At 57.8% G+C, this 57671-nt stretch carries 50 protein-coding genes and 1 tRNA gene (2 of these 51 cut by a window edge); 31 read left to right on the forward strand and 20 right to left on the reverse strand.

The genetic code is table 11. The features are described from left to right. Both hisI and folE read right to left on the reverse strand, forming a co-directional pair. A protein-coding gene (gene hisI, locus C7476_RS10935) for a phosphoribosyl-AMP cyclohydrolase (protein ID WP_114429966.1) crosses the window boundary here: on the reverse strand, window positions 1-293 show its 5' portion. 130 nt of this gene lie to the left of the window's left edge; the window shows 293 of its 423 coding nt (coding positions 1-293); the start codon lies at window positions 291-293; its stop codon lies off the left edge, out of view. 16 nt (window positions 294-309) lie between these two features. Then, window positions 310-936 carry a GTP cyclohydrolase I FolE gene (folE, locus tag C7476_RS10940; RefSeq protein WP_112531326.1) on the reverse strand — a complete coding sequence of 209 codons (627 nt, stop codon included), beginning with the start codon at window positions 934-936 and terminating at the stop codon, window positions 310-312. A gap of 272 nt (window positions 937-1208) precedes the next feature. Between folE and C7476_RS10945 the strand changes: the two genes are divergently transcribed. The 4 genes from C7476_RS10945 (at window position 1209) to C7476_RS10960 (ending at window position 5045) form a co-directional block, all read left to right on the forward strand. Further along, entirely contained in the window at window positions 1209-1655 is a 447-nt protein-coding gene (locus C7476_RS10945) for an iron-sulfur cluster assembly scaffold protein (protein ID WP_114429967.1), read from the forward strand. A gap of 4 nt (window positions 1656-1659) precedes the next feature. Continuing rightward, a complete protein-coding gene (gene yidD, locus C7476_RS10950; RefSeq protein WP_114429968.1) occupies window positions 1660-2025 on the forward strand; it encodes a membrane protein insertion efficiency factor YidD in 366 nt (121 codons plus the stop codon). 115 nt (window positions 2026-2140) lie between these two features. Then, window positions 2141-4129, forward strand: a complete 1989-nt coding sequence (gene thrS / locus C7476_RS10955; protein WP_114429969.1) for a threonine--tRNA ligase — start codon at window positions 2141-2143, stop codon at window positions 4127-4129. 97 nt (window positions 4130-4226) lie between these two features. Then, complete coding sequence (locus C7476_RS10960; RefSeq protein ID WP_114429970.1) at window positions 4227-5045, forward strand: lysophospholipid acyltransferase family protein; 819 nt, start codon at window positions 4227-4229, stop codon at window positions 5043-5045. Here the strand turns inward: C7476_RS10960 and C7476_RS10965 are convergent, their stop codons facing one another. Next, window positions 5046-6008 carry a hypothetical protein gene (locus tag C7476_RS10965; RefSeq protein ID WP_114430188.1) on the reverse strand — a complete coding sequence of 321 codons (963 nt, stop codon included), beginning with the start codon at window positions 6006-6008 and terminating at the stop codon, window positions 5046-5048. It abuts the gene before it with no gap. A 344-nt stretch (window positions 6009-6352) separates the two neighbouring features. Between C7476_RS10965 and C7476_RS10970 the strand changes: the two genes are divergently transcribed. Then, window positions 6353-6946 carry a nitroreductase family protein gene (locus C7476_RS10970; protein WP_114429971.1) on the forward strand — a complete coding sequence of 198 codons (594 nt, stop codon included), beginning with the start codon at window positions 6353-6355 and terminating at the stop codon, window positions 6944-6946. 8 nt (window positions 6947-6954) lie between these two features. Continuing rightward, window positions 6955-7569, forward strand: coding sequence for a flavin reductase family protein (locus tag C7476_RS10975; protein ID WP_114429972.1), 615 nt, complete (start codon window positions 6955-6957; stop codon window positions 7567-7569). On the opposite strand, the gene C7476_RS10980 is transcribed toward C7476_RS10975, so the two are convergent. Both C7476_RS10980 and C7476_RS10985 read right to left on the reverse strand, forming a co-directional pair. Then, on the reverse strand, window positions 7558-8424 hold the full coding sequence (locus tag C7476_RS10980; protein WP_114429973.1) for an HpcH/HpaI aldolase/citrate lyase family protein: 867 nt from the start codon (window positions 8422-8424) through the stop codon (window positions 7558-7560). The genes C7476_RS10975 and C7476_RS10980 overlap by 12 nt on opposite strands. After that, the gene (locus tag C7476_RS10985; RefSeq protein ID WP_114429974.1) at window positions 8424-8879 is read right to left on the reverse strand and encodes a MaoC family dehydratase; all 456 of its coding nucleotides are present in this window, start codon (window positions 8877-8879) and stop codon (window positions 8424-8426) included. The genes C7476_RS10980 and C7476_RS10985 overlap by 1 nt, the downstream gene beginning before the upstream one ends. Window positions 8880-9040: 161 nt before the next feature. Here C7476_RS10985 and C7476_RS10990 point away from each other — a divergent pair, with 161 nt between their 5' ends. From C7476_RS10990 to lpdA, 5 genes are all read left to right on the forward strand, one after another. Beyond that, the gene (locus C7476_RS10990; protein WP_114429975.1) at window positions 9041-10183 is read left to right on the forward strand and encodes a DUF2336 domain-containing protein; all 1143 of its coding nucleotides are present in this window, start codon (window positions 9041-9043) and stop codon (window positions 10181-10183) included. Between the two features lie 423 nt (window positions 10184-10606). After that, on the forward strand, window positions 10607-11857 hold the full coding sequence (locus C7476_RS11000) for a 3-methyl-2-oxobutanoate dehydrogenase (2-methylpropanoyl-transferring) subunit alpha (RefSeq protein WP_114429977.1): 1251 nt from the start codon (window positions 10607-10609) through the stop codon (window positions 11855-11857). A 3-nt stretch (window positions 11858-11860) separates the two neighbouring features. Next, window positions 11861-12874, forward strand: coding sequence for an alpha-ketoacid dehydrogenase subunit beta (locus C7476_RS11005; RefSeq protein ID WP_114429978.1), 1014 nt, complete (start codon window positions 11861-11863; stop codon window positions 12872-12874). 4 nt (window positions 12875-12878) lie between these two features. Continuing rightward, the gene (locus tag C7476_RS11010) at window positions 12879-14180 is read left to right on the forward strand and encodes a dihydrolipoamide acetyltransferase family protein (protein WP_114429979.1); all 1302 of its coding nucleotides are present in this window, start codon (window positions 12879-12881) and stop codon (window positions 14178-14180) included. Window positions 14181-14183: 3 nt separating this feature from the next. Then, the gene (gene lpdA / locus C7476_RS11015) at window positions 14184-15581 is read left to right on the forward strand and encodes a dihydrolipoyl dehydrogenase (protein WP_114429980.1); all 1398 of its coding nucleotides are present in this window, start codon (window positions 14184-14186) and stop codon (window positions 15579-15581) included. Between the two features lie 383 nt (window positions 15582-15964). On the opposite strand, the gene C7476_RS11020 is transcribed toward lpdA, so the two are convergent. Both C7476_RS11020 and parE read right to left on the reverse strand, forming a co-directional pair. Further along, entirely contained in the window at window positions 15965-16360 is a 396-nt protein-coding gene (locus C7476_RS11020) for a RidA family protein (protein WP_114429981.1), read from the reverse strand. A 615-nt stretch (window positions 16361-16975) separates the two neighbouring features. Further along, window positions 16976-19051: a DNA topoisomerase IV subunit B gene (gene parE / locus C7476_RS11030; RefSeq protein WP_114429983.1), complete on the reverse strand. Its 2076-nt coding sequence runs from the start codon at window positions 19049-19051 to the stop codon at window positions 16976-16978. A 383-nt stretch (window positions 19052-19434) separates the two neighbouring features. On the opposite strand from parE, the gene C7476_RS11035 reads away from it, so the two are divergent. Both C7476_RS11035 and C7476_RS11040 read left to right on the forward strand, forming a co-directional pair. After that, complete coding sequence (locus C7476_RS11035; RefSeq protein ID WP_114429984.1) at window positions 19435-20349, forward strand: DMT family transporter; 915 nt, start codon at window positions 19435-19437, stop codon at window positions 20347-20349. Window positions 20350-20568: 219 nt separating this feature from the next. After that, window positions 20569-22581: an acetyl-CoA carboxylase biotin carboxylase subunit gene (locus C7476_RS11040; RefSeq protein WP_114429985.1), complete on the forward strand. Its 2013-nt coding sequence runs from the start codon at window positions 20569-20571 to the stop codon at window positions 22579-22581. A 112-nt stretch (window positions 22582-22693) separates the two neighbouring features. Here C7476_RS11040 and lipB read toward each other — a convergent pair whose 3' ends face one another. After that, a complete protein-coding gene (gene lipB / locus C7476_RS11045) occupies window positions 22694-23431 on the reverse strand; it encodes a lipoyl(octanoyl) transferase LipB (protein ID WP_114430189.1) in 738 nt (245 codons plus the stop codon). Window positions 23432-23660: 229 nt separating this feature from the next. On the opposite strand from lipB, the gene C7476_RS11050 reads away from it, so the two are divergent. The 5 genes from C7476_RS11050 to C7476_RS11070 all read left to right on the forward strand — a co-directional run bounded on the left by C7476_RS11050 (window position 23661) and on the right by C7476_RS11070 (window position 29913). Beyond that, window positions 23661-23745: transfer RNA gene (locus C7476_RS11050), tRNA-Leu, on the forward strand. A gap of 199 nt (window positions 23746-23944) precedes the next feature. Continuing rightward, window positions 23945-25771 carry a class I SAM-dependent methyltransferase gene (locus C7476_RS11055; protein WP_181872406.1) on the forward strand — a complete coding sequence of 609 codons (1827 nt, stop codon included), beginning with the start codon at window positions 23945-23947 and terminating at the stop codon, window positions 25769-25771. Between the two features lie 7 nt (window positions 25772-25778). After that, window positions 25779-26663: a glycosyltransferase family protein gene (locus C7476_RS11060; RefSeq protein WP_114429987.1), complete on the forward strand. Its 885-nt coding sequence runs from the start codon at window positions 25779-25781 to the stop codon at window positions 26661-26663. After that, on the forward strand, window positions 26664-27635 hold the full coding sequence (locus C7476_RS11065; RefSeq protein WP_114429988.1) for a methyltransferase domain-containing protein: 972 nt from the start codon (window positions 26664-26666) through the stop codon (window positions 27633-27635). 235 nt (window positions 27636-27870) lie between these two features. Then, window positions 27871-29913 carry an NADH:flavin oxidoreductase gene (locus tag C7476_RS11070; protein ID WP_114429989.1) on the forward strand — a complete coding sequence of 681 codons (2043 nt, stop codon included), beginning with the start codon at window positions 27871-27873 and terminating at the stop codon, window positions 29911-29913. 69 nt (window positions 29914-29982) lie between these two features. On the opposite strand, the gene C7476_RS11075 is transcribed toward C7476_RS11070, so the two are convergent. The 5 genes from C7476_RS11075 to C7476_RS11095 form a co-directional block, all read right to left on the reverse strand. Then, on the reverse strand, window positions 29983-30984 hold the full coding sequence (locus C7476_RS11075; RefSeq protein ID WP_112529393.1) for an ABC transporter substrate-binding protein: 1002 nt from the start codon (window positions 30982-30984) through the stop codon (window positions 29983-29985). Between the two features lie 147 nt (window positions 30985-31131). Continuing rightward, on the reverse strand, window positions 31132-32718 hold the full coding sequence (locus tag C7476_RS11080) for a 5-guanidino-2-oxopentanoate decarboxylase (RefSeq protein WP_114429990.1): 1587 nt from the start codon (window positions 32716-32718) through the stop codon (window positions 31132-31134). Beyond that, window positions 32715-33902, reverse strand: a complete 1188-nt coding sequence (locus C7476_RS11085) for a pyridoxal phosphate-dependent aminotransferase (protein WP_114430190.1) — start codon at window positions 33900-33902, stop codon at window positions 32715-32717. Before C7476_RS11085 ends, C7476_RS11080 begins: the two co-directional genes overlap by 4 nt. Beyond that, window positions 33902-34558 carry a TetR family transcriptional regulator C-terminal domain-containing protein gene (locus C7476_RS11090; protein WP_114429991.1) on the reverse strand — a complete coding sequence of 219 codons (657 nt, stop codon included), beginning with the start codon at window positions 34556-34558 and terminating at the stop codon, window positions 33902-33904. The genes C7476_RS11085 and C7476_RS11090 overlap by 1 nt, the downstream gene beginning before the upstream one ends. Continuing rightward, entirely contained in the window at window positions 34555-35424 is an 870-nt protein-coding gene (locus C7476_RS11095) for a dimethylarginine dimethylaminohydrolase family protein (protein ID WP_114429992.1), read from the reverse strand. Before C7476_RS11095 ends, C7476_RS11090 begins: the two co-directional genes overlap by 4 nt. Before the next feature lie 174 nt (window positions 35425-35598). On the opposite strand from C7476_RS11095, the gene C7476_RS11100 reads away from it, so the two are divergent. The 9 genes from C7476_RS11100 to C7476_RS11140 all read left to right on the forward strand — a co-directional run bounded on the left by C7476_RS11100 (window position 35599) and on the right by C7476_RS11140 (window position 46319). Continuing rightward, window positions 35599-36417 carry an ABC transporter ATP-binding protein gene (locus tag C7476_RS11100; protein ID WP_114429993.1) on the forward strand — a complete coding sequence of 273 codons (819 nt, stop codon included), beginning with the start codon at window positions 35599-35601 and terminating at the stop codon, window positions 36415-36417. Between the two features lie 59 nt (window positions 36418-36476). After that, window positions 36477-37259 (forward strand): transporter substrate-binding domain-containing protein, encoded by a 783-nt coding sequence (locus C7476_RS11105; RefSeq protein WP_114429994.1) that lies wholly within the window; start codon window positions 36477-36479, stop codon window positions 37257-37259. An 82-nt stretch (window positions 37260-37341) separates the two neighbouring features. Next, window positions 37342-38094: an ABC transporter permease gene (locus C7476_RS11110; protein WP_114429995.1), complete on the forward strand. Its 753-nt coding sequence runs from the start codon at window positions 37342-37344 to the stop codon at window positions 38092-38094. Then, entirely contained in the window at window positions 38094-38933 is an 840-nt protein-coding gene (locus tag C7476_RS11115; protein ID WP_114429996.1) for an ABC transporter permease, read from the forward strand. The genes C7476_RS11110 and C7476_RS11115 overlap by 1 nt, the downstream gene beginning before the upstream one ends. 193 nt (window positions 38934-39126) lie before the next feature. Next, complete coding sequence (locus tag C7476_RS11120; protein ID WP_114429997.1) at window positions 39127-41130, forward strand: CocE/NonD family hydrolase; 2004 nt, start codon at window positions 39127-39129, stop codon at window positions 41128-41130. A gap of 135 nt (window positions 41131-41265) precedes the next feature. Then, window positions 41266-42855, forward strand: coding sequence for an ABC transporter substrate-binding protein (locus tag C7476_RS11125; RefSeq protein WP_114429998.1), 1590 nt, complete (start codon window positions 41266-41268; stop codon window positions 42853-42855). Window positions 42856-42866: 11 nt separating this feature from the next. After that, a complete protein-coding gene (locus C7476_RS11130; protein ID WP_114429999.1) occupies window positions 42867-43826 on the forward strand; it encodes an ABC transporter permease in 960 nt (319 codons plus the stop codon). Window positions 43827-43836: 10 nt separating this feature from the next. After that, window positions 43837-44661: an ABC transporter permease gene (locus C7476_RS11135; RefSeq protein ID WP_114430000.1), complete on the forward strand. Its 825-nt coding sequence runs from the start codon at window positions 43837-43839 to the stop codon at window positions 44659-44661. Then, on the forward strand, window positions 44661-46319 hold the full coding sequence (locus tag C7476_RS11140; RefSeq protein ID WP_114430001.1) for an ABC transporter ATP-binding protein: 1659 nt from the start codon (window positions 44661-44663) through the stop codon (window positions 46317-46319). The genes C7476_RS11135 and C7476_RS11140 overlap by 1 nt, the downstream gene beginning before the upstream one ends. Here the strand turns inward: C7476_RS11140 and C7476_RS11145 are convergent. Genes C7476_RS11145 through C7476_RS11170 form a run of 6 tightly spaced genes read right to left on the reverse strand, consistent with a single transcriptional unit; the run spans window position 46316 to window position 53276 of the window. Then, window positions 46316-47266: an alpha/beta hydrolase gene (locus C7476_RS11145; protein WP_114430002.1), complete on the reverse strand. Its 951-nt coding sequence runs from the start codon at window positions 47264-47266 to the stop codon at window positions 46316-46318. The genes C7476_RS11140 and C7476_RS11145 overlap by 4 nt on opposite strands. After that, window positions 47263-48045, reverse strand: a complete 783-nt coding sequence (locus tag C7476_RS11150) for a carnitinyl-CoA dehydratase (RefSeq protein WP_114430003.1) — start codon at window positions 48043-48045, stop codon at window positions 47263-47265. The genes C7476_RS11145 and C7476_RS11150 overlap by 4 nt, the downstream gene beginning before the upstream one ends. Next, window positions 48042-50120 carry an acetate--CoA ligase family protein gene (locus C7476_RS11155; protein WP_114430004.1) on the reverse strand — a complete coding sequence of 693 codons (2079 nt, stop codon included), beginning with the start codon at window positions 50118-50120 and terminating at the stop codon, window positions 48042-48044. Before C7476_RS11155 ends, C7476_RS11150 begins: the two co-directional genes overlap by 4 nt. Before the next feature lie 11 nt (window positions 50121-50131). Further along, the gene (locus C7476_RS11160; RefSeq protein WP_114430005.1) at window positions 50132-51295 is read right to left on the reverse strand and encodes an acyl-CoA dehydrogenase family protein; all 1164 of its coding nucleotides are present in this window, start codon (window positions 51293-51295) and stop codon (window positions 50132-50134) included. A 4-nt stretch (window positions 51296-51299) separates the two neighbouring features. Continuing rightward, entirely contained in the window at window positions 51300-52364 is a 1065-nt protein-coding gene (locus C7476_RS11165) for a carnitine 3-dehydrogenase (RefSeq protein ID WP_114430006.1), read from the reverse strand. 6 nt (window positions 52365-52370) lie between these two features. Next, window positions 52371-53276, reverse strand: coding sequence for a beta-keto acid cleavage family enzyme (locus C7476_RS11170; RefSeq protein WP_114430007.1), 906 nt, complete (start codon window positions 53274-53276; stop codon window positions 52371-52373). Between the two features lie 239 nt (window positions 53277-53515). Between C7476_RS11170 and C7476_RS11175 the strand changes: the two genes are divergently transcribed. Both C7476_RS11175 and C7476_RS11180 read left to right on the forward strand, forming a co-directional pair. Next, complete coding sequence (locus C7476_RS11175) at window positions 53516-54499, forward strand: GlxA family transcriptional regulator (protein ID WP_425373967.1); 984 nt, start codon at window positions 53516-53518, stop codon at window positions 54497-54499. An 84-nt stretch (window positions 54500-54583) separates the two neighbouring features. Further along, complete coding sequence (locus C7476_RS11180) at window positions 54584-55075, forward strand: thioesterase family protein (RefSeq protein WP_114430009.1); 492 nt, start codon at window positions 54584-54586, stop codon at window positions 55073-55075. Here C7476_RS11180 and C7476_RS11185 read toward each other — a convergent pair. Further along, window positions 55062-55970 (reverse strand): LysR substrate-binding domain-containing protein, encoded by a 909-nt coding sequence (locus tag C7476_RS11185; protein WP_114430010.1) that lies wholly within the window; start codon window positions 55968-55970, stop codon window positions 55062-55064. The genes C7476_RS11180 and C7476_RS11185 overlap by 14 nt on opposite strands. 150 nt (window positions 55971-56120) lie before the next feature. Between C7476_RS11185 and C7476_RS11190 the strand changes: the two genes are divergently transcribed. Continuing rightward, window positions 56121-57353 (forward strand): aromatic ring-hydroxylating oxygenase subunit alpha, encoded by a 1233-nt coding sequence (locus C7476_RS11190; protein ID WP_114430011.1) that lies wholly within the window; start codon window positions 56121-56123, stop codon window positions 57351-57353. Between the two features lie 28 nt (window positions 57354-57381). Continuing rightward, window positions 57382-57671, forward strand: partial view of a GcvT family protein gene (locus C7476_RS11195; RefSeq protein WP_114430012.1) — the beginning only. It continues 2158 nt past the right edge of the window; only the first 290 of its 2448 coding nucleotides appear in the window; it begins with the start codon at window positions 57382-57384; its stop codon lies beyond the right edge, outside the window.

Consider the following 57671-nt stretch of genomic DNA (forward strand, 5'->3'; position numbering starts at 1 on the left):
GCATCCTGATCGCAGTCGGTGCGCATTTCGACTACCGTCTGCAAATTTCCGGATGTCTCGCCCTTTTGCCAAAGGGATTTACGTGAGCGCGACCAATAATGTGCGATGCCGGTTTCCAGCGTCAATTTCAGCGCATCGGCATTCATGTGCGCGACCATCAGCAGTTGGCCGTCACGGGCATCTGTAACGACCGTCGTTACCAATCCGGACGCATCGAAGCGCGGTGCAAACACCGCGCCTTCTTCATTGTCATGTTTGTCGCTCAGGGAAGCGGAGAACAAATCGTTCGGCATAATACCATTCTGGAAGCTACCGGCCCCTGACGAGTGTCATGAACCGTACCTGCTCGTTGATTTCAGTCTTGAACGATCCGGTAAAGGTCGTCGTCGTGGTCGTCGAACCGGCTTTACGGATGCCGCGCATAGCCATGCACATGTGTTCTGCCTCGATCATGACCGCAACACCGCGCGGGCGCAGTGACTCCTGGATTGCATTGGCAATCTGCGCCGTCATGCTTTCCTGTGTCTGCAGGCGATGCGCGAACATGTCGACCACGCGGGCGATTTTCGACAAGCCAACGACCTTTTCGCCATCGGGCAGGTAGGCCACATGCGCCTTGCCGATGATCGGCACCATATGATGTTCGCAGTGCGAGAAGAACGGAATATCCTGAATGAGGATCATGTCCTCGTATCCGGCGACTTCCTCGAAGGTACGGCCGAGCACGTCGGCCGGATCCTGCGCATAACCGGAGAACAATTCCTTGTATGTGTTGGCCACTCGTTGCGGCGTATCTAACAGACCCTCGCGGTCCGGATTGTCGCCGGCCCAAAGCAGTAGCGTGCGAACGGCTGCTTCGGCTTCTTCTTGGGTGGGGCGTCGATTATTATCCTGCTTGGCGGCTGCCGATTGCAGGACTTTGATTATAGCATCCATCGCGATCTCCCGTAGCCGCCCTCAAAGGAGCGACGAGTTAAACGGCAATACACGATAGTCGCTCCATCGGAACGGACGGTGTATTGAAGGCAAGCTGGAAAACGTTCCCAGCCCCGACCAACACAATAACGCATCGCGAAAATTTAATACATGCGACTTTGTGCTAGTGCGCTCCAATACTATATAGAGATTGAAATCGGGATTCATAGGGTCAAAGCGATGCACAATGACGCGTTTGCGGTGAACACTGTGTCGAAAAACGGGCATTCATTATGATCAATGACGTCTACAACACGCGTATCCTGGAATTTGCCGGAAACATCCAGCGGCTCGGGCGCCTCGAGCAGCCGGACGCGTCAGCCACCGCTCATTCAAAACTTTGTGGCTCGACTGTTACCGTCGACCTGAAGGTGGAGGATGGCGTCGTTTCAGATTTTGCCCATGATGTTAAGGCTTGTGCGTTGGGGCAGGCGTCGTCGTCGATCATGGCGCGGCATGTCATCGGCGCAACGGCACAGGAGCTGCGCGACGTCAGGGACCGAATGTTCAAGATGCTGAAGGAAAACGGCACGCCGCCGGAAGGCAGGTTCGAAGATCTGAAGTTTCTTGAGCCGGTGCGCGACTACAAAGCGCGCCATAATTCCACGATGCTGACCTTTGACGCCGTGGTGGATTGCCTTGATCAGATCGAGAAGAAAAACGCCGAAGCTGCAGCCTAGACCGATGTGTGACGAACCGGCACAGGATCAAACGCCGAAGATCGTCAGTAAATATTCGCGCAACTGGCAAGGATCCTGGCGGAAAACGCCAGGACGTTTGTTGGGAACAGGGCTGATCAGGCTCTATCAACTTACCCTGTCGGGATTTGTTGGAAATTCCTGCCGCCATATTCCTACCTGCTCGGAATATACTTACGAGTCCGTCGCCCGCTATGGCCTGTGGACCGGAGGCTGGATGGGTCTATTCCGTTTTGTCCGCTGTGGGCCGGGCGGCACACATGGGCTGGATCCGGTCCCGACCGTACTGGATGGACGGTTTGTATGGTATATGCCCTGGCGCTTTTGGAGCCTTCATCGCCCTCAGACTTGAACTTTAAGCACTTTACGCCGGGCAAAACAGCATTTAGAAGTGCGCCCGCCGGAGCGGTTTCCGGCAAGCTGGATACCACCCGCAATCGTTGGCGGGACTGGATAGGAGAAAATCGATGTCACAAACAGTTGCCAAAACTGTATCCATGCAATTCCCCGATGGCTCGAAGCGCGAATATGACGCTGCCATGACCGGCGCGGAACTTGCTGAATCCATTTCCAAATCACTTGCCAAAAAAGCTGTCGCCTACGCGGTGGATGGCACTGTGCGTGACTTGTCCGATCCGTTGCAGGGTTCAGGCGCGATCGAAATCTGGACACGGGAAGATCCGCGCGCGCTGGAATTGATCCGGCATGATTGCGCCCATGTTCTCGCCGAGGCTGTGCAGGAGTTGTTTCCCGGGACACAGGTTACCATCGGCCCGGTGATCGAGAATGGCTTTTACTACGATTTCGCCAAGAACGAACCATTCACGCCGGATGATCTGCCGGTGATCGAGAAGAAGATGCGGGAGATCATTGCCCGTAACAAGCCGTTCACAAAAGAAATCTGGTCTCGCGAAAAAGCGCGCAAGATTTTCGCCGAAAAGGGCGAAGCCTATAAGGTGGAACTCGTCGATGCCATTCCCGAAGGGCAGGATCTGAAGATCTATCGCCAAGGCGATTGGTACGATCTTTGCCGTGGCCCACACATGGCTTCGACCGGCCAGATTGGCAATTCTTTCAAGTTGATGAAGGTTGCGGGTGCCTATTGGCGCGGCGACAGCAACAATCCGATGCTGAGCCGCATCTACGGGACGGCTTTCAACAATGATGCAGATCTGAACTCCTATCTGCACATGCTGGAGGAGGCGGAAAAACGCGATCACCGCCGTCTCGGGCGCGAAATGGATCTGTTCCACTTCCAGGAAGAGGGCCCGGGCGTCGTATTCTGGCATCCGAAAGGCTGGAAGATGTTCCAGAGCCTCGTCAGCTACATGCGGCGCCGGCTGGATAGCCATGGTTACAGCGAAGTCAATGCACCGCAGGTACTCGACAAATCGCTGTGGGAGACGTCCGGTCATTGGGGCTGGTACCGTGACAATATGTTCAAAGTCACGGTCGCCGGTGACGAGACCGACGACGAGCGTGTGTTCGCGCTGAAGCCCATGAACTGCCCCGGCCATGTCATGATCTTCAAGCACGGTCTGAAGTCATATCGCGATCTGCCGGTAAAGCTTGCGGAATTCGGCAACGTGCATCGCTATGAGCCTTCGGGCGCTTTGCATGGCCTGATGCGCGTGCGTGGCTTCACGCAGGACGATGCGCACATTTTCTGCACAGACGAGCAGATGGCGGCGGAATGCCTGCGCATCAACGATCTGATCCTCACGACCTATGCCGATTTCGGATTTGAAGGCATCACGGTGAAACTATCGACGCGTCCCGACAAGCGCGTCGGTTCGGATGAGTTGTGGGACCGTGCCGAAGAAGTCATGGGTCAGGTGCTCAAGACGATCGAGGAACAGTCTGGCGGCAAGATCAAGACATCGATCAATCCGGGCGAGGGTGCTTTCTACGGCCCCAAGTTCGAATATGTGCTGCGTGATGCTATCGGGCGCGACTGGCAATGCGGTACGACGCAGGTGGATTTCAACCTGCCCGAGCGTTTTGGCGCTTTCTACATCGACTCCACATCGGAGAAGAAGCAGCCGGTGATGATCCACCGCGCCATTTGCGGTTCCATGGAACGCTTTCTCGGCATCCTGATCGAAAACTATTCAGGTCACATGCCGCTGTGGTTTGCACCTGTGCAGGTTGTGGTTGCAACGATCACCTCCGAAGCCGATGAATATGGCAAGCAGGTAGCCAAGGAACTGAAGGCCGCCGGTCTGCAGGTCATCACCGACTTCCGCAACGAGAAAATCAACTATAAAGTACGCGAGCATTCCTTGCAGAAGGTGCCGGTCATACTTGTTTGCGGCATGCGCGAAGCCGAGGAGCGTTCAGTCAATATGCGCCGCCTCGGCTCGCAGAATCAGACCTCGCTGAAGCTGGATGATGCAATTCAGCAGCTCAGGACCGAAGCGACACCTCCGGACCTGTTGCGCGCGGCGGCCGAGTAATCTAGGCGAGCATGAAATATGACAGCGTGGTGGCTTCATCACGCTGTCATATAGTGTTGAGAAAATCTAAGCCGTTTCAATATTTTGCGGAGTCCCCGTGCAGTTTCCAGAGCTTTCTTATGCCAACGACACGCAGACCCGCCTGACCCAATGGCTCATTCGGGCCATCGAAGGTTTTTCCGGCCGCAACTATTATGCAGGGCTCTATAATACGTGGCGGAGCGACATCGTCCCTGCGGGTATCGATGTTTTCTGCAGAATGATGGATCTGATCAACATCCGGCTCGACGTTCAGGACCAGTGGCCACCGCAAAATTTGCCCGATACACCATTGGTGATTATCGCCAACCATCCCTTTGGCATTGGCGACGGCATTGCGTCTCTGGCATTGGCCGAGCAGCTCGGCCGGCCGTTCCGTGTTCTCATCAACAATGATCTTATGAAGGTGCCGGAAATTCGGCCCTATGCGCTTCCTGTCTGTTTCGACGAAACGAAGGAAGCCGTGACCATGAATATGGCTACCCGTCATGAGGCCGTGCGGCTTTTGAAGCAGGGCGTGACAATCGTCGTCTTTCCGGCCGGCGGTGTTGCGACGGCACCCAAGGGCTTTGGCCGGGCAGAGGATTTGCCGTGGAAGATTTTTCCGGCAAAGCTCGTGCAACAAGCCAAGGCCTCGGTGATCCCAGTCTATTTCGGCGGACAGAACGGGCGCTTCTTCCACCTTGCGAGCAAAGTTTCGATGACCCTGCGCATTTCGCTGCTGATACGCGAATTTCGCAGATTGTCCGGTAAGGCAATCAATGTGCGGATCGGCCGGGTTATCAGCTGGGACGAATTGAAGCCGCTGGAAGACCGCAAGCTGTTGCTCGAATATCTTTACAACGCGGTTTTTTCACTGGAGCACAGAGCCTATTAATCAATCAAGTGGCTCTTCGCCCTCGGCCGGTTGGTTCGTCGTTGCTGGTGAGCTTGCAGCTTCAGATGCGATTACTTCGACATCCTGATTGCGGCCGGCGACGACCTTGTAGTCGCGCTGGTAGATGCGGTCCTTGTTCTTGGCGATGATGACATACTCGCCCTCCGCCAGGACAATCGAAGCAAAGGCGCCGACGCTTTCCCGCACGATATCGCCGGATGTGGTCAGAACGGACCAGGCAGTATCGGCCAGCGCCTCGCCACCAGCCTCGCGCACGAGCTTCATCGTCAGCAATGCGGCGCGGTGTTCCACGTTGGCTTCGGTGATTTTGCCGGCCTCGACACGGATATCCGAGCGGATCACAGCGTTCGCGGTGCCGTAGTTGGAGACGATCTGGTAGGTGCCGGTATTGAGCCGCACCACGCTATCGGGTTTGACGTCCGGGATGATCAGTGCACGTTCGCCGCTCTGGTCGGCGTGATCTTCATAGATGGAAAATCGCAGCTGGTCCGGCGGTATGCGCCCGCCACCCGAGAGGGTTGCATTGAGTTTCACTCCGCCGGCATCAAGGATCATCGTTTCCGTGCGCTTGGCGCGGGTCATGGTAATGCGCTTTGTCGCGCCTGCGCGACCGAAAGCGACGTGCACCAGATAGCTGCCGGGAGCAAGGTTGAACGAGGTCGTTCCGCCCTTGGCAGTCGCCAGCAATGCGAGCTTGCCGTCGCCGTTTGGCTCCGGTGAGAACACACGCCAAACGAGGCCACGCGGGATTGCCTGGCCCTTGTCGGAAAGCTTGGCTGACAGCACGAGTTCCGGTTCGTTGGCAAACGGGTTGTTCTCGGGTGACTTCGGATTGGCGTACCCTTTAAGATTAGGGATGTTGGGAATATCGAGCGGCGGGACTTCAGGTAGTTCGGGAGCGAGCGCCTGCGCAGATGCGCAGGAGATGCTGGCTAACCCCATGGTCACAAGCAGCAGCGCACATTTAAGAGCCCGAACGAAAATTCGCCACGAAGGGCTGCAAATGGCGTTTTTCTGCGCTCCGATGCTCCCGTACCAAATGTACGCTGCGCGTCCGTGCCCAAAAACCACCATTTTCGCCGCTTCCTGACGAATTTTCGTTTGGGCTCTTGGGGACTTGCCGCCCGTTAAACTAAACTGGAATACACCCATGAAACGGTTTGATCCGAAGCCGATGGCAATTTCAAGGCTTTTTCTTAGCGTGCTACCTTTACTTGACGGATGAAACCACCACATTGTCCGCGCAAACAAGTATACGACTTAAATCAGGACCGCCGTTTTAAAACATGGATACATCTGCTCCCAATTCGATCATAGAATTCCTGTCAACCCGCAGTTCGACGCCGATCTCTGCCATTGGTCTGCCGGCGCCTTCGGACGATGAAATCCAGACGATGATTCGTATCGCCTCGCGGGTACCCGATCATGGTCGGCTCACCCCCTGGCGCTTCATCCTCTACCGGGGAGAAGCGCGCGTTCAAATCGGTAAATATCTTGCCGATCTTGCTGAAGAGCGCGAAGGTCCGCTGACCGAGCAGCGCCGCGAGCAGGAACTCAAGCGCTTTGCCCGTGCACCATTGGTGATAGGCGTGGTTTTCTCGCCGGTCGAGCATCATATTCCGGAATGGGAGCAGTTCCTGTCTTCGGGTGCAGCGGCGATGAAGCTCGTCCTTGCGGCCAATGCGCTTGGCTATGCCACCAACTGGATCAGCAACTGGTACGCTTCCGATGAAAAGGGCCGCGCCCTGCTTGGGCTGGCGCCGCATGAGCGTGTAACCGGCTTCGTCCATATTGGTACCTGCGCCCAGAAGGTACCGGAACGCCCACGACCGGAGATCAAGGATATATTGTCGGAATATTCGGGCCCGTGGGAAGGCTAGGACCCTAGATGTTCTACAAATACGAGGATGGCCACGGCCTGCCGCACGATCCATTGAAGGCTATCGTCGCCCCACGACCGATCGGATGGATTTCAAGCCGCTCGAAGGACGGCAAGGTCAATCTCGCACCATACTCCTTTTTCAACATGATCAGCACCAAGCCCTGTCTCATCATGTTTTGTTCCGAAGGCCACAAGGACAGCGTGTCCTTTATCGAGGAGACGGGCGAGTTCGCCGCCAATCTGGTCAGCGCAAACCTTGCCGTTGCCATGAACGCAACGTCGGTGAATGCCCCTCGGGGCGTGAGCGAGTTCGAGTATGCCGGGCTGACGTCGGTCGACTGCACGATAATCAATGCACCGCGTGTGGCTGAAGCTTTTTCGACGCTGGAATGTGTCGTGACTGAAATCCGCAATCCGAATGATCGCCACGGTAACCCGGTGGCTTCGATCATGGTCATCGGCGAAGTGGTTGGCGTGCATATCAGCGAAGAAATCCTGACCGGCGGCCTCGTGGACATGACGAAGGCCCAGCCAGTTTCACGCCTCGGCTATATGGATTTCGCCTCAGTTTCCGAGACGTTCCAGATGTTTCGCCCAAAGTGGGATGAATCATTGGGTTGAGCGTGCAATAAGCCGCTCTGCCCGTCGCAGATGCGGACGGTCGACCATCTCGCCATCGATACCGATCACACCGGCAGCCGGGTCAGTGGCAAACGCGTCAATTATCCTTCGGGCATGCGCTATGGACTCCGGCGACGGTGTAAACGCGTGATTGATGATCGGTACCTGCGCCGGGTGAATGGCAAGCTTGGCGGTGAACCCGTCGCGTTCAGCCTCAGCGCATTCACGCGCGAGCCCTTCATCATCGCGGTAGTTGATATAGACCGTGTCAATCGAGGCAACATCTGCCGCTGATGCGCCGAGGATCGTCACCGCCCGGGCCAGCCGGAAGACATCTGTATAACGCCCGGACTCGTCGCGGGCTGTGCGCGCGCCGATTGCGGCGGACAGGTCTTCTGCGCCCCAACTCAAGCCAATCAGACGGGTTGATGCGCCAGGATAACTTGCCGCCGAGAGTGTCCCGATCGCGGTTTCGGTGATGATGGCGATTATCTGTGTCGATCCTTCGTCGACGGCTGTGCGCGCTTCATGAACGTTGAGTTTGGCCGAGAGCCGCGTCACATCCTTGCCGCTGTTGGATTTTGGCAGGAGAATGCCATGGGGCAGGGATGGCATGATGGCGGAAAGATCGTCATCGGCCAGTCCACTGGCAAGATCATTGATGCGAACGAACAGGCGCGGCGAGGGCCTGCCTTTGCGCGCAGTGAGAAACTCGGCGGCGATCTCTCGTGCGGCTTGCTTGCGCTCGACGCTCACCGAATCCTCAAGGTCGATCAGCAGCACGTCGGCCCCGCAGGTCAGGCCCTTCTCCAGCTTCTTTTCCGAATCGCCCGGAACGAACAAGAGCGAGCGCATCAGGCGGCGGCCTTCGATTTCATCATGGCTTGCCGTGTGCATTTGGCGACAAGCACACCGAATTGATTGAAAGCCCTATGCTCGAATTCGACGATACCCCGATCCGGTTTTGATTTGGATTTTCGCGCCGCGATCACCTGCGTTTCGACCCGCACGGTATCGCCATGAAACAGCGGGGCGGGGAATGTCACGTCGGTCATGCCAAGATTGGCAATCGTCGTGCCAACAGTTGTGTCATTGACCGAAATTCCGATCATCAAGCCGAGCGTAAACAACGAGTTCACCAACGGCTTGCCCCATTCGGTCTTGCTCGCATATTCGAAATCGATATGCAGCGGCTGCGGATTGAGGGTCATGACCGAAAACAGCATATTGTCGCTCTCGGTGACAGTCTTGCGCAGCGCGTGCTGGAACACATGTCCGATTTCAAAGTCTTCCAGATATAGCCCTGCCATGATGTCGCGCGTCTCCTCTTTTGCAGGAGTCTAGGTCGGCTTTGCCAAGATCGCAACATGCGCGTGCTGCCGCCTTGTTATGGTTAATCGACATGGTGAACCGTTCGTAAACCTTTTGCTACTAAAGTCTAATTTAACAAAGACTGTGGGGCGCAAGATAAATGTCGGTACAGCACTATCTGAAAATGATCGATAATGTTTCGGTTGCGCAGCGTTGCCATGCGGCGGCTGCGTTGGCCCATATTTACCTGCATTCCGACCTTGATTTCGACGAACGTTGCGCCACAGAGGCTGTATTGACGCTGCTCCTGGACGATCCTTCGCCGAAAGTGCGGTTGGCGCTTGCCGACGTGTTTTCCACAAGCGCGCATGCCCCGATTCACATCGTCGCCGGTCTTGCCCGCGATCAGATAGAGATCGCCACCTATATGCTGGCACGATCCGTCCTTCTCAGCGATGCCGATCTGATCGATTGTGTAGCCGGCGGAAGTGGCGACGCACAGAAAGTCATAGCGGCAAGGCCCAGGGTATCGATTGCGGTCAGCGCTGCGATCATTGAGATCGGCGAGACCATTGCCGTGCTGGAACTCCTCGCCAATACTCAGGCGCAGATAGCTGACATCAGCTTCCGCCGCTTAATCGAGCGCCTCGGTCATGTGGCTGAAATTCGTGCGCTCCTTGTCGACAATGAGCGATTGCCTGCCGATTGCCGCCATGCCTTGGCAATCTGCATTGCTGAGGCGCTGTGCCGGATGGACATCGTCGTGGCATTGATGGGCGAACGCCGGGCCAGGCGCGTTACGCAGGAAGCTTGCGTCAAAGCATCGATCAGCCTTGTGGCGGCGACCTCGGTTGAGGAGTATCCGGCATTGATCGAGCACCTGCAGTTGCGCGGTGACCTCACGACTGCATTCGTTATCCGGATCGTTGCGTGCGGAAAGATCGATTTCTTCGGTGCGATCCTTGTTATGCTCTCGGGCTATAGCCTGGCGCGCGTGCGAAGCCTTTTGATCGATGGCCGGGCCACGGCATTGTGTGCATTGTTCAGCGCTGCCGGCCTTCCCGCAAATACGCATCAGCCGTTGCGGGTGGCACTTAACAGTTGGCACGGCGTCGCCAATGGCAAACTGTCCATTGGTGCCCGGGAAATCGTGCGCAGAATGATCGAGCACGTCGCACCGGCTACCAATGGTGCTGTTCCTGCCGCTGCCAATGACGACATGCTGTCGCTGCTCAAGAGGATCTATCTCGAGGCAGTTCGGGAACATGCGCGCGATCATGCAATGGCAATTGCCGCCGCTTAAGAGCCTGACCGAAAATTCGCCAAGGCGGGCTGCAAATGGCGCTGTTCTGCGCTCCGATGCTCACGTACCCAATGTACGCTCCGCTTCGGTGCTCGGAAATCACCATTTTCGCCACGCCCTGACCAATTTTCGGTCAGGCTCTGGCCCTTCCGCCGAACATTTCATTACAAAATCCATTCAGGCTTTGATCGCATAAATGCGCGCGCTGCGGGTGAAGTGGCGAAAAATTGCTTTTTTGCCGGGCCCGATTTCACCCGCCCATATAATATTCGCCGGAACTTTCAACAAGTTCAGGGTGTTATACGGAATATCTCATCAGAAAAGCGCGGTAACCGTCCGGAATTCCATGGAAAAGCCAATGCTGCCCGCGTGATTTTTCATGATAGTGTACGGCACAATACGCGTGATTGGGAGGTCTGTATTATGTCCGATGATGGTTCCCTTGGTGAACTTGGTCCGCTTAGTCTGCACGTGCCCGAACCGGCGGTGCGGCCTGGCGGTGCGCCGGATTTTTCCAACGTGGAGCTTGATGAGGCCGGCGCGATACGGCGCCCAGAAGTCGACGCAAACCCTGAGGATATACGCGACCTGGCTTTCTCCATCATTCGGGTGCTGAGCCGCGACGGTGAAGCCGTCGGCCCTTGGGCGGGTCTGTTGACCGACGATCAGTTGATCGAGGGGCTGCGCCATATGATGACGCTGCGCACCTTTGATGCGCGGATGCAGATCGCCCAGCGCCAAGGCAAGACCTCGTTCTACATGCAGCATCTTGGTGAAGAAGCCGTCAGCTGCGCCTTTCGCAAGGCGCTTGCGCCCGGCGACATGAATTTTCCGACCTACCGGCAGGCAGGCCTTTTGATCGCGGATGACTATCCAATGGTCGAGATGATGTGCCAGATCTACTCCAACGAGCGCGATCCACTTAAAGGCCGCCAGCTGCCGATCATGTATTCATCGAAAGAGCATGGCTTCTTTTCGATTTCGGGAAACCTGGCGACGCAATATATCCAGGCAGTGGGCTGGGCGATGGCATCGGCCATCAAACACGACACCAAGATTGCGGCTGGATGGATTGGCGACGGGTCCACGGCCGAATCCGATTTCCATGCATCGCTGGTGTTCGCTTCGACCTACAAGGCGCCGATCGTGCTGAACATCGTCAACAACCAGTGGGCGATTTCTACTTTTCAGGGCATTGCACGGGGCGGCTCGGGCACATTTGCGGCGCGTGGCCTTGGATTTGGCATTCCGGCTTTGCGTGTCGACGGTAACGACTATCTCGCGGTTTTTGCGGTGGCAAAATGGGCGATCGAGCGTGCCCGGCGCAATCTTGGCCCCACGCTGATCGAGTATGTCACGTACCGTGCCGGCGCGCATTCCACTTCCGATGATCCATCGGCATACCGGCCCAAAACAGAATCCGATGCCTGGCCACTGGGTGACCCTATCATCCGGCTGAAGAACCATCTGATCGGGCGCGGTGTCTGGTCCGATGATCGTCACAAACAGACGGAGGCGGAAATTCTCGACACTGTCGTTGCTGCGCAAAAAGAAGCGGAAAGCTTCGGCACATTGCATGCGGGGGGCAAGCCATCCGCCCGCGACATGTTCGAGGGCGTCTACGAGGAAATGCCGCCGCATCTGCGTCGCCAGCGCCAGCAGGCAGGAGTCTGATAGATGCCGCGTAAAACTATGATTGAAGCCATTCGCGACGCGATGGATATCATGATGGAACGCGACGACAATGTTGTCGTGTTCGGCGAAGATGTGGGCTTTTTCGGTGGTGTTTTCCGCTGTACCCAAGGCCTGCAGGCCAAATATGGCAAGACGCGTTGTTTCGATGCGCCGATCAGCGAAGCGGGTATTGTCGGCGCGGCGATCGGCATGGCCGCGTATGGCCTAAAACCCTGCATCGAGATCCAGTTCGCCGACTATGTCTATCCGGCCTATGACCAGATCGTCTCGGAGGCGGCACGCCTGCGCTATCGGTCCAATGGCGATTTTACCTGCCCGATCGTTGTGCGAATGCCGGTTGGCGGTGGTATTTTTGGTGGTCAAACTCACAGTCAGAGCCCTGAGGCCCTGTTTACGCACGTTTCTGGGCTGAAAGTGGTTGTTCCCTCCAATCCGCATGACGCCAAGGGCTTGCTGATTTCGGCGATCGAAGATCCCGACCCGGTGATTTTCCTCGAACCAAAGCGCCTCTATAACGGGCCATTCGACGGTCATTATGACAGGCCGGTAACGCCTTGGTCGAAGCACGATCTTGGCGAGGTTCCGGACGGTCATTACACGGTACCGCTTGGCAAGGCGATCAAGCGCCGCGAAGGTTCGAAACTGACGATTCTTGCTTATGGCACAATGGTTTACGTGGCCGAAGCCGCTGCAGAGGAACATGGCATAGACGCGGAAATCATCGATCTTCGCACGCTTCTGCCGCTCGATCTCGAAACCATCATCGAATCCGTTTCGAAGACGGGCCGCTGCGTCGTGGTGCACGAAGCAACGTTGACTTCGGGCTTTGGTGCCGAACTTGCGGCATTGGTCCAGGAACATTGCTTTTACAAGCTGGAAGCGCCGGTCGCGCGGGTGACCGGGTGGGATACGCCTTATCCGCACGCGCAGGAATGGGATTATTTCCCCGGACCGCTACGTCTCGGACGCGCGCTTGTCGAAACGCTGGAGGGATAGCGCTATGGGTGAATATATCATCAAGCTGCCGGATGTCGGTGAAGGCGTTGCGGAAGCTGAACTCGTTGAATGGAATGTGAAAATCGGCGATCTGGTGCGCGAGGACACGGTCCTTGCCGCTGTGATGACCGACAAGGCGACGGTCGAGATTCCGTCGCCAGTGGACGGCGAGATCATCTGGCTCGGGGGCGAAATCGGTCAGATCCTTGCGATCGGATCGCCGCTGGTCCGCTTGAAGATTGAAGGCGACGGCCACGCCGTTGAAGTAGCACCCGCCAAACCGGTGAAGACCGAGGTGGCAGCACCAGAGGTGGAGAAAGAGGCCGAAGTATCGAAAGCTCCAGCCGAAAAATCAAAGCCAATAACAGCTCTTAACGCGCAAAAAACTTCGCTTGTAACAAGTCCTTTTAGCGCCAACGCGCCGCGCGATGAAGGCGAGAAGCCGCTTGCGTCTCCAGCTGTTCGGTTGCGCGCAAAGGAGGCCGGAGTGGACCTTCGTCAGGTCAGTGGCACGGGGTCAGCCGGGCGCATCACCCACGAAGATCTCGAAGCCTTCTTCGCGCGGGGCAAGCAAAAGCCCGGTATCACGGCACTTGCTCCCGACAATTCCGTCAAGGAAATCAAGGTAGTAGGCCTGCGCCGCAAGATTGCGGAGAAAATGGCGATTGCCAAATCGCACATTCCGCACATCACCTATGTCGAGGAAATCGATGTCTCGTCGCTGGAGGAATTGCGCGCAACACTCAATGCCAACAAGCGTGCCGAGCAGTCAAAACTGACCATTTTGCCGTTTCTGATGCGGGCGATGGTGCGGGCAATTGCGGATCAGCCGCAGCTCAACGCGCTTTATGACGACGAAGCCAATGTTATCCACCAGCATGGCGGCGTCCACATCGGCATCGCGGCGCAAACGCCGAATGGCTTGGTGGTTCCGGTGGTCAAGCACGCCGAGGCGCGCACGCTGTGGGATTGCGCTGCGGAGGTCAATTTGCTGGCAGATGCGGCCAAAACCGGTACGGCAACGCGCGAGCAGCTGAGCGGATCGACGATCACGATCACGTCGCTCGGCAGCATGGGCGGGGTAGTGACGACGCCGGTCATCAATTACCCGGAGGTGGCGATCATTGGCGTCAACAAGATCATGACCCGGCCGATGTGGGATGGAACGAACTTTATCCCCCGCAAGATGATGAACCTGTCCTCGAGTTTCGACCATCGCGTTATCGACGGCTGGGATGCTGCTGTTTTCATTCAGCGAATCAAGACGCTGCTTGAAACGCCGGCGCTGATTTTTGTGGAAGGTTGAGCGATGAAGGACATCTCCTGCAAACTGCTGGTCATCGGCGCGGGTCCCGGTGGCTATATCTGCGCCATTCGGGCCGGCCAGCTGAACGTCGATACGGTTATCGTCGAAGCGGCAAAGGTTGGCGGCACTTGCCTGATGGTGGGGTGCATCCCTTCCAAAGCACTGATCCACGCCTCGCAAGAGTTTGAAAAGGTTGCACATTTCGCCGCCAATCGTACGCCTCTCGGTATTTCCGTAAGTGAACCTGCGATCGACTTTTCGAAGACCATTGCGTGGAAAGACGGTATTGTCAGCCGACTGAACAATGGCGTCGCCGGTCTGCTCAAGAAGGCCAATGTCAAGATCGTCACCGGCAAGGCCAGGTTCCGCGACGGCAAGACCGTCGAGGTCGAAACGCTGACTGGCCAGCAGATCATCAGGGCAGAAAACGTAGTGATTGCAACGGGTTCCGCGCCTGTCGAGATTCCGTCGCTGCCGTTTGGCGGCGATGTCATTTCCTCGACAGAGGCGCTGGCTCTACAGAAAATCCCTGAGAAGCTGGTCGTGGTCGGCGGCGGCTATATCGGCCTTGAACTCGGGACCGCCTTTGCCAAACTGGGCTCCAAGGTGACGGTTGTCGAGGCATTGCCCAAGATCCTGCCTCAGTACGATGCGGAGCTAACCCGACCAATCGTCAAGCATATCAACGAGTTAGGTATGACTATACTGACCGGCGCCAAAGCCAAGGGCATGAGCACCAAGGGTGATGCGCTGCTGATCGAAACCGCTGACGGCAAGGACGAGAGAATCCCGGCTGACAAGGTGCTGGTGACCGTCGGCCGCAAGCCGGTGACGACCGGCTGGGGTCTTGAGGAAATCGACCTCGATATGGACGGAAAGTTCGTCAGAATCGATGATAAGTGCCGCACCTCGATGCGCGGCGTTTATGCCATAGGCGACGTGACCGGCGAACCCATGCTCGCACACCGGGCCATGGCGCAGGGCGAAATGGTGGCGGAAATCATTGCCGGCGAAAACCGCAGCTGGGACAAACGCGCCATCGCCGCGGTGTGTTTTACCGATCCGGAGATTGTTTCTGTTGGCTTTTCTCCTGAGGAGGCGAAGCAAGCCGGACACGAAATCAAGATCGGCTTGTTTCCCTTCGCCGCCAATGGCCGCGCCATGACACAGGAAGGCGAGGAGGGATTCGTCCGTGTCGTCGCGGCCGCCGGCAACCATCTTATCCTCGGAATCCAGGCGGTCGGGCAAGGTGTATCCGAGCTCTCGGCGTCGTTTGCCCTTGCCGTGGAGATGGGCGCGCGACTGGAAGATATCGCCGGAACGATCCACGCCCATCCGACGCAGAGCGAAGGTTTTCAGGAAGCCGCCCTCAAGGCGCTGGGACACGCGCTGCATATCTGAGCGCAACTCGGTGCAATCAGATTGAAGCTGGCGGTTGAAAATCCTGCACCAGTTTCGAGGATTCTTGCATAGGAATCGCGAGTTCTTGCGTAGGAATCTCTCCGACTTGCATCAAAATAGTTTTGAAATAGCGGTTCATGGGGCTGAAATGCGGAAAAACCGCCAGGAGAAGCGCGTCTCGCCGGAGAATTAATTGAACGAGCGTTCGATTAATTTTTTTGTGACGTAGCGAGGAGCTTTGGGCTTAAAAAATAGCCGGACTTGCGTCCGGCTTAATGGGGGAACCAGGCGCGCGCCAAAAGCAGGGAGGAGGAGCCGCGCCTAGTCTTTATGATGTACTCCTGTTCGGAGCATACTTCAAGGACTAATACTTTTGATGTATATCACTCTAATACCGCCACTGCATCGACTTCCAGAAGGTAATCGGGGTTGGTCAGCGCGGCGACGCCGACCAACGTGTCAGTTGGCTTGTGATCTTTGAACAAGGCGACGCGTCCTTCTTCGATCATGGCGAGGTGCTCGCGCCGGTAATTGGCGACGAAGATTGTGAGCTTCGTGACCTGTCGAGGCTCGGCGCCGGCGGCGGCAAGCGCCCGCCCGATATTTGCAAACACCTGACGGGCCTGCGCCACCATATCACCGCGACCAACAAGGTTGCCCTGGCTGTCTTCTGCCACCTGTCCGGCGATAAAAACCAATCGGCTGCCTGTCGCAACGATCACATGGCTGTAGGTCTGCGGGGGCGAGATACCGTCAGGATTGATACATTTCAACGTCATTGGATTTGCCCTCCCTTTCACGGCGACGAGGATCCAAATTCAATTGAGCAATGGAATCGGGCGGGTTGGCCCTGCCTAAGTCGCAAGTTGGAACAGCCTTCGGATACCATAAAGCATGCACCCAAGGCAGTGGCCCAAGAAACAGATTGTCAAGATAACGTAGCCACACATGACCAGCATCAGCGTACGGGCGGTGGGCTCCAATCCCGCTACGGGCACAAGGTCATAAAACAAACTTATAAGCCAACCGAATTTCACGCTCCATTGACAGCCGACGTCAGAACAACTTGATTGAATGCTAGGTATCGTGACTGCGAACCATGCGAGAGAGAGTAAACCGAAGTTTCTCCATGAGTAGTCTCCGGCGATGAGGCTTTTTTGGACTTGAACGACCATTCGTATGATCGCGATTAGTCCCGCAACAAGTATCACAAGTGTCAAAAACCAAATAGTCATGGGAACCCTCTTGGTTATATCGAGGGGCTTGTTGTAGCGCGGGATCGGTTGCTGTCCCGTTCATTTGATTGCTAAACGTTTATCAATAGGACTTCTGTACCAACGCTGTCACGCAGAAGGTGTGAAGGAAGATCTTCATCAAGGCCTATCGCCGAAGCGTTAAATATCCAGTTCCTCAACAAAGGCGGCGCGATCCTGGATGAAGCGGAAGCGCGCGTCGGGGCGGGTGCCCATCAGATCGTCCACGGCGAGCTTGGTTTCGTTGGCCCATTCCTCATCGATCTGGACACGTAGCAGGGTGCGCTTCTTGCGATCCATCGTCGTTTCCTTGAGCTGGTCAGCACGCATTTCGCCAAGGCCCTTGAACCGGCCGATCTCAACCTTTCCCTTGCCGGTAAACAGCGTCTTCAGGAGCTCGTCCTTATGGGCATCGTTGCGGGCATAGGCGACCTTGCCGCCCTGCGCCAGACGGTAAAGCGGAGGAACCCCGAGGAAGAGGTGGCCGTTGCGGATAAGCTCCGGCATCTCCTGATAGAAGAAGGTGATGAGCAGCGATGCGATATGCGCACCGTCGACGTCGGCGTCGGTCATGATGATGATGCGGTCGTAGCGCAGATCCTCGTCGCGGTATTTCGAGCGGGTGCCGCAACCGAGCGCCAGGATGAGATCTCCGATCTGCTGGTTGGCCGTCATCTTTTCGCGTCCGGCACTGACCACATTCAAAATCTTGCCGCGTAGCGGCAGCACGGCCTGTGTGGCGCGATCGCGCGCCTGCTTGGCCGAGCCGCCAGCGCTGTCACCCTCGACGATGAAAAGCTCGGCGCCCAGCGCCCCGGTCTGGCTGCAATCGGCAAGCTTGCCCGGCAGGCGCAGCTTCTTGACGGCGGATTTGCGGTTGACCTCTTTTTCCTGGCGGCGTTTGACGCGCTCTTCAGCCCGGTCCACCACCCAGTCGAGCAGCTTCGATGCTTCCTGCGGCGAGGCGGCAAGCCAATGATCGAATGGATCGCGAATGACATTTTCGACAATGCGCTGCGCTTCGACAGTCGCCAGCTTGTCCTTGGTCTGGCCAACGAATTCCGGCTCGCGGATGAACACCGAGAGCATGGCGGCAGCGGAGATCATGACGTCATCGGTGGTGATGATCGAGGCGCGCTTGTTGCCCGTGAGTTCAGCATAGGCCTTGAGGCCGCGGGTGAGGGCGATACGCAGCCCTGCTTCATGGGTGCCGCCTTCGCCGGTCGGAATGGTATTGCAATAGGAATTGACGAAACCATCCCCGCCATACCAGGCGACAGCCCATTCCATGGCGCCATGGCCGCTGGTTTTTTCCGTCTTGCCGGCAAACATTTCGCGCGTGATCTGAAAATCCTTGCCGAGCGAGGCGCCAAGATAATCCTTGAGGCCGCCCGGGAAATGGAAGACCGCCTTGTCCGGCGTCGGATCCTTCGGATCGAGCAGTGACGGCGCGCAATTCCACCTGATTTCCACGCCACCGAAGAGATAGGCTTTCGAGCGCGCCATCTTGTAAAGCCGCGCTGGATCGAATTTGGCGCCTTGACCGAAAATCTCGGCATCGGGATGGAAGGTCACACGCGTCCCACGGCGGTTCTGCACTTCGCCGACTTCTTCGAGCGGCCCAAGCGCCTTGCCGCGCGAAAAGCGCTGGCGATAAAGACGGCGGTTACGCGCCACCTCGACTTCGACGTGGTCCGAGAGTGCGTTGACGACGGAAACGCCGACGCCATGCAGGCCGCCGGAGGTTTCATAGACCTTGGAGTCGAACTTGCCGCCGGCGTGAAGCATCGTCATGATGACTTCGAGCGCGGATTTGTCCTTGAATTTCGGATGCGGATCGACCGGCATGCCGCGACCATTATCCGTGACCGACAGATAGCCGTTTTCGTCGAGATCGATATCGATGAAATTGGCGTGACCGGCAACGGCCTCGTCCATGGAATTATCGATGACTTCCGCGAACAGATGATGCAGCGCGCGCTCGTCGGTGCCGCCAATATACATGCCCGGACGGCGGCGGACCGGCTCCAGCCCTTCCAGCACCTCGATATCGGCGGCATTGTAATTGCCGCTGGCTTCGGGCGCCGTGCGCGCGGATTTGACAGGCGCGGCGGGGGCAGGCTTGGCAACTTGATCCGAACGTGCGGGTTCGCTCGCCGCCTGCCGTTCGCGGGCGGTTTTCACGATCGCTGAAAAGAGGTCGTTACTGTCATCCATGGTCTTATTCGGCCAACTTCATAGAGATTCGAATCACCCTTGATGTTTACACGCTTCATGGCGAAACGCGATGGGAGTTCGCTGTCTGTTCCGGTATTCACCCACAGAACTATACGCCAGAGCGCTTACATTCAAGTGTGGCTGAAAAACTGACCCAAAGCATCGTGGAGAGTAAAGCGTGGCAAAACCATCATGTGCGTGGTTCGACAAGCTCACCATGAGGGAGGTAGAGTGCTGCAATGTTGATCACCAACGTTTGAGCCATCCCAGCATTTCAAGCTCCCTGCAATCAACCCACCTCCCTCATGGTGAGCTTGTCGAACCACGGCAGGGGCGATATTCCAGCAAGCCATGCCGCAGCTGCGTCCAGGGGAATGATGAACATGGAAAATACAACCGCACAACAGGTGCAGGGTGTTTCGATGATGGCGGCGGCCATGTTCTTCCTGCCCGTGATGGACGCCATTGCCAAATGGCTTTCGACGGTGGACAGCGTGTCACCGGCGACAGTAACGCTCTTCCGTTTTGGATTTCAGGCCATGCTTGCCGCCATGATCATCATTGCCATGACCGGGGTGAAATCCTTAAGGCCCGTCAAGCTTTGGGGCAATCTGTTTCGCGGCGTTCTCATGGGTGTCGGCGGGCTTTGCTTCTATGCGGCGATCAAATACATGCCGTTGGCGGACGCAATAGCAGTGTTCTTCGTTGAACCATTGATGCTGACGACCCTTTCGGCAATCCTGCTCAAGGAACATGTCGGCTGGCGCAGGTGGACGGCCGTGGCCATCGGGTTCATCGGCACGCTGATCGTTATTCAGCCCAGTTGGGAACTTTTTGGCTGGGTTTCGCTTTTGCCACTCGGCACGGCAGCATCCTTTGCCTTCTACCTTATCCTGAATAGACGTTATGGCACTGCCGACACAACGCTTGTCATGCAGTTATATGCGGGGGTAGGCGGTACGCTGACGACTCTCGTCGCGCTGTTCTTCGGCGCGGTCTTTGAGGTTAGCGATATGACATTCGGACTTCCCGCCAATGCCCTGTCGTGGTCATTGCTCTTGGCGATGGGTGTCATTGCGACAACCGGACACCAGCTGATTACCAACGCCTCTCGGCTTGCTCCTGCCTCGCTGCTGGCGCCGTTTCAATATCTCGAAATCGTCATGGCAGTGCTCATCGGGCTGTTTGTCTTCAGCGAATTCCCTACCGCATCGAAGTGGCTGGGGATCGCCATCATCGTCGCTTCCGGCGCCTATCTGATCTGGCGCGAAGGGAAAAAGCGCGAAGAGAGCGCCTGAACGAAAATTCGCCATGGAGGACTGCAAATGGCGTTTTTCTGCGCTCCGATGCTCACGTACCAAAACGTACGCTGCGCTTCGGTGCTCGAAAACCACCATTTTCGCCACCCCCTGGCGGATTTTGGTTCGGGCTCTAGCGAGCCTGCGCATAACTGACAAGAAGCAGTTGAGTGGAACGAAGTTTGGCAATAGAAACAAAGACCTGTTGGGAGGTTTGCTTTGTTCAAAAAGATACTGATTGCCAACCGTGGCGAGATTGCCTGCCGCGTCATTAAAACTGCGCGCAAGATGGGTATTGCCACGGTTGCGGTTTATTCCGATGCGGATCGCGATGCGGTGCATGTGGAGATGGCCGACGAGGCCGTGCATATCGGGCCGGCTGCTGCTGCCGAAAGCTATCTCGTGGCGAACAAGATCATCGCCGCGTGCAAGGAGACCGGCGCGGAAGCCGTTCACCCCGGCTATGGGTTTCTCTCCGAGCGCGCCTCTTTTTGCGAGGCACTGGAAAAGCAGGGCATCATCTTCATCGGGCCGAAGCCAAAGGCGATCATCGCCATGGGCGACAAGATCGAATCGAAAAAATTCGCCAACGCGGCCAAGGTGAGCACGGTTCCGGGCTTTCTCGACGTCATCACCGACCCAGCCCATGCGGAGCGGATTGCCGGCGAGATCGGCTATCCGGTGATGATCAAGGCCTCGGCAGGTGGCGGCGGCAAGGGCATGCGCATTGCCTGGGACAAATCGGAAGTGCAGGGCGGTTTCGAGCGTGCGACCTCCGAGGCGCGCAATTCCTTCGGCGATGAGCGGGTTTTCATCGAGAAGTTCATCGTCGATCCGCGCCATATCGAAATTCAGGTGCTGGCCGATGCTTTCGGCAACTCCATCTATCTTGGCGAGCGCGAATGTTCGGTGCAGCGCCGCAACCAGAAGGTGGTGGAGGAAGCGCCGTCACCCTTTCTGGATGAGGCGACGCGCAAGGCCATGGGCGAGCAGGCGGTGGCCCTGGCCAAGGCGGTGGACTACCAGAGTGCCGGAACGGTGGAGTTCATCGTCGACAAGGACCGCAATTTCTATTTCCTCGAGATGAACACGCGGTTGCAGGTGGAACACCCGGTGACCGAACTGATCACCGGGATCGATCTGGTCGAGCAGATGATCCGCATCGCGGCCGGTGAAAAGCTGGCTATCAAACAGGCGGATGTGAAACTCAACGGCTGGGCTGTCGAAAGCCGGCTCTATGCGGAAGATCCGTATCGCAATTTCCTGCCGTCTATCGGGCGGCTGACGCGCTATCGCCCGCCGGCGGAAGGGCCGGTTGGCAAGGCGATCATCCGCAACGATACGGGCGTGACCGAAGGCTCGGAAATCTCGATGTTCTACGACCCGATGGTCGCCAAGCTCTGCACCTGGGCGCCCACGAGGCTCGAGGCCATCGATGCGATGGCGGACGCGCTGGATACGTTCGTTGTCGATGGCATCGCGCACAATATCCCGTTTCTCGCCGCGCTGATGCAGCACCCGCGCTGGCGCGAGGGGCGGCTTTCGACCGCCTTCATCGCCGAGGAATTTCCGGAAGGGTTCAAGCCGATTTCGCCGTCACCGGACGATCTCGATATATTGGCGGCGATCGCCTTGGCTGTCGAACTGGTGCGCAAAGAGCGGCTGGACCGGCTGTCGGATCGGTTGCGGCCGCACACGGGCAAGATGCGCACGGAATGGGAGGTGCGCATCAAGGACGATTACGTGCCGATCACAATTGCAAACTGTGCGGCCAAACCGCCGGTGAAGATCGAACTTTCAATTCGTGGCGGCGATGTCGTTACCATTCGCAGCGAGTGGCAGCCGGGCGATGCCGTATGGAGCGGCTATATCGACAAGCGCGCGGTGAAGGCGCAATTGCGCCCGGTGCTCAATGGCATGCGCATCGACTGGCGGGGCATGTCGATCATCGCGCACGCCATGCAGAAGCACGTGGCGGCCTTGGAAAAGTTGATGCCGGTGAAGATACCACCGGATACGTCGAAACTGCTGCTATGCCCCATGCCCGGGCTGATCGTATCGATCAATGTGACCAAGGGTCAGGAGGTCAAGGCCGGCGAAACGCTGGCCATCGTCGAGGCGATGAAGATGGAGAACGTGCTGCGTGCCGACCGCGATCTGACAGTCTCGGCGATCAACGCCAAGCAGGGCGATAGTCTGGCTGTTGATGCGGTGATCATGGAGTTCATCTAGAGACCTTTGCCAATCCACCCCGACGGCCATCTGATGCGACTTTCTACGCTTCCGGTGCTCACGGACCAATAAGTCCGCTGCGCTCCGGTTCTCGAAAATCACACCAGCTGACTCATCGGGCTGAATTCTCAAAAGGTCTCTGCGCCGAGCCAAACACATCCTCGAACGCATCGTACAAAGCCCGGTCGAGGTCGTGCATATCCACCGGCAGGCCGAGATCGACAAGGCTGGTGACACCGTGGCCTCGGACGCCGCACGGCACGATGCCGTCGAAATGCGCGAGCTCCGGTTCGACATTGATCGAGATGCCGTGAAAGCTCACCCATTTGCGCAGGCGGATGCCGATGGCAGCGATCTTGTCCTCGGCCGGCGAGCCATCGGGCAGGGCAGGCCGCTCCGGCCGCATTACCCAGACGCCGACGCGATCCTCGCGCCGCTCGCCCCTGACGTTGAACGCGGCGAGGGTAGCGATGATCCATTGCTCCAGCGCGGTGACGAAGGCGCGGATATCCTCGCGGCGCCGCTTCAGATCGAGCATGACATAGGCAACGCGCTGGCCCGGACCATGATAGGTATATTCGCCGCCGCGGCCCGTCGCGTAGACGGGAAACCTGTCGGAAACGAGGAGATCGCCCGCCTTGGCGCTGGTGCCGGCCGTATAGAGCGGCGGATGCTCGACGAGCCAGACGAGCTCGCGCGCCGTGCCGTCCCTGATCGCCGCAACGCGGCTCTCCATGAAGGCGAGCGCCGCATCATAATCGGTGAGACCGTCGGCGATGAGCCATTCGACGGGGGGCGACAAGTCCCGGGCGAGGAATGCGGGGGCGAGATCGTCGCGGTTGGTCTTCATGGTGCGAATTTCATATCCGGTTGTGGTTGCCTGCGCTGAACTTTTGACGATGTTCAGAATGGGTGCGCCGGATATGGACCTTTTCTCAGGCGATTTCCAGTCGAATGCAGCTTGGGCGTGTTTCGCCCGCATTGACGAAAAACAATTGCGATAGTCGACGATAGGGCTTGTTTAGCTGAAACCTATTTGCTACTAGCGCCAAGCCGACATGTTCGGCTTCTACCACAGTGCGGTCGTGGCGGAATTGGTAGACGCGCAGCGTTGAGGTCGCTGTGTCGCAAGACGTGGAAGTTCGAGTCTTCTCGACCGCACCATTTTTCTAAATCGTTTTCTTAGACTAATTGCTAATTGCGGCGAAGTCCGTTTTAGGGCCAAAGCTTTCCACGAAAGTGTAGAGCGATTGTCGTTCTTGCAACTTCATTGTTTCAACAATATCGCGGGTATTGCCGCTTTTGCCTTATAAATTCATATTTGAGGTCATTTTATATGAGATTGAACATTTCATGCGTTTGCATGATGAGAAACGAATCACCAATACTTGAGGCTTTTCTCGATCAAGCGGCCGAGTTTTTTGATGCACTGTATCTTGTGGATCATTCGTCGAGCGACAATTCAGTAGAAATCGCGACGCACCGGAAGATGGATGGTCTGCAACTATTCAACCTGATATCAGCGGGCTATCCTCAATCGGAGATCGCGACTTTTTTTGCTCGCCGCGTATTTGAAAACCCCGGCGCCGACTATTTGTTCTTTTTGGATTGTGACGAGTTTTTGCCCTTCACAAATCGCAGCGAGCTGGAGGACTTCCTAGTCGCCAATTCAAGCTACGATGTTATTGAGCTCCCTTGGCTGAACATCTGTCCAGAAAGTCTCAACGGCGGAAATATCTTTGGCCAGCCCTTCACGCAAGCCGCTCATCCATCGCCAATCCTAAAAGTGGTTCTTTCGAGGCGAGCCTTCGATAAATCAGAGCAATTGAAGGTATACCAAGGATATCATGGAGTAGAGGCCAAGGGGTGCGATCTGGCGACAACGCGTCCTGCAAAAACCTATCTTCTGCATATTCCAATACGGAGCCGAGTACAGATCGCATTCAAACTTGTTTCTGGTCACAACCGGATAGGATCTCAAGCGAGCCTCATAAAGAAGAAAGAAGGGACCCACTGGCAGGATTTGGCAAACGAGTTTCGGTTTTGCAATAAACCGGACGAATTTCTTATAGGTATGGCCTTAAACTACCCTAACATTAGAGATAATACTAAGGGAATTCCGCTAAAATTTTTGTTTCCTTACATAAAATCTGAGTATTGCGAAGACGCACACTTTATCGAGAAATCCACTGTTGCTCTTCTTTCTAGCAAAAACTCTGTACTGGAATCGGAGTCTTCTTTTACTCTCCTCGATTGCCAAGGAGAAATCATATTATCAAATAACAGTGTTGAGAAATTTACTCAAATGAATATTGTATCGTCTTCTCAGATCATTCCTCCTTATGACGAACAGGATGTCTTTTCCACCCTCTTTGAACCGCTCTTCAATCTGCCGACGAAAATGCCACCTACAGCTTGGTCGGGGCATATTCCCTTCTTATTTGTACTATTCAAGTTGCTCCGCCCTCGTTGCTATGTCGAGCTAGGTGTACACAATGGAGCCAGCTTTATCACTGCCTGCACCGCCGCCAAACAGTATCAACTAGAAACCCAGCTTTTTGGAATCGATTGCTGGTTTGGAGATGAACATGCAGGTTTCTATGACGGTGACGCGACATATAACGACTTGCTGAACTACACAGAACGCACATTCAGAAATGCTCGCTTGATACGAAGTTATTTCCATGAGGCTCGCCCCTCATTTACTGCTGGCTCTGTTGATCTATTGCACATAGATGGTCTGCACACATATGATGCTGTCAAGGAGGATTATACCACTTGGGTAACCGCCATGGCGCCGAGCGGTGTGGTGCTTTTCCACGACACGAATGTGCATGATCGTGGATTCGGTGTTCACCGCCTATGGAATGAGCTTTCGGCCGACTACTTTACGCTGGAGTTTTTTCATTCCTATGGCTTGGGGGTTTTGTTCCTGAATGCTGAAGATCCTCGCATATCATTGCTCGCTGAACTTAAAAAACAGGTGCACCAGTGGCCATTTTATAGAAATTTGGTTGCCTTGATTGCAGAGAGCTTGCCGGAACGAGTTGGGTGGATAGAAAACTCGAGGCGTGTGGCAGAGCTACAAGGACAACTCGACGCATCCAAAATGCAAGCCGCAGGGCTATTGAATTCGACAAGCTGGAAAATAACTCGCCCGCTGCGATCAGTTGTTTCGCGCCTGCGGTGATTAGGACATGCGTATCGCGGTTGTTGGACCGAAAGTATATTTCGAGAATCACTATCCTGAAGGATGGGAAACGAACCCGGACATTTTATGTATCGATGTAGATGAAGAACACTATGGCTGGTTGAATATAGTTCATAATTTTCGGCCGGATGTGACACTGTTTTACCGGCCAGAGTTATATCCGGCCGAATACGTGTCAAGAATTCCAGGATTTCGAATAGCATTTCTTTCTGAACCCGTCCCCAATTTTTGGGGTGGGCAGTTAGTTGAGACTGATGAAACCCGATTGCGGTTGTTGGTCTATAGCCGGTTGGCGTGGGATTGCTTTCACTGGAAAGTCTTCTACGACCCAAGCAAGAAAGATACGGTTCATAAAATTGGCTTTCCGATCGACGAGTTTCATGAGCTTCCCATTAACATCAGATGGTTTCACCCGATAGCCAGCGGGCGTAAACGGTGGGATGTAACTTTCGTCGGTAAGTCAACGCACCACAGAAATCGGAGGCTTGATTTCTTGAGGTCTTCTCCGTTCCGATTCCTGTGGATTGCACACGGCGTTTCGGGACGAGAACTTGCGACCGTTTTTAAACAATCGAAGGTAGTGCTCAACATCCACGCGGACGGGGAGGGAGCGATGGAACCACGTATTTATCTCGCTGCCGCATGCGGCGCAATCGTGCTTACGGAACGGCTTTCAGCCCCCCCACGATTGTTTCAGGAGCGCATATTCGAACTCAACGAATGGTCAAACGATAGCATATCACCGTATATGAGGGATGCTTCGAACTTGCGTTTCGATCAAACTTCGCATCGCTCCCTGAGCGTGTTGCGCTTTATCGAAAGCCGTTTCAAACGGTCCAAGACGATGATATCTCCGCTGGAGGTTATATGAATGCACGATACTGCCCGAAAAGCTGGCGCCGCTTTTTTTGAAGCTTATCTGGAAAACTTTGAAGGATGCAGAATTCTCGATATTGGTTCGATGGACGTGAACGGTAGTCTGAGATCAAATGCGCCATCTGAAGTTGAATATATTGGTGTTGACATCGAACCGGGCCCCGGCGTCGACGTCGTCTACAAGATTGAAGACGGCATCCCCGTAGCCGACAATACCGTGGATATTTGTGTTTCAACATCCTGTTTTGAACATGATCCGGTTTTTTGGCAAACGTTCCTTCGGATCATGGATACGCTCAAGCCTGGCGGCTTCTTCTATCTAAATGCCCCTTCTAATGGTCCTTATCATACATATCCTTATGACAATTGGCGGTTTTATCCCGATGCAGGGTTAGCATTGGCAGCATGGGCCCGTGCGAATGGTCGGTCTGTTGAGCTGGTAGAAAGCGGAATATTGAAACGCGATGGAGATGTTTGGAATGATTTCGTGGCTGTTTTCAAAAAGACAGATTCTGGCCCTGAGCCGAGACAGCATTACCTTCTAAACGCGTTTCCGGACGCCTTCAATGTCAGGATCGGGAGTGAAATGCGTTCGCTTAGTGGCTCGACCGAGGATATTTCCCTCCTTGAAGAAAGTCGCTCAAACGCGGACTCATACGCCCGCCTTTTGCGGCAAAGCAGTACCGAGATAAACATTCTCTCGGAAAAAGTGATTGAATTGAAATTGAGGATCCAACTTGCGCACCGTGAAATCGCAGTTTTGAGGGACGAAGGAGAGCAGGGAAGACAAAGGACAGATCACGCGACGAAACGAATGGAACTCGCTGAGCGGAGAACAGATGATTTTGAACGTCTTGCGACTTCACTCGAATTGAAATTGGAAGGGGTTACGAACTCAACGAGTTGGAAGTGGACGGCACCTCTACGGGCAGCAGCTCAGATTGTTCGTAGCGTGACACAAAGCTGACGTGAATTTTTGGATTGCAATGATGAAATCTCGTTGCGACCATGAGCAAAGTGAAGAATCCATTGGATCATCAGGTGGATGACTGGAAAGGCTCGAGTGCTTTGGAGGATTCGAACGACGGCTCCGTATCAGAACACGTCGCGGGGGAGAAACTGAAGACGCCGCGACAAGGTTAGGATCGTTCCAGACAGAGGGAATCTGGACAAAGGAATCTGGACAAAGGGAATCTGGTCCATTGGCATCACATGACGATCCGCTGCTGCAACCCTATCAGCTCAAACATTTGCGGCTCAAAAACCGCATCATGTCGACCAGCCACGAGCCTGCCTACTCCGAAGACGGCATGCCGAAGGAGCGCTACCGGCTCTATCACACCGAGAAGGCCAAGGGCGGTATCGCGCTGACGATGACGGCGGGGTCTGCGGTCGTCTCGCGCGAATCGCCGCCTGCCTTCGGCAATCTCCATGCTTACAAGGACGAGATCGTGCCTTGGCTGCGCCAGCTCAGCGACGATTGCCATGAACACGGCGCTGCGGTGATGATCCAGCTGACGCATCTCGGCCGCCGCACCAGCTGGAACAAGGCAGACTGGCTGCCCGTCGTTTCCGCTTCGCCCATACGCGAGCCCGCGCACCGCGCCTTCCCGAAGGAAGCGGAGGAATGGGATATCGAACGTATCATCGGCGATTATGCCTCTGCGGCGCAGCGTATGCAGGCGGCGGGGCTCGATGGTATCGAGTTCGAGGCCTATGGGCATATGATGGACGGTTTCTGGTCGCCCGCCACCAATCATCGCGACGATGATTATGGCGGGTCGCTGGACAACCGGCTGCGCTTCACCTGGGCCGTGATCGATGCGGTGCGCAGCTTGGTCGGCCCGGATTTCATCGTCGGCATTCGCATGGTGGCCGACGAGGATTGGGAGCAGGGCCTTTCGAAGGAAGAGGGCGTCGAGATCGCCCGGCGCATCGCGGCTTCCGGCAAGTTCGACTTCTTGAATATCATTCGCGGCCATATCGACACGGACGCGGCATTGAACGAGGTCATCCCGATCCAGGGCATGCGATCGGCGCCGCATCTCGATTTTGCCGGAGAAATTCGCCAGCTAACGAAATTTCCGACATTTCACGCGGCGCGCATCGCCGATGTGGCGACGGCGCGCCACGCGGTGGCCGAGGGCAAGCTCGACATGGTCGGGATGACGCGCGCGCATCTCGCCGATCCGCATATCGTGCGCAAGATCATGGCGGGTGACGAACATCGCATCCGCCCCTGTGTCGGTGCCACCTATTGTCTCGACCGGATCTACGAGGGCGGCGAGGCATTGTGCGTGCACAATGCGGCGACCGGGCGCGAGCAGACCATGCCGCATGTGATTGCGAAGGCGCAGACCTCGCGCAATGTCGTGGTGGTCGGTGCCGGGCCAGCGGGGCTCGAGGCTGCGCGCGTTGCCGCCGAGGGCGGTCATAGGGTGCAGGTGCTGGAGGCTTCGGATCAGGCGGGCGGTCAGGTGCGGCTTGCATCGCAAAATCCGCGGCGCAAGGAAATGATCGGCATTGTCGATTGGCGCCTGGATGAGCTCGAGAGGCTCGGCGTTTCGCTGCGCTATAATGTATGGGCCGAGGCTGGCGACGTGCTCGGGCTCGAGCCGGATGTGGTGGTAATTGCGACAGGCGGCCTGCCGCAGAATCCGCCATTGGCGGCGGGCGACGATCTGGTGGTCTCGAGCTGGGATATTCTGGCGGGAGCCGTCAAGCCGGGCGAGAATGTGCTGCTCTACGATGACAATGGCGGGCATCAGGGCATGAGCGCGGCGGAAATGATCGCGCGTGCCGGGTCAAAGCTCGAACTTGTCAGTCCCGAGCGGTTTTTCGCGCCGGAGATGGGCGGCATGAATCATGTGCCCTATATGCGCGCCTTTCAGGAAAAGGGCGTGCGCGTGACGATCAATACGCGGCTTGTCAGCGTTACGCGCAACGGCAACCAGCTTGTCGCGACGCTCGGCTCGGATTTTGCGCCGGACTATCGAGAGGAGCGCGTGGTCGATCAGGTGGTGGTCGAGCACGGCACATTGCCGATCGACGATCTCTACCGCGAGTTGAAGCCATTGTCGCGCAATGGCGGCGCCGTGGATTACGACCGGCTGGTCAATGGCGGCGCGATCTTTCCGCTGCGGGGAGAGGGGACGTTCGATCTGCTGCGGATCGGCGATGCAGTCCACGCCCGCAACATTCATGCGGCGATCTATGACGGGCTGAGATACGCGACGAGGTTTTAGCGCGTTCTAGCTCCCTCAAAATAAAAAGGGCAGCGAAGATCGCTGCCCTTTGACGTTAAGGTTGGCTGCTTACTTGATTGCGGCCTTGATCTTTTCGGCAGCATCTTCGCTGACCCATTTGGTCCAGACAGGCTCATTGTTCTTCAGGAAGTATTTCGCGCCGTCTTCGCCTGTCGCCTGATTGTCGGTCATCCAGGCCAGAAGCGTGTTGACGGTCTTGTTGTCCCACGAACGCGCCTTGAGATAGTCCATCGCAGGACCGGACGTTTCGCTGAATTTCTTGGTGACGACCGTATCGACTTCGGCGATTTCCCAATCGTTCTTCTTCGGGTCCGGGCAATCGGCAACCGTATTGCAGCGCTTCCATTCGGCAGAATCGAATTTCGCGCCGTGGTCGAGCTTCACCATCGGATATTTGCCAAGCAGCGCAGTCGGTTCCCAATAATAGCCGATCCAGCCTTCCTTGCGCTCGTAGGCTTTTGCCAGTGCGCCATCGAGGCCGGCGGCGGAACCTGTATCGACGAGCGTGAAGCCCTTCTTCTCGGCATCATAGGCCTTGAAGAACTGTGTGGTTGCGACAGTGCCGCCCCAGCCGGCAGGTCCATTGAACACGGCGCCCTTGGAGGGATCCTCAGGTGCGGGGAAGAGTTCGGGATGCTTCAGCGCGTCATCGATGGTCTTGATGTCGGGATGGGCGTCGGCGAGATATTTCGGGATCCACCAGCCCTGCACACCGCCGTCGGAGAGCGACTTGGAGGCATAGACGAGCTTGCCGTCGGCAACTGCCTTATCCATGATATCGCGCATGAAATCGACCCAGCCTTCAGGGGCGATATCGGGCTGGCCCTTTTCCGTCATGGAGGTCAGGGTCGGAATCGTGTCGCCCTGAATGATTTCGGCCTGGCAGCCATAGCCGGATTCCAGAATGATCTTGTCGAGATTGGCGAGAACTTCCGCCGACTGCCAGTTCATGCTGGCGATGGTGACGTTGCCGCACTCGGCAGCCGATGCGCCGCCTGCGGCGCCGAGCAGCGCGAACGCCATGACGCCGCTCATCAATAATGCTTTCATGAGATATCCCCTTTTGTTGATTTTGTTGGTGTGGAAAGGTTGTTCAACGATAGTCTTACGCCAGACAGGCAAGAAGCCCGGATGCGGCAAAGCCTTGGTTTTTTGCGACGCCGTCGTTAATTTCTGGAGGCGCTCCCGGACGCTGCTCTAACTGAACAGTTTCTCATCGATTTCAATGAGATATGGCGTTCCGCTCGCCTTGGCTTCGAGCAAGGCAGCGGGCAGGTCCTTGATGGTGTCCAAACGCTTCGAAGGGACGCCGTATGCCTCGGCGATTTTCAGATAATCGGGTGCTGATGGACGCACGCCAACGGGGTCGATATCGACCTCGATCATGGCGCGTTCGATTTCCTGATAGCCCTGATTGTTCCAGACGATGAAGATGACAGGCGCACGCTCGTCGACTGCCGTGCCGAGTTCGCCAAGGACGAACTGGAAGCCGCCGTCGCCGACGATGCAGATCGTCGATGTTTCCGGCTTTCCCAGCGACGCGCCGATGGCCGCCGGAGGGCCAAAGCCGAGTGCACCGAACCCGGTGGCGGCATTGAAATAACCACCGACGTGGTCGTGATCGTAGTACAGATTGCCCGCATAGATGGTCTGCGTGGAATCGCCGACGATGAGCGAGCCCGGCAGCGTGTCGCGCAAAGTATCGAGGAAACGGACCATGCCCTGGTAGCGCGGGCCGATATGAGCCCAGGCGGCTTCGCGCGTCTGCCGTGCGCGCTCTACGCCGGAATGGGAATTGCGGCGCTCGGGCAGGGCCGCGGCGAGCGCCTCAACGGTTTCCTTTGCCGAGGCCTCGATCGGCATGAACGCCGGATGGCGGTCGAGCTGTCCCGCGTCGATATCGATGCGCACGAGCCGTTTCAGCTCAGGAAAACCGCCATCGCCATACATGTCGTAATCGGTCGGCCCCATCTCCGTGCCTATCGCGATAACGAGGTCGCTGTTTGCAAGCAGATCGCGGCAGGGCTTCAGACTGGGGCCGGCTGGTATGAGCAGGGGGTGAGCATGCAGAATACCGCGTGCATTGGTCGTCGCAATGACAGGCGCATCGAGCTTTTCCGCCAGATCTTGCAGGGCGCTGGCAGCTGCCTTGGCGCCGCCGCCGATCAGGATCACCGGCCGTTCGGCGCCGAGGCATAGACGCGTCAGTTCCGCCACGATCTCAGTGGAAGCGTGCGGGATCGGCGCATCGTAGGACAGGCGTTCCGCACCCTCTAGCGGCAGTGCCATCACATCCAGCGGAATCTCGATATGGACGGGACCGGGACGGCGCGAGGCAAACAGGGCAAAGGCTCTGGCGAGCACGATGGGCAGCTCGTCCGGCTTTTCGATGCGATGCGAGAACATCGCGACAGTCTGCAGCATGGCGCGCTGATTGGGCAGTTCGTGCAGGAAACCCATGCCCTTGCCAAGCGAATCGCGCTGGTTGACGCCGGAGATGACAAGCATGGGGATCGAGTCGGCTCGGGCCTGACCCATGGCGGTTATCGTATTGGTGATGCCCGGGCCGGTGATGACGAAAGCAACGCCAGGCTTGCCGGTGGCTCTCGCGTAACCATCGGCCATGAAGCCCGCGCCCTGTTCATGCCGAGGCGTTATATGGCGGATCTTCGAGCCCGCGAGGCCGCGGTAAAGTTCTATCGTGTGGACGCCGGGAATGCCGAAAACCGTCTCGACATCATAGGATTCGAGCAGGTGGACGAGGGCTTCACCGACAGTGGTCATGCGGATTTCCGTTGTTGCAGCCGCGATGCGAGGCGGACGATACCGGCACAGGCGTCGTCGATCTTGTCGTCCGCAATGCTGAGGCTCATGCGGAGATAGCCGGCAAGGTTGTCGCCGAAGGACTCGCCCGGCATGACTGCGACGAGCTCCTCTTCGAGAAGGCGCATGGCGAACTCCTGGCCGGACAGCCCGGTGGCGCGAATATCGGCAAGAATGAACATGCCGGCTTGCGGGATTTTGGCAACGATGCCCGCCTTGCCATCCAGACGCTCCGAGATGCGCTGGGCGCGGCGCAGAAAGCTCTCGCGCATCGTGGCCGCTGCGGTGGATGGGCGGCTCAAGGCATAGGCGGTCATGTCGGCAATGAAGGGCTGTCCGCCGAAGAGCATGGATTCGGACAGCGGCAGCAGGCGCTCCGTAAATTCCTTCGGGGCAATGCACCAGCCGCTGCGGAAACCCGGAGCGGCATGGGATTTCGAGATGGAGGCGACAGCGATCGTGCGATCGGCAAGTTCCGCCCGGTCCAGCGGCGACGCGAACGTGCCGTTGTAGATCATCAGTTCATAAACTTCATCGGACACGATCCAGAGATTGTGCCTGATGCAGACTTCGCCGATTTCGGCTATCTCCGCGGCGCTGAGGACAGCGCCGGTGGGATTGTGAGGACTGTTGAGCAGCAAGACCCTGGATCTGGGCGTGATGACCCTTTCAAGGTCCGCCGCCTGCATGCGGAAACCTTTTTCAGGCCGCAGCGGAACGGAAACCCGCGTCGCTCCCGTTGCCCGGACAACGCCGTCATAGGTCGCGTAGAGCGGATCGCCGGTGATGATCTCGTCGCCTTCCTCGGCAAGTCCCATCATCACCATCGACAGGGCAGTTTGCGTGCCGGAGAAACACATGATGTTTTCCGGACCAATCTGACGTCCCGTGCGTGCGGTGTATTTCGCCGAAAGCGCGGCGAGCAGTGCCGGTTCGCCGCGGCCGCTGGAATAGCCGGTCCGGCCAGCACGCATCGCCCGTTCGGCGACGTCTATCATGTCGGTTGGCGTTGGAATATCAGGCTCGCCGATCGTCAATTCGATGATCTCGTGTCCCGCCTGCTTCATTTGGCGAGCCCGGAAATGGACAGCCCATTTGTCAGATCCAAGCCCGGCCAGACGATCGGTGACAGACGCATAGCGCATCATATCGCGCCTCCTTTTTCAGGATTGAGAGAAATTGCAAGAACGGCTTCGATAGCGGCTATACCAGTCTCGGCCAACTCTCCTTCAGCAAAAATATCACCCGCAAGACAACCTTCAAGCCACAGCCCGTCGATAATCGCGTTGACGGCGATGGCGTGGCGGCGGGTATGAATTGGCTCGGCCGGCTTGCCGGCGGCCAGCAACGCTTCGCGGATGAGTGCTTCCAGCTCGTCGCGGAAACCAAGATAGCCGTCGCGGTGCGCCAAAGCCATGGCTGGATCAGCATGAACCATGCCGATAAACCCCGCCCACAGGGAAAGATTGTTGGGGTCCATGATTGGTTGGCCTAGATTGGCCTTCACGAATGCATTGAGACGGTCCCGCGGATCGTCGGCTGCGCTCTTAAGCGCATCGCTTGCCTGAACAGTCATGCGGTTCATGACGGCTCGATAGGCTGCACCGATAAGATCGTCCTTGGCCGGAAAATAATAGCGGATGAGACCAGCGGTCACATCGGCGCGCAGAGCGATCTCGCGCACAGTCGCGCCGGCAAGGCCGCGCTCCGCCACACATTCGAGCGTCGCCGCGATCAGGTCCTCGCGGCGCTTGTCTTCGCCCTCGCGGCGGAAGCTCTTGCGTGTGGCGGTCTGTTTCATTGGCGCCAGACGGGCCGGGTCAGGCAGGTGGGGCCGCCTTCGCAGGCGATGCACAGGGCATCGGCCTCGAATGTGGTGACCGTGCAGCCCGCCGCTTCCATGGCAGCCTTGGTCTTGTCAAAACCCGCGACGGCGATCACCTCGTAGGGTGCAGTCGGCAGGACGTTCAGATTGAGCCCGTTGCTCGCGGCGAACTCTTCTTCAGGAGCCACGACAAGGCGGATGCCGCGCTCCTTCAAGAGCTGGTAGAAGGCAGCAGGCAGAAGCGGCAGATGCACCAGCGCCAAATCCTCGGCCAATGGGGAAATGATCGACATCAGATGCAGGCAGGCCTCTTCGCCATGCCAAAGGGGCAGATCGAAGCCAAGAACAGTGATGCCGAGGGGCTTCAGGATCGCTGAGAGCTGTTCGATACCTGACTGGTTGGTGCGAACACCGCGTCCGACCGCCAAGGTCTTGCTGTCGACCCAGACGCAATCGCCGCCTTCAACGGTGCCCGGCGCTTCGATGCGGCCGAGAACAGGGACATCCATCTCGCGGTAGGTTTCGTGATGCAGATCGGGCTCATCGAGGCGCAGGCTCTTGCCCATGCGCAGGAGGACGGCGCCTTTATCTGTGACGAGCGACGGGTCGTGGGTGAATATCGAATCCGAGAGCGCGTCGTTGCCGTCGCGTATCCAGGTAATGTCGGCACCGGACCGGGCTACAAGGTCGGCGAAGACCTTGTGCTGTTCGGATGCCCGGCGCGGATCGAACTGCGGGCCATAGTGCCAGACGTCACGCTCGGCGCCGGCCATGACCCTGTCCGGCATGCGCATTATGACGCGTTTCAAGGGAAGGGCCATGGACTGCGAACCGAATGTCATCTTTTGGGGGTGCTCTCGAAAAATTGCTCGTCCGTGTATTTATACGCTTGCATAATTAGAGCGCAAGTGGTGTGATGGGCTAAATTCGGGCAATCAAGACCCATGCTGACAAAAGAGGCGGATCGAATAACTGATGATTGAGCATGCACGACAGCTATGCGCGGGAATCCCGGAATGACGGCGAATGTAGCCGTTGCGGCGGATCCTTTCCAACCGGGCGCGGCTGAACAGGCTGAAGCTATCCACATCGAGAACCTGCACAAGCGGTTCGGCGCGCTTGAAGTGCTCAAAGGCGTCTCCATGTCCGCCAAGGACGGCGATGTCGTCGCCATGATCGGCGGCAGCGGCTCGGGCAAGTCCACGTTCCTGCGCTGCATAAATTTCCTTGAAAATCCCACCAGCGGCGTCATTCGCATCAATGGCGAAGACGTCAAAATGGTCAGTGACGGCCATGGCGGCCAGGTTCCGGCCAATCGCCGCCAGATCGAGCGCATTCGCAGCCGGCTCGGCATGGTGTTCCAGAATTTCAACCTGTGGCAGCACATGACGCTGATCCAGAATGTCATCGAAGTGCCGGTGCACGTGCTCGGCATGAAGCGCGACGAGGCGATGGCCATTGGCGAGCAGCTTCTCGAGCGCGTCGGCCTTTCCGCCAAGCGCGATGTCTACCCGGCCTATATGTCCGGCGGTCAGCAACAGCGGGGCGCTATCGCGCGGGCGCTTGCCATCCAGCCGCGTGTGATGCTGTTCGACGAGCCGACATCGGCGCTCGATCCGGAACTAGTCGGCGAGGTCCTGAAGGTTATAGCCGACCTCGCGCAAGAGGGCCGGACCATGCTGCTGGTCACCCACGAGATGAAGTTCGCCCGCGAAGTGGCGAGCCATGTGATGTACCTGCACAATGGAATCGTCGAAGAGGAAGGGCCTCCGGAACAACTATTCGGATCGCCAAAATCTGAACGTTTGAAGCAGTTTATCCGAACTGTTTCATAAGTGACTAAAAGCAATACAGGGAGCAACCCTGGGGAACAGTTGAACCAATGGAGATGAGAATGAAGTCTTTTCTGAAAACAACGGCAGCAGTCGTTGTGCTTGTGGTTGCCGGCCTTGGCGCAGCCAATGCCGAGCAGGTCAAGGTTGGCATTGCCGCCGAACCCTATCCGCCTTTCGCGGCGCCCGATGCATCCGGCAAATGGCAGGGCTGGGAAATCGATATCGCCATGGCAATGTGTGAAGCGGCCAAGCTTGACTGCGTCATCACCCCGGTTTCGTGGGACGGTATCATTCCGGCGCTGACGACGAAGAAGATCGACATCATTGCAGCTTCGATGTCGATCACCGCGGAACGCGAGAAGACGATCGATTTTTCGGACAAGTACTACAATACCCCGACGTTGATTCTCGGCTCCAAGGACGAGAAGATGGACGCGACACCCGAAGGCCTGAAGGGCAAGATCCTTGGCGTACAGGTTTCGACCGTGCACCAGGCCTACGCGAAGAAGCATTTCGCTGACACTGCAGCCGAGATCAAGGAATATCAGACGCAGGATGAGGCCAACCAGGATCTGGCTGCCGGACGTATCGACGCGACCCAGGCGGATGGACTGGCGCTGGAAACCTTTGCCGCTACGCCTGAAGGCAAGGCTTGCTGCGAAATCAAGGGCAAGGTCGCCGATGATCTGGAGATCCTTGGACCGGGCGTTGGCGTTGGCGTGCGCAAGGGCGACACCGCGATGAAGGAAAAGTTCAACGCGGCGATCAAAGAAATCCGTGCCAACGGCAAGTATGACGAAATCTCGAAGAAGTACTTCACCATCGACATGTATGGCGGCTGATCGAGTTTGGGCCGGCGTTGGGTTTCCAACTCCGGCCTTTTCGTTGTTTGAAACCCGCATTTGACGCTGAATCGAGGACGGCTTGGCCGACGCATCGATTATCCCCGCCGGAATTGTCGGCGCTCTAGATCTCCTATCTCCTTTTGCGCCTGGGTGGGGCGCCAATCTCTTGCGCGGGCTGGTGCGGTCGCTGCAGATCGCTTTCGGCGCGTTCGGCATGGGCCTGATTATCGGAACATTCGGCGCATACGCGAAACTCTATGGCGGTCCAATCGCACGCGATCTGGCGGCAATCTATACGACAATGGTGCGGGCAATTCCCGAGCTGGTGATGATTATCCTGCTCTATTATGCGGGGACGGACCTGATCAACCGTATCCTTGAGGGAATGGGATATCAGCGTGTGGATATCAGCGGTCTCGTCGCGGGTATCGTGGTGCTCGGTTTTGTCCAAGGCGCCTATGCGACGGAAGTGTTGCGCGGCGCCATCAAAGCCATCCCGCAAGGCGAGATCGAGGCGGCGAGGGCCTACGGCATGTCGCCCGTGCTGATGATGCGCCGCATCACGCTGCCGGCCATGCTGCCGCATGCGTTGCCCGGACTTGCCAATCTCTGGCTCATTTCGACGAAGGACACGGCGCTGCTTGCAGTCGTTGGCTTCAGCGAATTGACACTGGAAACGCGTCAGGCTGCCGGGACGACGAAAGCCTATATGACGTTCTACCTCGCAGCCGGTGCGCTCTATCTGCTGATTACGCTGTTCTCCAGCGTTATCCTGGAGTGGGTTGAGAAACGGGCGCGGCGCGGCATGCCTTCCGTCAAGGAGGCGCGCTGATGAGCGAAACGCAAATTGAAGTTCCGGTTGAGACCTTTCCGATCCACAAGGAGAAGGATCCCAGCGCGCAGACGAGCAAGCTACCGCCGCACCGTATCGTGCTCATTCTCATCGGGCTGGCTCTTGTGGCTTCGGCGGCGTTGTTCATGCGCTGGGACTGGCTACCGCAATATGGCGGTCTCATCTTGCAGGGCTTGTGGCGGACGATCTGGATACTGGTCGTGACGGTCGTCCTCGGTTTCCTGCTGGCGGTGCCGCTTGGTCTGGCGCAGGCATCCGGCCCGGCGTTCCTGGCCATTCCGGCGCGTGCGTTCTGTACGGTCATTCGCGGTACGCCGCTGCTCGTGCAGCTTTGGCTGCTCTATTACGGCCTGGGGTCGCTTTTCCCGCAATATCCGTGGATCCGGGGTTCGGAGCTTTGGCCCTACCTGCGGCAGGCGTGGCCCTATGCTGTCCTTGCCCTGACGCTGTCCTACGCCGGTTATGAGGGCGAGGTGATGCGGGGGGCCTTTGCAGGTGTTCCCAAGGGACAGCTGGAGTCCGCGCGCGCTTTCGGCATGCCGCGCTTTACCATCTTCCGGCGTATCTGGCTGCCGCAAGCCATTCACAGGGCGCTACCGACACTGGCCGGCGAAGCCGTGCTGCAGCTGAAATCCACACCCTTGGTCGCGACGATCACAGTTGTCGATCTATACTCTGTAGCGTCGCGCGTCAGACAGGATACGTTTCTTACCTACGAACCACTGCTGCTGCTGGCGGCGGGCTATCTCGTGATCACGGGTATCATCGTCATGCTGTTCCGGCGGGTGGAGAGATTGATACCGTCGAAGCTTGGTTGAGCGTTTTCTGCTCGTGGCGCAAATGACGGGACTTATGTCGCAAGTGTTGGAGGCGTGTCGCTGAGCAGATGCGCATAGTGTGGGCAAAAGGAACACCTCGCAAAAGACGAGAAAATGGGACGCGTATCACCGGCGGTGCAAAAGCCGGTGAGCACTTTCCGTTTCTGACTCTTTGACGAGGCGAAGGGTGATAATGCGGACAGTCGAGACTTTTCAGCATAATATCCACGAGCACGCCGATATGGGCATCATCCTGCCTGACGGCTGCCGGCTTTCGGCGAGAGTCTGGATGCCAGACGGTGCCGAGCAGACTCCGGTTCCTGCAATTCTCGAATTTCTCCCTTATCGCAAACGCGACGGCACCACGGCGCGGGACAATCTCACTCATCCCTATTTCGCTGGCCATGGATATGCCTGCCTGCGCGTAGACATGCGCGGCAATGGCGATTCCGAAGGGCTGATGGAGGACGAGTATTCCGAGCAGGAACTCGCCGACGCCTGCGACGTGATCAAATGGATTGCAGCGCAGCCCTGGTCGACCGGCAAGGTCGGCATGATGGGCATATCCTGGGGTGGCTTCAACTCGCTGCAGGTGGCGGCGCTGCAACCGGAAGCACTGAAGGCGATCATCACGCTCTGCTCGACCGATGACCGTTATGCCGATGATATCCACTACAAGGGCGGCCTGCTGCTGAACGAAAATCTCGGCTGGGGCGCAACGATGCTCGCCTATTCGTCCCGCGCGCCAGACCCGGCACTCGTTGGAGAGAAATGGCGCGATATGTGGCTCGATCGGCTCGACAACGAGCCTTTCCTGCCAGCCGTCTGGCTAAACCACCAGACGCGTGACGCCTATTGGCAGCGCGGTTCGGTCTGCGAGGACTTTTCGGCGATCAAGGCGGCGACACTCGCCGTCGGTGGCTGGGGCGATGCCTACAAGAATGCCGTACCGCGGCTGATGGCGGGCATCACCGCGCCGGTAAAGGGCATTATCGGGCCCTGGGTGCATAAATATCCGCATTTCGCCGTGCCGGAACCGCGCATTGGCTTCCTGCAGGAGGCGCTGCGCTGGTGGGACCGCTGGCTCAAGGATATCGATACCGGCGTCGAGAACGATCCGGCCTATCGCGGTTATCTGATGGATTCGGTACGGCCCAAAAGCTGGTATACGCAACGTCCGGGTCGCTGGATCGCGGAGCAGGAATGGCCATCGAAGACGATTGCGTCCGAAGTGCTGCACCTGCAAGCTGACAAGTCGCTCGCGTCAGAGGCATCTGACGGCTTTTCCCATCTCGTGGCGTCGCCGCAGGATTGCGGCATGATGGGCGGCGAATATTGCGCTATCTGGCTCGGACCGGAAATGCCCGGCGACCAGCGCCGCGACGATGCGCTGTCGGTTTGCTATGACACGGTTCTGGACAAGCCGATCGATATTGTCGGCGCGCCGGAGATCAGATTGACGCTGTCGAGCGACAAGCCGGTTGCCATGGTCGCTGTGCGGCTTTGCGATGTGCACCCGGATGGCGCATCGACGCGCATCACCTATGGCGTGTTCAATCTCTGCCATCGCAACGGGCACGACAAGCCGGAGCCGCTTGTGCCAGGAGAAGCGATCGACATCAGCTTCAAGCTTGACGATATTGCCTATCGCGTACCGGCCGGGCACACATTGCGGGTGGCCGTCTCGTCGTCCTATTGGCCGATGGTGTGGCCCTCGCCGGAAAATGTCAGCCTGACGATAGAGGGCGGGCAAATCAGCGTCCCCTCGCGGGAACCGGCGACAGGCGACGAATGGACCTTTCCGGAGCCGGAAGCCGCATCGCCGTGGCAGCTTGAAACCTTGCGCACCGGCGGCAACAGCCGGTCGATCGAACATGATCAGGTCACAGGCAAGATCAGTCTGGTGATCGAAGACGATTTCGGCGAAGCGCGGGACAAGGATCACGGACTGATTCATGGCGGCGTTGCGCGAGAGCGCTGGGAAATCGACGCCGACGATCCGCTTTCCGCCTATGGCGAGACCCATTGGACCGAAGTTTCGGGGCGCGACAACTGGCGAATCCGCACCGAGACATTCACGACGATGCGGTCGGACAAGCACAATTTCTATCTGACCGGGCGCATCGAAGCGTACGAGAACGACAATGCGGTGTTCGAGCGCGATTTTACCGAGACGATTGCACGCAATTATATCTGAATGCAGGTGCTGCATCTGCAGCGCCATCTTAAATACCAAACTTAAAGGGTTGAAATTTACGGATATCAGGTCGCATAATTCACAAAAACCAGAATTGGGACGCCGGGCGTCGCAAGCAGAAGAAGGGGAATAGATATGTCAAACGAACTCGATTATCTCAGCCGCAGGGTTGCACTTGGCAAGCTTTCGCGCCGCGACTTTCTCGGCCGCGCCGCGGCTCTTGGTGTCACCACGGTTTTCGCCAACTCCCTGCTTTCGAGCGCAGCGCTTGCCGAAGGCCCGGTCAAGGGTGGAACGTTGAAAGCCGGCATGCAGGGCGGCGCTTCCACTGACAGTCTTGATCCTGCGACGTGGCAGAGCCAGGTTCCGTACAAGTTCGGCCGCCAATGGGGCGAACAGCTTGTGGAGATCCAGCCCGACGGCAAGCTCAATCCGAAACTTGCAACGGAATGGGGCTCATCGGACGATGCCAAGGTCTGGACCTTCAAGATCCGCAAGGGCGTGCAGTTCCATGACGGCAAGGAGATGACGCCAGACGACGTCGTCGCCACGATGGAGCGTCACTCGGACGCCAATTCGAAATCCGGCGCGCTCGGTGTTATGGGCGGCATCGATAACGTGAAGAAAGATGGCGATACCGTTGTTTTCACACTAAAAGAAGCCAATGCAGATCTGCCGTTCCTGATGGATGACTACCACCTGATGATCCAGCCGGGCGGCGGCAAGGACAAGCCGGCCGCCGGTATCGGTACGGGACCATACAAGGTCGTGACGGATGAGCCGGGCGTACGTCATATCGGGACGAAATTCCCCAACTACTGGGACGGCGACAAGCGCGGCCACGCCGAGCAGATCGAGATCATCGTCATCAACGACGCGACGGCCCGCACCGCGGCTCTGCAGTCCGGCCAGGTCCACATGATCAACCGCGTCGAGCCGAAGATCGTCGATCTCGTCAAGCGCGTCCCGGGCGTTACAATCCAGAACGTTGCGGGCAAGGGGCACTATGTTTTCATTGCCCACTGCAACACCGCGCCGTTCGACAACATGGATCTGCGGCTGGCACTGAAATACGCGATGAACCGCGAAGAGATGGTGAAGACCATCCTGCGCGGCTACGGTTCCGTGGGCAACGACACGCCGATCAACAAGGCGTATCCGCTGTTTTCGGACGATATGGAACAGCGCAAATACGATCCGGACAAGGCGGCATTCCACTACAAGAAATCCGGTCATGATGGTTCGGTGCTCCTGCGTACGTCCGATGTAGCGTTTCCAGGCGCAATCGACGCGGCGCAGCTCTACCAGCAGAGCGCTGCCAAGGCCGGCATCACCATCGAAGTCAAACGTGAACCCGGCGATGGTTATTGGACGCAGGTCTGGAACAAGCAGCCGTTCTCGACATCCTATTGGGGCGGGCGGCCAACGCAGGACCAGATGTTCTCGACGGCCTATTACTCCAAGGCCGACTGGAACGACACACGCTTCTTCAACGAAAAGTTCGACAAACTGCTGTTGCAGGCGCGTGGCGAACTGGACGAAGCCAAGCGCAAGGCAATGTACCGCGACATGAATGTCATTGTGAGCGACGAAGGCGGTGTCATCGTGCCGATGTTCAATGACTTCATCGACGCGACGAGCAAGAAGGTTGGCGGCTGGGTGCCGGACGGCAATCAGGAGATGAGCGGCGGTTACGCATTGTCGCGCTGCTGGCTGATCGCGTAGGACCGCGGCGGATGAGTACGCCTGTCCTTAAACTGGTCGCCCAGCGCATTGCGATGGGCGTACTCCTTCTCCTTGCCGTTTCCGTGTTGATTTTCGTCGGCACGCAGATACTGCCTGGAGATGTCGCACAATCCATTCTCGGGCAATCCGCCACGCCGCAAGCGCTTGAAAACCTGCGGCGTGACATGGGCCTCAATGATCCGGCCTATATCCGCTATTTCCGCTGGCTTGGAGGTATCCTGACCGGCGATCTCGGCACGGCTCTCTCCAGCGGGCAGGACATCGCCACGTCACTGAAGGACCGGCTGTGGAACACGCTGTTTCTCGCTTCGGCGGCGGCGGTGGTTTCAGTTCCGCTGGCAATCGCCCTCGGGCTGCTCGCCGTGCGCTACCGCAACGGGCCCGTCGACAAGATCATATCCGGGCTTGGTCTCGCCTCGACATCATTGCCGGAATTCTTCACCGGTTATCTGCTGATCTACTTCGTTGCCGTGCAGCTGCAATGGTTTCCAAGCGTATCGACAGTTTACGAGGGGATGCCATTTGGTGAACGCCTGAGCGCCATTGCCCTGCCGGTTACGGTGCTGACGCTTGTTGTTCTCGCCCACATGATGCGCATGACCCGAGCCGCAATCCTCAACGTGATGCAGTCCGCCTATATCGAGACAGCTGAACTGAAAGGGCTAACGCCATTCCAGATCATTACCCGCCACGCCTTTCCCAATGCCATCGCGCCGATCGTCAACGTCGTCATGCTCAATCTCGCGTTTCTGATTGTCGGCGTGGTCGTCGTCGAGGTGATTTTTGTCTATCCCGGCATGGGACAATATCTGGTCGATCACGTTGCCAAACGCGATGTTCCGGTCGTTCAGGCATGCGGGCTGGTTTTCGCGGCTGTCTATATCAGCCTCAATATTGTTGCTGATATCGTGGCGATTGTTTCCAATCCCCGCCTCAGACATCCGAAGTGAGGCCCGGCAGATGCTGAATATAAAGACCATACCGATCAGCGCATGGATCGGCCTCATCATCACAGCGTTGTTTCTCTTCGCGGCGATCTTCGCACCATGGGTTGCGCCATATTCGGTTGGCGAAACAGTCGGCGATGTGTGGGAGCCCAGTTCCGCAAAGTACTGGCTCGGCACAGATAATCTGGGGCGTGATCTGCTGTCGCGCATGATCTACGGCGCGCGCATTACCATCTTCATCGCCGCAATGGCGACGGCCTTGTCGTTTATCCTGGGTTCAGTGCTGGGGTTTGCGGCAGCGGTCATCGGCGGCTGGTTCGACCAGCTCATGTCGCGCTTCGTCGATCTTATCATGGCGATTCCGACGCTCATCTTCGCACTTGTGGTGCTTTCGGTGCTGCCTGCCAACGTCTTGACGCTCATCCTGGTGATGGGCCTGCTCGATGCCACGCGGGTGTACCGGCTGGCGCGCGCTGTCGCTGTCGATATCAACGTGATGGATTTCGTCGAGGCGGCAAAACTGCGCGGCGAGGGACGCATATGGGTCATCTTCCGGGAAATCCTGCCGAATGCACTGACGCCGCTGATCGCCGAACTCGGGTTGCGGTTTATCTTCGCGGTGCTGTTTCTCTCTGCGCTGTCGTTCCTCGGTCTTGGCGTGCAACCGCCGGATGCGGATTGGGGCGGCATGGTCAAGGAAAACAAGGAAGGCATCGTCTTTGGCATTCCGGCGGCGCTCATTCCGGCTGCGGCAATCGCCGTCCTTGCCATTTCGGTTAATCTGGTTGCCGACTGGATCCTCAATCGCACCACCAGCTTGAAGGGAGGGCGCGGCTAATGGCCAAACGTCCCGTAGACAGAAGTGGAACCCTGCTCGATATCCGCAATCTGCGTATCGAGGCGACGAGCTATCCTCCCGGAGAACCGCCGCGCAATGTCGTCATTGTCGACGATGTTTCCGTGAAGGTCGAGCGCGGCAAGGTGCTGGGGCTCATCGGCGAGTCCGGTGCAGGCAAGTCGACCATCGGCCTTTCCAGCATGTGTTATGGGCGGGGCGGCGTACGGATTACCGGCGGCGAAGTCCTGCTCAATGGCCGTGACATATTGAAGGGCGGGCCAAGACTGCTGCGGCAGGTGCGCGGACGGGAAGTCTGCTATGTCGCGCAATCTGCTGCCGCAGCCTTCAATCCCGCGCGCAAGCTGATGGATCAGGTGGTCGAGGCGGCGCTCTTGCACGGGATATGCTCGAAGGCCGTAGCCGAGAAGCGTGCGATCGGCTTGTTCAAGAAGCTTGGCCTGCCCAATCCGGAAACATTCGGTCAGCGCTTTCCGCACCAGGTGTCAGGTGGACAGTTGCAGCGGGCGATGACAGCGATGGCGCTGTGCTCGGAACCAGATCTGATCGTGTTTGACGAACCGACGACTGCGCTTGACGTGACAACGCAGATCGATGTGCTTGCTTCGATCAAGGATGCGATCCGCGACACGAATGTTGCGGCCCTTTACATCACCCATGATCTCGCCGTCGTGGCGCAGGTGGCGGATGACATCATCGTCTTGCGGCACGGCAAGAAAGTCGAATACGGCGATACGCACCAGATCATCAAGGAGCCACGTCAGCAATACACCAACCAGCTGGTCTCGGTGCACCATATCCCGCACGAGCAAAAGAACCCGACTGATAAGCCAATCTTGGTCGTGAACAACGTTACGGCAGCCTATGGCGGCGGACTGGTGAAGGTATTGAAGAACGTCTCGGTGGATATCCATCTTGGCCAGACGCTGGCCGTCGTTGGCGAGTCGGGCTCCGGAAAATCCACGTTGGCCCGCGCGATCACCGGGCTGTTGCCGCCGATGGAAGGCAGCATAACATTCGACGGGCGGACGTTGTCTCCCCGGCTGGCGAACCGTACCCGCAATGATCTGCGCGAGCTGCAGATGATCTATCAGATGGCGGATACCGCCATGAACCCGCGCCAGACCATCGGCACGATCATCGGCCGTCCGCTCGAGTTTTATTTCAAGATGAGGGGCAAGGAACGCGACAGGCATGTCACGGAGCTCCTCGAAAAGATCGAGATGGGCAAAGGCTTTGCCGATCGCTATCCGGCAGAGCTTTCCGGTGGCCAGAAGCAGCGCGTGTGCATAGCGCGGGCGCTGGCGGCAAAGCCGAAGCTCATTATCTGCGACGAGGTCACCAGCGCTCTCGACCCGCTGGTTGCCGACGGCATATTGAAGCTGCTGCTCGACTTGCAGAAGGATGAAAATGTTGCGTATCTCTTCATCACGCACGATCTCGCGACGGTGAAATCAATCGCAGATTCCATCGCGGTAATGTATCGGGGCGAAGTGGTGCGCTACGGGCCGAAGTCGGAAGTTCTGGCACCGCCATTCGACGACTATACCGATCTGTTGCTGTCGTCAGTTCCGGAGATGGAACTCGGTTGGCTTGAGGATGCGATGAAGCACCGGCGTATGGCCAGCGCCGGAAACTAGAGCTGGCCGGGCCAGCGGCCCTGGCCAAGCAGATGTACCGCCGTCACAACGCGCCGGAAGCTGGAGCGGGCGCGCTCGACGCTGTGACGCGCACGCAGGTAGGCGTGCACCAGACCGGGCTCGTTGTTCCAGATGGCCTTGCCGCCCGCTGCCAGGATTTTGTCGCGGTAGTGGCGGCCATCGTCCGACAGTGGATCGCACTCAGCTGAAATTACGATAGTGGCCGGCAGATCGGCGAAATCCGTGTCGTTCAATGGTGCAAAACGCGGGTCGGTCGACCAGTTGAACCCGCCGCCGCGGACTTTGAAATAGTATAGCGTGTCCCGGGTCGTCAGCATGGGCGCTTCCGCGTGGGTCAGGTAAGAGCCTTGATCGGTGGCCCCGCCGAGCCCGGGATAAATGAGCACCTGACCAATCGGCGCGCGGTCGTGACGGCGCACATGATGCGCGACTGCCGCCGCCAGATTGCCGCCGGCACTATCGCCGCACAGGACTATCGGCAAATCTGAAGTAGCAGCCACGTGCTCGAAAGCGGCAAGGCAATCCCTGAACGCGGATGGATGCAGGTGTTCGGGAGCGAGCCGGTAGTCGACCGAGATCACGCGGAAGCCTGTGCCGTCGCACAATTCGGCGCAGACATCGTCGTGGCTCTCAAGACCACCAACGACAAATCCGCCCCCGTGAAAATAGAGGCAGATGGCTTCCGGATCGCTGTCGCGTTTTTCGTAGACGCGAATTGGGATCTTGTGATTGCCGCTGTCGATGAACTGGTCGGTCGCCGACACGATTTCGGGATAGCCGGCAAAGAACCCGCGGCACATGGTGTCGTAAACCTCCCGTTGCTGGGCAATCGAAAGTTCGATGGCATCGGGTGGGTAGAAACTGTTGGTGCGTTCGATGAACGCCCAGGTCTCCTCGTCGATCAATACGGAATAGTCGGTGGTCATTTCCCCTTCCAGACGGGCTCACGCTTTTCGGCGAAAGCCTTGAAGCCTTCCTGGCCGTCTTCGGATGCGTAGAGTGTGTCGACTGTACGGAATTTGCGCTTGGTAATCCAGTTCATGGCTTCCTGGAAACCCATGCTCTCGGCTTCCCGCGCCACTTCCTTGATGGCAGCGAAGACCAGCGGTGGCCCGCTTTCGAGCATACGCGCAATCTCCCAGACGCGCTCCATTAGTTTGTCTTTCGGCAGGACCTCATTGACCAGGCCCCAGCGGTGCGCCTCGGTAACGTCCATCCAGCGGCCTGTTAGCAGAAGATCCATGGCGACGTGATAGGGGATACGCTTCGGCAGCTTGACTGTTGCAGCATCGGCGAGGGTGCCTGCGCGGATTTCCGGCAAGGCAAAGCTGGAATGGTCGGACGCATAAATCAGATCGCAGGAGAGGGCGAGTTCGAACCCGCCGCCGACTGCCATGCCGTTCACTGCGGCAATGACAGGCTTGTTGAGGTCGATCAGTTCCTGCAAACCGCCGAACCCGCCGACGCCATAATCACCATCGACCGCATCGCCGCCGGCTGCGGCCTTCAGGTCCCAACCGGCGCAGAAGAACTTGTCGCCTTCGGTCTGCACGATGGCGACGCGCAGTTCGGGATCGTCACGGAACTTCTTGAATGTTTCGCCCATCAGGCGGCTTGTCGTCAGGTCAATGGCATTGGCTTTTGGCCGGTCCAGCGTGACTTCGAGAATGCCGCCTTCGCGGCGCGTCCTGATTACATCGCTCATTTCAGCTCTCCCTTTGTCACCAGCAGCGCATCGGCGATCCATGCGCCTTCGCCCTGCCTGCAGACCAGCAGCGGATTGATATCAAGTTCGGCAATTCGGCCAGAATTGTTCACGGCGAATGCCGCAATGCCCATGATTGCGTCGATTGCCGCCTCAAGGTCGGCCTTGGGCTTGCCGCGATAGCCATCGAGCAACGGGAACATGCGCAGCGAGTGCAACGCATTCTCGATGTCCTCGCGGCTCGAGGGCAAGAGCAGGGTTGCCGTATCCTGCAGCAATTCCACCAGAACGCCGCCCGTGCCAAGCGTCATTACCGGACCGAATTGCGGGTCATCGACGATACCGACGATAAGCTCGGCAACCGCTCCCGTCACCATCCGCTCGACATAAAGGCCGCTTCCGAGACCAACGAGATCATCGGCGGCGGACCTGACCGCATCGGCATCCTTCAGATTGAGCCGGACGGCGTTCTGTTCGGATTTGTGGGCGATGCCGAGTGCCTTGAGGGCGACCGGATATCCGAGTGCGTCGGCAATGGCGACAGCCTCGCCAGTCGTGGTGCAACGCTGTCCGTCCGGCACGGGGAGCCCCGCGTTCTTGAGAAGCGTCTTGGCTTCGGCTTCATCCGGGGTACGCGTGCGGCCTTCGGCTTGCTCATCGAGAACCGCCACGGCTTCCGCAAGCGGCATCTTCCATGCCTTGCCTATGAACGCAGCAGCTTCTGCGGCATCGAAGGCTTCCGTTATGCCGCAGAGCGGTGCGATGCCTTTGGCCATCAGGCCGGACATGTATTCCTCCGGAATGTTCTCTGACAGGGAAGCGACAATGGCGCCTTTGGCCCGGTTGGTTCGCAGGGCGTTTTCAAAGCCTCGAACGGTCGACCACCAGTCGACATCGGAACAGCGATCCTTGCGCGGGAAATCGAGGACAAGGCAGCTTAGCGAAAAGCCGCCCGATACCATGGCGGTGAATGTCTCCGTAAGCGCCGGCTCATTGTTCCAGATGAACGTGTGGTAGTCGAGCGGGTTGGCGACGGCGACGAACGCCCCGAGCGTGGATTTGACCCGCGCCCGGTGCTCGGACGTCAGTTCTGGAAAGTTGACTGCGCGCCCCTCGGCACTATCGGCCATGACCGATGCCTCGCCGCCTGAACAGCTCATGGAACTCAGCGTGTTGCCATCGAGCGGGCCGTGCACATGCAAAAGCTTCAATGTTTCAAGGAAGGATGCAATTGAGTTGACGCGGGCTATGCCAAGCCGTTTGAGGAAAGCGTCCGATGCCGCGTCCGACCCCGCCAGCGACGCCGTGTGCGAGACGGTCGCGGCCCGTGCCTGCGCCGAGCGGCCGACTTTCATCGCGACTATAGGCTTGCCGAGTTCGCGGGCACGTTTGGCAAGGAGTTCGAATTTTGGCGCCGACTGGAACGCCTCGATATGGAGGCCAAGCGCGGTAACGCGTTCATCTTCGAGAAGTGCTATCGCCATGTCGGGCAGGCCAGTTTGCGCCTGGTTGCCTGCCGTCATCACGTGAGCGATGGGAAGGCCGCGCGTCTGCATCGTCATGTTGATGGCGATGTTGGACGATTGGGTGATAATGGCGACGCCGCGCTCATCCGGGCCGAGCCGCCGCCCGCCATGCTGGTCGGGCCAGAGCAGGGCGCCATCGCAGTAGTTGATCAGCCCGTAGCAGTTGGGCCCGATGATCGGCATATCGCCTGCCGCTTCGACGAGCTCTTCCTGCAACCTTGCGCCATCGGCATCGTCGGCGCCTGCTTCGAGAAAGCCCGAGGCATAGCAAACGGCAACGCCCGCGCCGGCTTCACGCAGGTCACGCACGATATCGAGCGTCAAAAAGCGATTGACGCCGACAAAGGCCGCATCGGGACTGCCCGGCAGATCGGCGACGGACCGGTATACCTTCAGCCCGCATATCTCGTCATGTTTGGGATGCACCGGCCAAATCTCGCCGGAAAAGCCCATTTTCTGTGATTGCTTTATGACCTCGGCGGCTTGCAGACCGCCGAAGACAGCAATGGTTTTCGGTCGTAACAGACGATCGAGCTTGTGCGGTGCCATCAGATGCTCCGTCACGCGCCATGCGGGCGGAGCAGGGCTCGCGAAATGATGTGCCGCTGGATTTCGGATGTGCCTTCCCAGATGCGTTCGACACGCGCGTCGCGCCAGATGCGCTCAAGCGGCAGGTCGTCCATCAGGCCCATGCCGCCGTGAATCTGGATCGCTTCGTCAGCGACGAAGGCCAGCATTTCGGTGGCCTTGAGCTTTGCCATCGCCATGTCCTGATCTGTGACTGTGCCCTGGTCGAATTTCCAGCCAGCCTCGAAGGTGAGCAGGTCCGCAGCTTTCAGCTCCGTCGCCATATCGGCGAGCTTGAACGATACCCCCTGGAACTTGCCTATCTGCTGGCCGAATTGCTGGCGTTGCGCTGCATATTCGATGGCGTGGCCAAGCGCGCGCTCGGCGCGGCCGAGACAAGTCGCTGCGACCTGAAGGCGGGTCGCGCCGAGCCAGGTATTGGCGACCTCGAAGCCCTTGTGGACTTCGCCGAGGATCGCATCCTGCGGCAGGCGGCAATCGTCGAACTCGATAATTGCATTGGTATAGCCGCGATGCGAAACGTTGCGATAGCCTTCGCGGATGGTCATGCCGGGATGACCCTTGTCGACGAAGAAGGCTGTGATCTTCTTTTTCTTGCCGCGCGGCGTGTCTTCTTCGCCGGATGCAACGAAGAGAATGACAAAATCCGCTTCGACGGCATGGCTGATGAAATGTTTGGTGCCGTTGACGACCCAGTCGCCGCCTTTTTCCACGGCGGTCGCCTTCATGCCGCGCAGGTCCGACCCGGCGCCGGGTTCTGTCATGGCAAGGCAATCCGACTTTTCACCGCGGATGCACGGGAACAGGTACTTTTCCTTCTGCCCGTCGGTGCCGGCGAGCAGGATGTTGGAAGGGCGTCCGACGCAGGTCCAGTGCAGCGCGTAGTTGGCGCGGCCGAGCTCTTTTTCGTAAAGCAGCCACGTCACGGTATCGAGACCGGCACCACCGACCTCTTCCGGCATGTTGGCGGCATAAAGCCCGGCTTCGATTGCCTTCTGCTTCAGTTCGTCGGCAAGTTCCTTGCGCAGGACGCCGGTGCGCTCGACCTCCGCCTCGTGTGGATAGAGTTCGTTTTCGACAAAGGCGCGCGTCGTATCGACGATCAGCCTTTGCTCCTCCGAAAGACCGAAATCCATAGCGTTAGCCTTTCTTTTTCTTGGGCTTGCTGGTTTTGGCTTTTGCAGCTGCCTTGGAAACTGCCGGCTTTTGCGCCAGCTTCGACAGACGCTTGGTGTAGTCGTTGTGAAGTGCGCCTGCGCCCCAGCCCTTGCCCTTGTTCTGCTTGGAAAGGGCTTCCATGATGGCCACGAGATTATCGTCGCGGATGCGCTCAAGCTCGCGGATCGACAGCCCATGGGCCTGTTCGTCGGACTGATTGGCGATCTTGTCGACCAGTTCCTCGTCAAGTTCCGGCACGTCCATCAGTTTGGTCCACGGCCATGACAGGCATGGACCGAATTGCGCGATGAAGTGGCGCATGCCGGCTTCACCGCCAGCAACACGGTAGACCTGGAACATGCCCATCTGTGCCCAGCGGATGCCGAATGAATAGCGGATGATGTCGTCGAGCTCTTCGACCGTCGTGATGTCGTCCTTGATCAGCCACAGGGATTCGCGCCAGACGGCTTCGAGCAGGCGATCGCCGACGAAGGCTTCGATTTCTTTGCGGATGACCACCGGCTTCATGCCGATCGAGGTGTAGAGTTCACGTGACTTTTCGACGGCTTCAGGCGAAGTCTGCTTGCCGCCGACGATCTCTACCAGCGGGAGGAGATAGACGGGATTGTAGGGATGACCCACGACCAGCCGTTCCGGGTGCTTCATCGCCGTCTGCATGTCCGACGGCAGGATGCCCGACGTGGAAGAACCGACGATGGCATCGACAGCCGCGTGTTTGTCGATCTCCGCAAGCACCTTGTGCTTCAAGTCGAGCCGTTCCGGCACGCTTTCCTGAATGAAGTCAGCGCCGGCGACGGCCTGTTCGATCGACTTGGCGAAAGTCAGCTTGCCTTCCTTCGGCAAACCGCCCCGCACCATGGTCTTATAGGCGCGGCGTGAATTCTTCATCACCTCGCTGACTTTGCGCTCGGCCTCCGGGTCCGGATCGAAGATCGAAACATCAATGCCATTGAGAAGGAGGCGGGCTACCCAGCCCGCACCGATAACACCGCCGCCGATTGCCGCGGCCTTGCGAATACCTGCCATGATTTCTTACCAGCCCTTCGTCAATTTCATGCGCTCGCGGACTTCGTTCGGTCCGAGAATGCGAGCGCCCATGCCTTCGGCAACTTTTACGGCGCGTTCGACCAACGGGCCATTGGTGGCCAGAACGCCCTTGTCGAGCCAGATATTGTCTTCAAGGCCGACGCGGATATTGCCGCCAGCCAGCATCGCCATCGCAGCATAGGGCATCTGGTTGCGACCGATGGAGAAGGCTGAGAAGGTCCAGTTTGACGGCAGGTTGTTCGTCAGCGCCAGCAGCGTATTGATATCATCCGGCGCACCCCAGGGAATGCCCATGCAGAGCTGCACCATGACCGGATCTTCAAGCAATTTCTGATCGTAAAGCCACTTGGCCAGAAGCAGGTGGCCCGTATCGAAGATTTCTACCTCCGGCCGCACGCCAAGCGCCTTGATCTGGGCCGCCATGGCTTTGAGCATGGCAGGCGTATTGGTCATGACATAATCGCCTTCGCCGAAATTCATCGTGCCGCAATCGAGCGTGCAGATTTCCGGGCGCAGCTTTGCCACGTGTTCCAGGCGTTCCGTTGCGCCGGCCATGTCGGTGCCGTCGAGTGAAGGCGGCATTGGCTGTTCCACGCTGCCGAGCGTGAGATCGCCGCCCATGCCGGCGGTGAGATTCAGGACCATATCGACGCCTGACGCCTTGATGTGCTCGACGACCTCCGCATAGAGAGCGATATCGCGCGAACCCTTGCCGGTCTTGGGGTCACGCACGTGAATATGTGCGATGGCCGCGCCCGCATTGGCCGCAGCAATGCATTCATCGGCGATCTGGCGCGGTGTGACTGGAACCTTGTCGGAACGGCCTGTGGTATCGCCCGCACCGGTCACGGCGCAGGTGATGAATACTTCGCGATTGGGGGTGAGTCCCATCTTAGAGCCTTTCTTGCTTAACTAGAACAATCCTGCCGGGTAAATTCCGGCCAAATCCTGCGGGCTTCGGCGTCGTCCGATGGAAAGGCATCGGCCTTGCCGAATCCCTTGACCTTGTCCATGAATTTCCTCCGGCAGAATTTTCCTATTCAAACAAGAAAAGCTCTGCGCTCCCATATTTCTGTTGACCTGATCATGCCCCGATTGCCAAGCGATGCTTTGCAATATACGAATAGCAATTGATGAATAGCGAAACTTCGCCACTCTTTTTGCCAAGTTCCAAACCGCTGCAGGTGACCGTTGTGGTTTTCAGCGGCGCTTCGCTCATGTGCGTGGCTTCAACAATCGACCCGATGCGTGCGGCGAATCGCGTGTCAGGTGCAAACCTGTTCAACTGGCGAATTGTATCACTGGACGGCGAACCGACAATGACAACATGTGGTCTGCCGATTGCCGTATCTGGCTCATTCGATACATCAGAAAAGGGCGATATATTATTGGTTGTCGGGGGTTTCGGTACATCCGACATTGCGCGGACGACCTTCACGGCCAATCTGCGCCGCGCTGTGCACAACTACCAGATGATTGGCGGCATCGAGGCTGGTTCCTGGCTGCTCGGGCGCGCGGGCCTGCTCTCAGGACGCAAGGCGACAACGCACTGGGAGGATATGGAGGAGTTTACGGCCGAGTTTCCCGATGCGGATATTCGGCCAGACCGCTACGTCATCGATGGGCCGGTTTTCACGAGCGGCGGCGCCTCGCCGACCTTCGATCTCATGCTGCATCTGATCCGCTCGCGCTACGGCATGTCTGTCGCGCTCGATGTGGCGAGTGTGTTCATCTATGACGGGACACATGCCTCGAACGACGCGCAGCCGCTGGTTTCGCTGGGACGGCTCGACGATGTGCATCCGAAGCTCGCGGGCGCCATTCGCCTGATGGAGCGCCATATCGAACAGCCGTTGACCATCGGCGCCATTGCCAAGCGCTCTGGCCTGAGTGCCCGAAGCCTCGAGAAGATCTTTGCCAAGGCTGTCGGCGAGGGGCCGGGCAGGTACTACCTGCGGCTACGACTGAAAGTTGCGCGGCGGCTGATTACCGATACGAAATCGCCGCTGGCGGATATCGCCGCGCGCACCGGTTTTTCATCGGCATCGGCATTCACCAGAACCTTCCGTAATTTTGAAGGCAAGCCGCCAAGCGCTTTCCGGGCTGTTCATTGAGCGTCGCTTTTGACAAAGCAGCATTACGGACTTCATGTTTCAACCCGCGATCGAATAGTTGCGCCATCCAGTCAGGAGCCCAGAATGTCAGCCGAAAATTTGCAAGGTGAACTGTACCGGTCCGCGCCGCTTGCCATGGAGAAGGAGTGGATCGACTACAATGGCCACCTGAACATGGCGTACTACAACGTGGTTTTCGACCGGGGCGGCGATGAGTTTCTTGCCGAATTGGGCTTCGGCCCGAAATATGCCGCCGAACGCAAGCTGACGATCTACACCGCCGAAGTGCATATCTGCTACGTGCAGGAAATTCATCTCGACCATATCGTGACGGTCACAAGCCAGCTGATCGATTTCGATGCCAAGCGTCTGCACACTTATAATGAGATCGTGCACCAGGATGGCTGGGTGGCGGCGACCGCGGAGGTGATGTCGCTGCATGTGGATATGAACGGCCCCAAGGTCGTGCCGTTTCCCGATGATATTTTGCCGACGCTAGAGCGCTACAAGGAGGCTCATTCCCAGCTGCAGCTGCCTGCACGTGTGGGCCGCTCGATCGGGATCAAGCGGAAGTAGCCCCACCAAACTGCTCGACCAGCCAGCGCTCGAATTGGCGGATGCGGGTTTCGCCGACGCGCTCCTTGCGGCAGATCATATACCAGGCGCCGGGCTGCGGAACTTTCAGCGGGAACGGGGCGACAAGCCGCCCAGCCTTGATGTCGTCAGCCACGAGAAAGTCCGGTGCGACGGCGAAGCCCTGACCATCCAGAGCGGACTGCAGGGCGGCGAGATAGGTGTCGAACTTCAGTGTCACGGCTTGCGCGGTATCGGCGATGCCCGCCGCCTCAAGCCATGTGCCCCAATCCTCGGGGGAGGTATAAAGCGCGAGGCGTGGCACCTTGGCCAAAGCCTGAGCTCCCGCGTCGCCTTCTATCCGCGCAGCCACTTGCGGACTGCACACGGGTCGCATTTCTGCCTTGACCAGCAGGCGGTAGTGCAGGTTCATCCGCTCCGGCCGGGTGGTATGGATGATGCCGATATCTGAACTGTCAATATTCAGCTCCCAATCGAGCTGGCTGGTGCCGATACGAATGGCAAGATTGGGATTGACCCTGCGAAAATCCGTCAGTCGCGGGATCAGCCAGCGGATGGCGAAGGTCGCATAGGTCTCCAACGCAAGGTCGTCTGTCGTGCCGATCCGATTGATCAGCGCCGTACCACGCGCGATCTTTTCAAAGGCATCGCGCATATAGGGATAGTAAAGCGTGCCGGCGTCAGTCAGCGACACGCCGCGCGGCAGGCGTTCGAACAGCTTGACGCCGAGGATGGTTTCAAGCTCGGCGATCCGGTGGCTGATGGCGGATTGTGTCACGCCGAGTTCTTCTCCAGCAAGCCGGAAACTCAACAATCGGGCTGATGCTTCGAATGCCCGCAACGAGCCGAGCGGCGGAATGCGGGGCTTCGACATCATGGCCAGGAAACCTTGCAACTGGATGCTTGAGAATAATTCATGTCTTTATGAGTAACGATCGCTTGAATGCGGCGCAATGCGGAATCATTCTAAACTGCGGCGCGGTCAAAAATAACAGGGCGTCCGGGAACAATCCTTTCGGAGAATGAGATGGGTGCAGAACAAGCCTTGGCGGAACTTGCGCCGTCTCTGGACAAGATCGATCAACTGATCGCCCGGCACACAGCCGGTCACGGGCTTGTTCGTGCGTTCTATATGGATCCAGACATCTATGCACGTGACATGGAGCGGGTGTTCCGGCGCCATTGGCATTGCATTGGTCACGCCAGCATCGTTCCCAATGTCGGAGATTTCGAGCTTTTCAAGATCGACAGCGAGGCGGTGATCGTTTCACGCACCGAAGACGGATCGATCCATGCCTTTTTGAACGTTTGCCGCCATCGCGGTGCCGAGGTCTGCACCAAGCAGAAGGGGAATGCGCGTTTCTTCGTCTGTCCCTATCATGCCTGGACATACACCAATGATGGCAGTCTGCGTGCGGCGCGGCTGATGCCGAAGGACTTCGATCGCAGCGCCCATGGCTTGAAGAAGCTGCATGTACGGGTGGCCGAGGGACTTATCTTCATCTGCTTTGCCGACGAACCACTGGATTTTTCCATTATCGAACAGTCGCTGCGCACGACTTGCGGGCAATATGGCTGGGCGGACGCCAAGGTTGCGCACCGCGAGACCTATCCTGTCGATGCCAACTGGAAACTCGCCGTCGAAAATTACGTGGAATGCTACCATTGCGGCCCGGCCCACCCGGAGTATTCGCAGACGCATGCACTGGAGCAGCCAGCCGAGAAGATCGTCGAGCTGAATGCACGCATGGAACAGCGCACCTGTGCGCTTGGCATCGACATCGCCACCGGCGATCACTGGCAGAGCTCGGCGCACGGCCAGGAAACAATTCATACGTTCCGTTACGCGCTCTATGACGGCGTTTCCAGTGGCAGCGAAGACGGTTCGCCCGTCGGGCCACTAATGGGGCGCTTCTCGGAGTTCGACGGCGGCGTGACCTCGATCCATCTCGGCGGCACCAGCTTCCTCGTGTGCTATCCGGACCATGGCATGATCTATCGGTTCATTCCGAAAAGCGTCGATACATGCGAGATGGAACTGATCTGGCTGGTGCGCGGCGATGCCGAAGATGGCAAGGACTATGACCTCGAAAAGCTGACCTGGCTGTGGAAGGTCACGACCGCCGAGGACAAGACGATTATCGAGCATACGGCGCGCGGCGTCCGCTCGCACTACTTCGTTCCGGGACCGATTGCGCCGATGGAATATAATGAACTGCGGTACATCCAGTGGTACCTCGATGAAATCGCACGGCCATAGAAAAGCATGAGACCACGAGGGACTGCATATGTCTGATTTTCCAACGGCGGCGCGCGTCGTCATCATCGGTGGCGGGGCGGTTGGTGTTTCGTCGCTTTATCACCTCGCCAAAGCGGGCTGGACCGATTGCGTGCTGCTCGAAAAGAACGAGCTGACATCAGGATCGACATGGCATGCAGCCGGGAATGTGCCGACGTTTTCCGCCTCCTGGTCAGTGATGAACATGCAGCGCTATTCGGCAGAGCTCTACCGCGGGCTGGCCGCCGAAGTCGATTATCCCATGAATTACCATGTCACGGGATCGCTGCGACTGGCGCA

This window comes from Phyllobacterium bourgognense (assembly GCF_003337575.1).
Classification (GTDB): Bacteria; Pseudomonadota; Alphaproteobacteria; order Rhizobiales; family Rhizobiaceae; genus Phyllobacterium; species Phyllobacterium bourgognense.

Coding starts and splice junctions, on each gene's coding strand:
- folE (WP_112531326.1), bottom strand. CDS start 936: ATGGATGCTATAATCAAAGTCCTGCAATCGGCAGCCGCCAAGCAGGAT.
- C7476_RS10945 (WP_114429967.1), top strand. CDS start 1,209: ATGATCAATGACGTCTACAACACGCGTATCCTGGAATTTGCCGGAAAC.
- yidD (WP_114429968.1), top strand. CDS start 1,660: ATGTGTGACGAACCGGCACAGGATCAAACGCCGAAGATCGTCAGTAAA.
- thrS (WP_114429969.1), top strand. CDS start 2,141: ATGTCACAAACAGTTGCCAAAACTGTATCCATGCAATTCCCCGATGGC.
- C7476_RS10965 (WP_114430188.1), bottom strand. CDS start 6,008: ATGGGGTTAGCCAGCATCTCCTGCGCATCTGCGCAGGCGCTCGCTCCC.
- C7476_RS10970 (WP_114429971.1), top strand. CDS start 6,353: ATGGATACATCTGCTCCCAATTCGATCATAGAATTCCTGTCAACCCGC.
- C7476_RS10975 (WP_114429972.1), top strand. CDS start 6,955: ATGTTCTACAAATACGAGGATGGCCACGGCCTGCCGCACGATCCATTG.
- C7476_RS10980 (WP_114429973.1), bottom strand. CDS start 8,424: ATGCGCTCGCTCTTGTTCGTTCCGGGCGATTCGGAAAAGAAGCTGGAG.
- C7476_RS10985 (WP_114429974.1), bottom strand. CDS start 8,879: ATGGCAGGGCTATATCTGGAAGACTTTGAAATCGGACATGTGTTCCAG.
- C7476_RS10990 (WP_114429975.1), top strand. CDS start 9,041: ATGTCGGTACAGCACTATCTGAAAATGATCGATAATGTTTCGGTTGCG.
- C7476_RS11000 (WP_114429977.1), top strand. CDS start 10,607: ATGTCCGATGATGGTTCCCTTGGTGAACTTGGTCCGCTTAGTCTGCAC.
- C7476_RS11005 (WP_114429978.1), top strand. CDS start 11,861: ATGCCGCGTAAAACTATGATTGAAGCCATTCGCGACGCGATGGATATC.
- C7476_RS11010 (WP_114429979.1), top strand. CDS start 12,879: ATGGGTGAATATATCATCAAGCTGCCGGATGTCGGTGAAGGCGTTGCG.
- lpdA (WP_114429980.1), top strand. CDS start 14,184: ATGAAGGACATCTCCTGCAAACTGCTGGTCATCGGCGCGGGTCCCGGT.
- C7476_RS11020 (WP_114429981.1), bottom strand. CDS start 16,360: ATGACGTTGAAATGTATCAATCCTGACGGTATCTCGCCCCCGCAGACC.
- parE (WP_114429983.1), bottom strand. CDS start 19,051: ATGGATGACAGTAACGACCTCTTTTCAGCGATCGTGAAAACCGCCCGC.
- C7476_RS11035 (WP_114429984.1), top strand. CDS start 19,435: ATGGAAAATACAACCGCACAACAGGTGCAGGGTGTTTCGATGATGGCG.
- lipB (WP_114430189.1), bottom strand. CDS start 23,431: ATGAAGACCAACCGCGACGATCTCGCCCCCGCATTCCTCGCCCGGGAC.
- C7476_RS11055 (WP_181872406.1), top strand. CDS start 23,945: ATGATGAGAAACGAATCACCAATACTTGAGGCTTTTCTCGATCAAGCG.
- C7476_RS11060 (WP_114429987.1), top strand. CDS start 25,779: ATGCGTATCGCGGTTGTTGGACCGAAAGTATATTTCGAGAATCACTAT.
- C7476_RS11065 (WP_114429988.1), top strand. CDS start 26,664: ATGCACGATACTGCCCGAAAAGCTGGCGCCGCTTTTTTTGAAGCTTAT.
- C7476_RS11075 (WP_112529393.1), bottom strand. CDS start 30,984: ATGAAAGCATTATTGATGAGCGGCGTCATGGCGTTCGCGCTGCTCGGC.
- C7476_RS11080 (WP_114429990.1), bottom strand. CDS start 32,718: ATGACCACTGTCGGTGAAGCCCTCGTCCACCTGCTCGAATCCTATGAT.
- C7476_RS11085 (WP_114430190.1), bottom strand. CDS start 33,902: ATGCGCTATGCGTCTGTCACCGATCGTCTGGCCGGGCTTGGATCTGAC.
- C7476_RS11090 (WP_114429991.1), bottom strand. CDS start 34,558: ATGAAACAGACCGCCACACGCAAGAGCTTCCGCCGCGAGGGCGAAGAC.
- C7476_RS11095 (WP_114429992.1), bottom strand. CDS start 35,424: ATGACATTCGGTTCGCAGTCCATGGCCCTTCCCTTGAAACGCGTCATA.
- C7476_RS11100 (WP_114429993.1), top strand. CDS start 35,599: ATGACGGCGAATGTAGCCGTTGCGGCGGATCCTTTCCAACCGGGCGCG.
- C7476_RS11105 (WP_114429994.1), top strand. CDS start 36,477: ATGAAGTCTTTTCTGAAAACAACGGCAGCAGTCGTTGTGCTTGTGGTT.
- C7476_RS11115 (WP_114429996.1), top strand. CDS start 38,094: ATGAGCGAAACGCAAATTGAAGTTCCGGTTGAGACCTTTCCGATCCAC.
- C7476_RS11120 (WP_114429997.1), top strand. CDS start 39,127: ATGCGGACAGTCGAGACTTTTCAGCATAATATCCACGAGCACGCCGAT.
- C7476_RS11125 (WP_114429998.1), top strand. CDS start 41,266: ATGTCAAACGAACTCGATTATCTCAGCCGCAGGGTTGCACTTGGCAAG.
- C7476_RS11130 (WP_114429999.1), top strand. CDS start 42,867: ATGAGTACGCCTGTCCTTAAACTGGTCGCCCAGCGCATTGCGATGGGC.
- C7476_RS11135 (WP_114430000.1), top strand. CDS start 43,837: ATGCTGAATATAAAGACCATACCGATCAGCGCATGGATCGGCCTCATC.
- C7476_RS11140 (WP_114430001.1), top strand. CDS start 44,661: ATGGCCAAACGTCCCGTAGACAGAAGTGGAACCCTGCTCGATATCCGC.
- C7476_RS11145 (WP_114430002.1), bottom strand. CDS start 47,266: ATGACCACCGACTATTCCGTATTGATCGACGAGGAGACCTGGGCGTTC.
- C7476_RS11150 (WP_114430003.1), bottom strand. CDS start 48,045: ATGAGCGATGTAATCAGGACGCGCCGCGAAGGCGGCATTCTCGAAGTC.
- C7476_RS11155 (WP_114430004.1), bottom strand. CDS start 50,120: ATGGCACCGCACAAGCTCGATCGTCTGTTACGACCGAAAACCATTGCT.
- C7476_RS11160 (WP_114430005.1), bottom strand. CDS start 51,295: ATGGATTTCGGTCTTTCGGAGGAGCAAAGGCTGATCGTCGATACGACG.
- C7476_RS11165 (WP_114430006.1), bottom strand. CDS start 52,364: ATGGCAGGTATTCGCAAGGCCGCGGCAATCGGCGGCGGTGTTATCGGT.
- C7476_RS11170 (WP_114430007.1), bottom strand. CDS start 53,276: ATGGGACTCACCCCCAATCGCGAAGTATTCATCACCTGCGCCGTGACC.
- C7476_RS11180 (WP_114430009.1), top strand. CDS start 54,584: ATGTCAGCCGAAAATTTGCAAGGTGAACTGTACCGGTCCGCGCCGCTT.
- C7476_RS11185 (WP_114430010.1), bottom strand. CDS start 55,970: ATGATGTCGAAGCCCCGCATTCCGCCGCTCGGCTCGTTGCGGGCATTC.
- C7476_RS11190 (WP_114430011.1), top strand. CDS start 56,121: ATGGGTGCAGAACAAGCCTTGGCGGAACTTGCGCCGTCTCTGGACAAG.